The organism is Paraburkholderia dinghuensis (assembly GCF_003837865.1).
Taxonomy (GTDB): Bacteria; Pseudomonadota; Gammaproteobacteria; order Burkholderiales; family Burkholderiaceae; genus Paraburkholderia; species Paraburkholderia dinghuensis.
Map to the genome: position 1 here is coordinate 1 of NZ_RQIS01000025.1, position 52144 is coordinate 52144.

Genomic DNA, 52144 nt, shown 5'->3' on the forward strand with positions numbered 1-52144 from the left:
CCATCGCTTGATGTCTTCTTCCATCTTCACGCTCATCGCCACGTTCCTTCAATTATGACTTGAGCAGGTTTTCACTGGGTCAATACATGCCTCCGTTTCCCGATTTTACGAAACGTTGGCTTCCAGTTTTTCCGTCCGGCGTCATTCGATCCTCATAGCAGAAGACCGAATGCTAAAGCAGGGCGGCCGTCATGACACGCTTACGGCTAGCGGGCCAAATTAACCGGTACAGTACGAGGCAGCAGCAAAACTACATTGAAGTGCTGTCTCCACGAAATCCTGGGAACTCCACAGTCAGCTTTCAGCGCGCCTCAGCAGACGAAAGGTGCAGCGGCATAACTCGGGACCGTTTGAAAGTGAAAACCCGAGGGAAGCTCAGATCATGGCCTGCAGCTGGCGGGGCGATCTACCGCGTGTCTCTGTTGTAGTAGCTGCACCACCTCAGGATGTCCGTAGCAACGCGCATAGGTGAGTGCGGTTAAGCCATCCGGGGATTTAGCGTTGATGTCCGCACCTGCATCTAGAATGCCTTTCATTAGTGATAGATCACCATAGACGGCCGCACGTGCCAACAGGCTATATCCATGTGCATCTAACGCAGGACCATCAGTGAGACTTTCGAGTGACGACATTGCGTTCAACGCATCGTTAATGTGTCTGAGTTGAGCTTCGGGAATTGCGTCCATGCTTCGAAACAGCACGGTTTTCATGCGCTGGTTCACATCATCTGGAATGAGCGGCTCGGGTGACATGTTAATCATCATCTCTAGGGCACGAGTATCTCCCTTGACAGCAGCCTGGGCGGCACTCAAAAAAGGTGACGACCAAGCCCCCGATTCGCGGTGCTCCAACGGAAGTTCATAACGGCGTTGAATTAATAACTGGAGCACATCAAGGCGACTAGTATTAATCGCAGCATCCCAGACCCGTATTTCGGGCGGAGTGGGCTCCCGCAGATCTATCAAGGCCTGTACAACGTCAAGGGGGGCCTGCTTAGAAACGGCCACTGAAGCATCGGCACTTCTCAGCGGGTAGTCCACATTCGGTTCCTGTTGCCAGGTATCGCGGCTCGGTGTGAATTTGCCGAATTTTTCCTTAATTTTCTGCAGTACTTCCTGCCGTTGTGGTAGGGGTAAATAGACGATCTCCCGCCAAAGGGCTGCTAGATGCGCGCTGCGTTGTGCTGGCGCCTTGTCTAACAAACGATCGAAGATCCGAGCCACCCGAGCATGATCTTCATATTGATAGCGGTCGGTATCCTCCAGTATCTCCAGGAAACGTCCAATCTTATCCCACGAATACTGCATGCCTTGCATCGGCATAGCGCCGTCATCGAGCAGTAGCTCGATGGCGCGCAAGAAGGGCTTTATATCTAATTGATTTGGTGCAAGGTCAATCAAGACGATTAAGCGCTGATTGTTCACTGCAGTCCGATCCTCCCGAGGGACAAATTCACGGAATGCCAGCCATGTATCCTGCTGAAAATTCCTGGCGGCGATCTCCGCCAGAGTTGATTCAGTACCAGGACATATGCGCAACGGCTCCACTGGATTGCTCGAGTGGCGTAAGCCTTGAATGTCGCCCTCAGCCGCGGCGCGACATTGTTTCTGGAATCCACTCGCGTTCGCCAAATCCACTGAATTTGCCGCTTTCGCCAACTTCGCGCTTCCGCATATTAGCGCGCAGGCAAGCGATAGCAATGCAATTTCGCGGGAGCATCTAAATGAAAATGAATTAACCAGAATACGCCTCGATTTTTCTCGATAGAAGATTAAATTTCATATTACGCAAATCTACCACATAAAGACAATGTCGCCACTGGATGCCGTGAGCAGTCTTGTTGTCGCAATCCCTGCCCTTGGTCGATGAGCCCTTCTTTGCCCGCCCGCGGCACATGCACGCTGCCATACCGGTAAATCTGGTCCGACAGCCTATCCTGCACTCGAAAACAATCTTGTCATCGATGATGAGATTGCCGGTTTCCAAGAGAATTTGCATCGATGAAAATTTTCAGTGGGTAAATTCCTCGTGGGTGGGTGGCGCTCATTCCATCTATGCTGCAACCCTCAATATTTTCATCAATGAAAGATTACCTGTATTTAGTGAATTTTCATTGCTGAAAATTCACGCGAGCTTAATTAATTTAGTAACGGAAATCTCGCTCGTATGCACTCGATAGTGCAAGGGGCAAGTCCACTCCCTTTGCTGGAAACTCTACTTCTGATCCCGCTTACCAGGCGGAGGGATTACCGTAGAGCGCACGCATGCCTGGTTTGCCGGTTTCGGCAAACTGCGCATTCGTTTCGAACGGCGTCTCGACATTCATGTCGCGTTGCTTTCCTTAGCGGCTGCCGTTATCTGTTCACGCTTCGTTGATGACTTGTGTTAGCGACTCTTAGCCCGCTCTTGCATGCGCGGCGTGCAATGCGCCGCGCACACGCCCTGTTTCCCGCTTGCCGGCGTCAAGGCCAGATTCACGAACTTCCGGCATCATCCTCGCCAACGCGCCGCCCATGCGGGCGCGCGCATCCGGTCAAGTTCGAGGAGTTGCGCCATGTTTTCCCGACGTTATCTCGCCATGTGGGCCGCCGTGCTGGTCACTTTGGCCACGTTCGCCGCTGCGGCGCTACATCACCTGTCCTGGCTGTGCGCCATCGTGCCGGCGCTGCTGGTCGTGCTCGGTCTCTACGACATGCGCCAGAACCGCCACGCAATCCTGCGCAACTATCCGATCTGGGGCCATCTGCGCTTCTTTTTCGAGTTCGTTCGACCCGAAATCCGCCAGTACTTTGTCGAAGACGACACCGACGAAAAACCGTTCTCGCTCGCGCAACGCAGCCTCGTCTATCAGCGCGCGAAGAACGCCGTCGATAGCCGCCCATACGGCACCGAGCTCGACGTGAAGGCAGTCGGCCACGAATGGATCAGCCACTCGCTCGCCCCGACGAAGCTTTCAAGTTGCGACTTCCGCGTGCTCGTCGGTGCCGATCGTGCGCAGCCTTACTCGATGTCGATCTTCAACGTCTCCGCGATGAGCTTCGGCGCCCTCTCCGCGAATGCGATCCGCGCGCTGAACCTCGGCGCAAAGAAAGGCGGCTTCGCTCACGACACCGGCGAAGGCTCGATGTCGAAGTATCACCGCGAGCACGGCGGCGACATCATCTGGGAAGTCGCGTCAGGCTACTTCGGCTGCCGCAACGACGACGGCACGTTCAACGCCGAAAAATTCCAGCGCCAGGCGGCCGAGCCGCAAGTGAAGATGATCGAGGTGAAGCTCTCGCAGGGCGCGAAGCCGGGTCACGGCGGCGTGCTGCTCGCGGCCAAGGTGACACCGGAAATCGCCGAAACGCGCGGCGTTCCGATGGGTCAGGACTGCATCTCGCCCGCGCGCCATTCGGAGTTCTCGACGCCACGCGGCCTGCTCGAATTCGTCGAGCGCCTGCGCAAGCTCTCGGGCGGCAAGCCCACCGGCTTCAAGTTGTGCATCGGGCATCCGTGGGAATTCTTCGGCATCGCGAAGGCGATGCTCGAAACAGGCATCCTGCCCGACTTCATCGTCGTGGACGGCGCCGAGGGCGGCACGGGCGCGGCGCCCCTCGAATTCACCGATCACATCGGCACGCCGCTGCAGGAAGGACTCCTGCTCGTGCATAACACGCTCGTCGGCATCGGGTTGCGCGAGAAGATCAGGATCGGTGCGAGCGGCAAGATCATCACGGCCTTCGATATCGCGAAGACGCTCGCGATCGGCGCCGACTGGGTGAATTCCGCGCGTGGCTTCATGTTCGCGGTCGGCTGCATCCAGGCGCAGAAGTGTCACTCGGACCGCTGCCCGACCGGCGTCGCGACCCAGGACCCAGTGCGCCAGCGCGCGCTGAACGTGCCCGACAAGGGCGAACGCGTGTTCAACTTCCATCACAACACGCTGCACGCCTTGCAGGAAATCATCCAGGCCGCCGGTATCGCGAGCCCCGACGATCTGCGCGCCCATCACATCGTGCGGCGCGTGTCGTCCTATGAGGTCAAGCTGATGTCGGATCTGCTCAAATACCTGAAGCCCGGCGATCTGCTCGAAGGCCGTTATCGCTATCAGTTGTACGAGAAGTGGTGGCCCGTCGCGCGCAGCGATTCGTTTGCGCCGGCAGAGGGCTGAAGACGGAGGGCTGAATCGTCTCGCCGGGGCGAAAGCCTCCGGCGCGCGCGAGAGGGCGCATGAAGGGCGCGAACGGCGGCCGCGAGCCGCCGTTCTGCCATTTGGCGTCAGGCCTGCGGAAAGGTATCCACGAACGAGGGACGCTGCGAGAGTTTCTCGAAGTGGCGCGCGAGGTCCGGATGCGCTTCGCGCCAGTTGAGGTCGGGCATGCGGAAGTCGAGATAGCCGAGCGTGCAGCCCACCGCGATATCAGCGAGCGTGTAGCGATTACCCGCGCACCACGCGTTGCTCGCGAGTCCCTTCGCCATCGCTTTCAGGCCCTCGTCGATCTTGTGCTGCTGGCGCGCGATCCATTTGTCGCTGCGCTGCTCGGGCGTGCGCTGAATGCCTTCCAGGCGAATCGCGATGGTCGCATCGAGAATGCCGTCAGCGAGCGCCTCCCAGCAGCGCACTTCCACGCGTTCGCGTCCCGACTGCGGAATCAGCTTGCCGACCGGCGACAGCATATCGACGTATTCGCAGATCACGCGCGAGTCGAACACCGCCTCGCCGTCCTCCATCACGAGGCACGGCACCTTGCCAAGCGGGTTCGAATCGTAGATCGTCGTGTCGGCGGCCCATACGTCTTCGAGCACCAGCTTGTATTCAATTTTCTTCTCGGCGAGCATGATCCGCGTCTTGCGGACGTACGGGCTACCGAGCGAACCGATAAGTTTCATCGCAACTGCCTTTTCTGGAATCCGGCGAAAGTATAACGTTGGATTGACGTTGCTCTGACGCTCCGCGCGCGCCTCAAACAAAATTCCCCGACGACGGCTGTGGGCTGAATGCAACACCGGCGCGGCCCGCGCAGGCCTTTCACGCGGCGGCGCCTGTCCTGGCGCGTGCTCAAACTACCGCCCCACGCACGTTTCAGGGCTCACCTTGCGCCCCATGCAGCGCGCATCATGCCAGTCGCGGGCGGCGCGGCGCCCTCAGCGGACGGGGCACTACGGGCGCTACAATCGCACGATGAACTCGACCTCCACGCCCGCCCTGGCCGCCACGCTGCCCGTCCATCCGACAGACGCCGACGTGCCGCGCGGCCCCGATGGCGGCACCGCGCTCTACCGCGAGCGCCGCGAGCGCGTGCTTGCTGCGATGCGTGCGCGAGGCGGCGGCGTCGCGCTCGTCCCGACGGCGCCCGAGGTCATGCGAAACCGCGACGCCGACTACCCCTATCGGCACGACAGCTACTTCTACTACCTGACCGGCTTCACGGAGCCCGAAGCACTGCTCGTTCTCGACGCCAACGCGCAGGAGAACCAGCCCGCTTCGATCCTGTTCTGCCGCGCAAAGAATGCGGAACGCGAGACGTGGGAAGGGTTCCGCTTCGGCCCGGATGGTGCGCGCGAGGCGTTCGGTGTCGACGCCGCGTTCGCCTTCGACGAACTCGACGCGCGCGTGCCGCAACTCATCGCAAACCGGCCGGCGCTGCACTATGCGCTCGCGGCGTCGGAGCGCTTCGACGTGCAGGTGAAGCGCTGGATCGACGCCGTGCGCGCGCAAGGGCGCAGCGGCGTCACGGCACCGTCTGCCGTGCACGACCTGTTGCCGCTGCTCGACGACATGCGCGTCATCAAGGACGCGCACGAGCTCGAAACGATGCGTCGCGCCGCGAAAATCTCGGCGATTGCACACCGTCGCGCGATGGCCGCGTGCCGCCCAGGCATGCGCGAATACGAACTCGAAGCCGAGCTGCTCTACACGTTCCGCAAGCACGGCGCGCAGGGTCCGGCTTACGGCTCAATCGTCGCGGCGGGCGCGAACGCGTGCGTGCTGCACTATCCGGCGGGCAACGCGGTCATCCGCGAGGGCGACCTGATCCTCATCGATGCGGCGTGCGAACTGAACGGCTACGCGTCGGACATCACGCGCACGTTCCCGGCGAGCGGGCGCTACACGAGCGCGCAGCGCGAGCTTTACGACATCGTGCTCGCCGCGCAGCAGGCCGCCATCGATGCAACGCGCGCCGGCGCGAACTTCGAGGCGCCACACGACGCGGCCGTGCGCGTACTGGCGCAGGGGCTGCTGGACACAGGCATCGTCGATCGCCAGCGCTTTGCGAGTGTCGACGACGTGATCGCCGAGCGCGCCTATGCGCGCTTCTACATGCATCGAACGGGACACTGGCTCGGCATGGACGTGCACGATGCGGGCGATTATCGGGAACGAGCCGGCCAGAGAAACGCGCCGGAAGGCGCAACGAAAACCGATGCTCCGCCGCCATGGCGCACGCTTTCACAAGGCATGACGCTCACGATCGAGCCTGGCCTGTACGTTCGTGCGGCCGAGGACGTGCCCGAGCGCTACTGGGACATCGGCATCCGGATCGAGGACGATGCGGTCGTCACCGAAAGAGGCTGTGAGCTGATTACGCGCGACGTGCCGGTCGATGCGGACGAAATCGAAGCACTGATGCTGAACGCGCGCAAGCACGACTGAGGCCCTGATCGGCCAGATACGAGGCCTGGGAACAGGCCAACCGCGAGGCCAACCACAAGGCCATCGACGAGAACAGACCCCAAGAACCGCCATGAACGCAGCCTCCGCGACGCCCGACATCACGCCCCCTGCCACCGCCCCGTTCGACTACGACGTCACGATCGTCGGCGCCGGGCCTGTGGGCATGGCGCTCGCGGGCTGGCTCACGCGCCGCAGCGCGACGGCCTCGCTGCGAATTGCGTTGATCGACGCACGCGAACCCGAGAACAGCAGCGGCGACCCGCGCGCCATCGCCGTCTCGCAGGGCAGCCGCACGCTGCTCGAGGCGCTCGCGTGGCCGCACGAGGCGACCGCCATCGAGCGCATCCACGTCTCGCAGCGCGGTCACTTCGGCCGCACGCTGATCGACCGCGACGACTATGGCCTCCCCGCGCTCGGCTATGTCGCGCGCTACGGCACGATCGTGCAATCGCTCGCGCACGCGGTGCGCGCCACGCCGGTCCACTGGCTGCACCAGACACAGGCGCTCGAACCCATCGTCGACCACGACGGCGTGACATTGCCCGTCGTAAGCGCGGGCGTCGAGCGCTGGCTGCGCACGCGCATTCTCGTGAACGCGGAAGGCGGGCTCTTCAGGCCGCAATCGGACCGAGCCGCGCACGGCGACCCGGACGCCAGCGCGAACGCGGCGAAGGAAGCCGCCGCGCAGGCGAAGGGGGAGACGAAGCGCACGCGCGACTACCGCCAGACAGCGCTGGTGGGTGTCGTGACGGCGTCGGCACCGCAACCGCACGTGGCGTGGGAGCGCTTCACGAACGAAGGCCCGATCGCCCTCCTGCCGATGGGCGGCGTGCGCGGCGCGGACTATGCGCTCGTCTGGTGCTGCTCGCCTGAAGAAGCCGAACGGCGCACGCAGTTGTCGGACGCGGATTTCCTCGCTGAACTCGGCGCCGCGTTCGGCTCGCGCATGGGCCGCTTCACGCAGATCCACGGCCGTGCGGCGTTCGCGCTCGGCCTCTCGGCGCTCGACACGCTCGTCACGGGTCACGGCCGGATCGCGGCAGTGGGCAACGCAGCGCAAACCCTGCATCCCGTTGCGGGCCAGGGGTTGAATCTGGGCCTGCGCGACGCGCACGCGCTGGCCGAAGCGCTGGCGGATCAAGGCGCAACACCGCTCGCACTCGCTCACTTCGCACGCCAGCGCGCGCTCGATCGCCGCATGACGATCGGTGCGACGGATACGCTCGCACGCTTCTTCACGATCGACTTCGGGCCGCTCGCGACGCTGCGCGGCCTCGCGCTCACCGCGCTCGAATTCGCGCCGCCCGTCAAGTCGGCGCTGGCGCATCAAATGATGTTCGGGCAACGGATCTGACGAATGCCGTTGCGTGCGCAACTCACGCATCGGCATCTGGCGAATCAAGGCAATTCGAGGGTCGAATCGCTTTTTCAACCGCGCGAAGGAAAGTATTCACCACACCGCGTAAGAACAATGTTCCGATTCGCCCAGTTCAACCGCTAATCCCGCTTACGCTAAAATAGCGGTTTCCCCCATTTTTCCGGCCGTGGCCGCGCCGACGTTTCCGATCTTTTCGAAACGGGCACGGCGGCGGTCACTTCCCCGCGCGTCATGCTTACGATCGGCCGTCACACCCTGCGCAACAACCTGTTCGTCGCCCCCATGGCAGGCGTCACGGACCGGCCGTTCCGCCAGCTGTGCAAGCGCCTCGGCGCGGGCTACGCGGTATCGGAGATGGTCGCGTCGAACGCGCAGCTCTGGAAGAGCGAGAAGACCATGCGCCGCGCCAATCACGCGGGCGAGGTCGAACCCATCGCCGTGCAGATCGCCGGCGCCGATCCCGACATGATGGCCGAAGCCGCGCGCTACAACGTCGCGAACGGCGCGCAGATCATCGACATCAACATGGGCTGTCCGGCCAAAAAGGTGTGCAACGTCGCCGCGGGCTCGGCGCTGCTGCAGAACGAGCCGCTCGTCGCGCGCATCGTGAAGGCCGTGGTGGACGCCGTGGGCGTCGGCCCTGACGCGGTGCCCGTCACGCTCAAGATCCGCACGGGATGGGACCGCCAGAACCGGAACGCGCTGACGATCGCGCGCATCGCCGAGGATTGCGGCATCGCGATGCTGACCGTGCACGGCCGCACGCGCGCCGACCTCTATCACGGCGAAGCCGAATACGAAACCATCGCTGCCGTGAAGGCCGCCGCGCGCATTCCCGTGGTCGCCAACGGCGACATCGCCACGCCGCAGCGGGCGCGCGACGTGCTGGCAAGCACCGGCGCCGACGCCATCATGATCGGGCGCGCGGCGCAGGGCCGCCCGTGGCTCTTTCGCGAGATCGACCATTTCCTCGCCACCGGTGAGCTGCTGCCGCCGCCGCGCGTCGACGAAATCCAGTCGATCATGAATGAGCATCTCGAAGATCACTACGCGTTCTACGGCGAATTTACCGGGGTGCGTACTGCGCGCAAGCATATCGGCTGGTACACTCGCGGCCTTTGCGGCGCCAACCTGTTCCGGCACCGTATGAACACGCTGGACACTACACGAGAGCAACTTCTCGCCGTTAACCAGTTCTTCGACGAACAAAAGGCACGCTCGGATCGACTCGTCTACGAGGACGAGGACGAAACGGGCGCAGGCCGCGGTGACGAAATCGAATCAACCGATCGACTGGCAGCATGAGCAAGCACAACATCGAAAACTGCGTCCGCGAGAGCCTCGGCGTGTACTTCCAGGATCTCGACGGCTCCAACCCGCACGACGTGTATGAAATGGTGATTTCGATCGTCGAAAAACCGATGCTCGAGGTGGTGCTCGAGCAGGCCGGCGGCAACCAGTCGCTGGCCGCCGAGTATCTCGGCATCAACCGCAACACGCTGCGCAAGAAGCTCCAGCAGCACGGCCTGCTGTAGGCGCTTCGGCCCAGCCCCCTCGATCCTTCCGGCTCCCCTCCTCCATCATGATCAAGCAAGCGCTCATCTCCGTTTCCGACAAGTCGGGCATCGTCGACTTCGCGAAGTCGCTTTCATCGCTCGGCGTCAAGATCCTGTCGACCGGCGGCACCGCAAAACTGCTCGCGGACGCGGGCCTCCCTGTCACCGAAGTCGCCGACTACACCGGCTTCCCGGAAATGCTCGATGGGCGCGTGAAGACGCTGCACCCGAAGGTGCACGGCGGTATCCTCGCCCGCCGCGACCTGCCCGAGCACATGGCCGCGCTGGAAAAGCACGATATCCCGACCATCGATCTGCTGGTGGTGAACCTGTATCCGTTCGTCCAGACCGTTTCGAAAGACGAGTGCACGCTGGAAGACGCGATCGAGAACATCGACATCGGCGGCCCGACGATGCTGCGCTCGGCGGCGAAGAATCATCGCGACGTGACCGTCGTGGTCGATCCCGTCGATTACGCTGCGGTCCTCGACGAAATGCGCGCTAACGGCAACAACGTGAGCTACGCGACGAACTTCCGCCTCGCGACCAAGGTGTTCGCGCACACGGCGCAGTACGACGGCGCGATCACGAACTACCTCACGAGCCTCACGTCCGAACTCGACCACAAGTCGCGCAACACGTATCCGGCCGTGCTGAACCTCGCGTTCGACAAGGTGCAGGACCTGCGCTACGGCGAAAACCCGCACCAGAGCGCAGCGTTCTTCCGCGACATCAGCACGCCCGCCGGCGCGCTCGCGAACTACAAGCAGTTGCAGGGCAAGGAACTGTCGTACAACAACATCGCCGACTCGGACGCGGCATGGGAATGCGTGAAGACGTTCGACGTGCCCGCCTGCGTGATCGTCAAGCACGCGAATCCGTGCGGCGTGGCCGTGGGCGCCGATGCGCACGAAGCGTATTCGAAGGCGTTCCAGACCGATCCGACGTCGGCGTTCGGCGGCATCATCGCGTTCAACCGCGAAGTCGATGAAGCGGCGGCGCAGGCCGTCAGCAAGCAGTTCGTCGAAGTGCTGATCGCGCCGTCGTTCTCGGACGCCGCGAAGACCGTGTTTGCCGCGAAGCAGAACGTGCGTCTGCTCGAAATCGCCCTCGGCGACGGTCACAACGCGTTCGATCTGAAGCGTGTCGGCGGCGGCCTGCTCGTGCAGTCGCTCGACTCGAAGAACGTGCAGCCGCACGAACTGCGCGTCGTGACGAAGCGTCATCCGACGCCGAAGGAAATGGACGATCTGCTCTTCGCCTGGCGCGTCGCCAAGTTCGTGAAGTCGAACGCGATCGTGTTCTGCGCGAACGGCATGACGATGGGCGTCGGCGCGGGCCAGATGAGCCGTGTGGATTCGGCGCGCATCGCGAGCATCAAGGCTGAAAACGCGGGTCTCAAGCTCACGGGTTCGGCCGTGGCGTCGGACGCGTTCTTCCCGTTCCGCGACGGTCTCGACGTGGTGGTGAACGCCGGCGCGACCTGCGTGATCCAGCCGGGCGGCTCGATGCGCGACGACGAGGTGATCGCCGCCGCCGACGAGCACAACATCGCCATGGTCATGACGGGCATCCGCCATTTCCGTCACTAAGCGGCAAACCTTCGGAGCGCGTTGCAATGCGCGCCGTATCGCCCGAATAGCCCCGAAAACCCGCCGGACTTCGCGTCCCGCGGGTTTTTTTGCGCACCTTCAATGCTCGCGGTGCGGTTGCCGTTCGTTGTACCATCGCAGGCACATTTGTTATTCCCGGCCTTCATGAGAATCATTGGCATCGACCCCGGCTTGCGCGTCACCGGCTTCGGCGTGATCGAGCGTCACGGCCATCAGCTCACGTATGTCGCGAGCGGCGTGATCCGCACCGGCGATGCCGACCTGCCCACGCGTCTCGGCATCATCTTCGAAGGCGTCTCCACGCTGATCCGCCAGCACGCGCCCGATACGGCCGCGATCGAAAAAGTGTTCGTCAACGTCAATCCGCAATCGACGCTGCTGCTCGGTCAGGCGCGCGGCGCGGCAATCTGCGGGCTCGTGTCGGGCGGCGTGCCCGTCGCCGAATACACCGCGCTGCAGCTCAAGCAGGCCGTGGTGGGCTACGGCCGAGCGACCAAAGAGCAGATGCAGCAAATGGTCGTGCGCCTCCTGAACCTCTCGGGCACACCGGGCACCGACGCCGCCGACGCGCTCGGCATGGCCATCTGCCACGCGCATGGCGGCGACACGCTCGCGGCACTTGGCGAACTTGCGCCATCGCTCGCGAAAAAGGGCATACGCGTGCGGCGCGGGCGGCTCATCGGCTAACCCATGGCGGGCGATTACGCGTCGAGGCAGACCCGCCGTTGCCGCAGGACCGATAATGGTCTATATTTGGTCTTCCTCGCATCATAATGGAGCCGCTGATGCATATCGCCGATCACGTGAAACCAATCAGCTACCTCAAAAGCGAAGCTGCGCAGATCGTCAAGGACCTGACCGACTCCGGCGAGCCGCTCATCATTACCCAGAATGGCGAGGCCAAACTCGTCGTTCAGGACGTCCGCAGCTACGAGGCAACGCAACAGACCCTTGCGCTCCTGAAGATCCTGGCCATCGGTCAAAAGCAGATTGAGCGTAACGACCACGTCGACGGGGACGAATTCTTCGCAGAACTGAATGAACTCGATCGCCTCGAAAAGCTTCGCTGATGCCTGCCGCACTGCTGAATTACCGCATCCTGCCGACAGCCCGCATCGGCCTTGATGAACTGAGAAGTTACGTCGTCCACTCATTCGGATGGGAGGCATGGCGTCAAACGTCGACGCAGATTCAGGATACGATCGCGCACATTCGCCAGTTTCCCGAAAGTGGCCATGTGCCCGTCGAACTCGAAGGCTTCGGCGATGACAGGTATCGGCAGGCGCTCTCCGGCAAGAACCGGATCATCTATCAACTGCGAAACGAGACGATTTTCATCCATCTCGTCATCGACGCACGACGCGACTTGCAGGCCCTGCTCCAAAGGATCGTGCTTCGGCTGATGTGAGCCGGCGCGAGGCAACGCGCTCTCCCCGGTGCGCCTATGCGCCACGCGCTCCGCTACACTCACGCTTTCTCCCACCACTGAATCCGCCATGATCGGTCGCATCGCCGGCGTCCTGCTGGAAAAAAATCCGCCGCACCTGCTCGTCGACTGCAACGGTGTCGGCTACGAAATCGACGTGCCTATGAGCACGTTCTACAACCTGCCCGGCACCGGCGAGAAACTCGTGCTGCTCACGCACATGATCGTGCGAGAGGACGCGCATCTGCTCTACGGCTTCGGCACGCAACAGGAACGCACGACGTTTCGCGAACTGCTCAAGATCACGGGCATCGGCGCGCGTATGGCGCTCGCGGTGCTCTCGGGCATGAGCGTGCATGAGCTTTCGCAGGCCGTGACGCTGCAGGATGCGGCGCGGCTCACGCGCGTGCCCGGCATCGGCAAGAAGACCGCCGAGCGTCTGCTGCTCGAACTGAAGGGCAAGCTCGGCGCGGACCTCGGCGCCATGGCCGCAGCCGCTTCGCCGTCCGATCACGCCAACGACATCCTCAACGCCCTGCTCGCACTCGGCTATTCGGAGAAAGAGGCGCTTGCGGCGATCAAGAACGTGCCGGCGGGCACGGGCGTGTCCGAGGGAATCAAGCTCTCGCTGAAGGCGCTCTCGAAGGCCTGACGCCCACGCCCGCCGACGCGCGACAGCCACGTTGCGCGTAGCGTCCAGACCGTGAACAGCGGCTTGCGGCACAACTTCCCGGGCGATCCGCCCGCGCTCCCTCGCGCGGTACAATCGCTCCATGATCGAAACCGACAAACTCGCCGCAAACCGCGCCAGCACTGAACGCGTGATCGACGCTGCGCCGACCTCGCCCAATGAGGAGGCGTTCGAACGCGCGCTGCGACCGCGCCATCTCGACGAATATGTCGGCCAGGAAAAGATACGCGGCCAACTCGAGATCTTCATCGAGGCCGCGAAGCGCCGCTCCGAGCCTCTCGATCACGTGCTGCTGTTCGGGCCGCCGGGCCTCGGCAAGACCACGCTAGCGCACATCATCGCACGCGAAATGGGGGTCAATCTTCGGCAGACGTCGGGGCCGGTGCTGGAGCGCGCAGGCGACCTTGCCGCCCTGCTCACGAACCTCGAAGCCAACGACGTGCTCTTCATCGACGAAATTCACCGGCTCTCGCCGGTCGTCGAGGAAATTCTCTATCCGGCGCTCGAGGACTACCAGATCGACATCATGATCGGCGAAGGGCCCGCTGCGCGCAGCGTGAAGCTCGACCTGCAGCCGTTCACGCTGGTCGGCGCGACCACGCGCGCGGGCATGCTCACGAACCCGCTGCGCGACCGTTTCGGCATCGTCTCGCGGCTGGAGTTCTACAACGCGAGCGAGTTGAGCCGCATCGTGCAGCGTTCCGCGTCGCTGCTCGGCGCGCACATCCATCCCGACGGCGCGCTCGAAATCGCGCGCCGCGCGCGCGGCACGCCGCGTATCGCGAACCGCCTGCTGCGCCGTGTGCGCGACTACGCCGAAGTGAAGGCCGACGGCTCGATCACCGCCACCGTTGCCGACGCCGCGCTCAAGATGCTCGACGTGGATCCGGTCGGCTTCGACCTCATGGACCGCAAGCTGCTCGAGGCGATCCTGCACAAGTTCGACGGCGGACCGGTCGGCATCGACAATCTGGCTGCGGCGATCGGTGAGGAACGCGACACGATCGAAGACGTGCTCGAACCGTACCTGATCCAGCAGGGCTATCTGCAACGCACGCCGCGCGGGCGCGTCGCGACGCTGCTCACCTATCGCCATTTCGGGCTCGCCGCGCCGGATTCTGCCGCCTCGGGCGGCCTCTGGGACCCGAACGCGTCCTGATACGCGACCGGGCCTGAGTGAATACGCGATGTCCGAACAACACGCCGGCCGCCGCCACGACGCCCCCGAACCCACGGGGCTCGCCGCACAGCTTGCGCACCGCGTGCGCATGGTGCTCGCCGAGAGCGTGACTCACCTCACCACGGGCAGCGGCCCGAAACTCGACTACTCCGCGCCGCCTGGTGATCCCGGCCTCTTCGGCCCTGACGCCGTGTGCTGGAAGGTGCACGCCGATTTCGCGTCGATGATGGCGGGCGGCGTCAGCGCGCTCCTGCTGCAGTCGTTGCATCCGCTCGCGCTCGCGGGCGTGTGGGATCACTCGACGTTCCGCAGCGACATTCTCGGCCGGCTGCGCCGCACCGCGACGTTCATCGCAGGCACGACCTACGGCAGCCGCGCCGATGCACTCGCGCTGATCGAGCGCGTCAAGACGATCCACGAGGGCGTGACCGGCACGGCGCCGGACGGCCGCCCGTATCGCGCAAGCGACCCCGCGTTGTTGACCTGGGTGCATGTGGCCGAAGTGTCGAGTTTTCTCGCGGCGCATTTGCGCTACGTGAACCCTTCACTGCCGGAGGCGCTGCAGGACCAGTATTACGAGGAGACGTCGCGCATCGCGCGGCTCCTTGGCGCGACCGACGTACCCGCTTCACGCGCCGAGGTCGCAGCTTACCTGCGCGCGATGCAGCCCGAGCTGGTGGCGAGCGAGCGCACACGCGAAGTCGTGCGCGTGCTGATGAACGCGCCCGCGCCGCGGCCAGCCATGCGTCCGGCGGGCATGCTGATGCGGCACGCCGGCATCGACTTGCTGCCGCCGTTCGCGCAGCAAGTGCTCGGCTTCGATCGCTTTGCCTTCGTGCGCCACGCGCTCGTGCGGCCGGGCATGCGCACGGTCGCGCCCGTGCTGCGCTGGGCGCTCGTCAACGGCGTATCGAAACGGGCGCGGCGGCGAGCAGCGGCCAGGCCACACTAACGCCAGGCGCCCTGAAAGCAGAACGGCCAACCCGCAAATGCCGGTTGGCCGTTTTCGTCACGCGTCGGTCACGCATTCGCGTGACACCGTGCGCCTTGCGGCGCACACCGTCTTACATCTTCACCACGTCGAGCAGCGTCTTCTTGCCCGCCTTGTAGTTGTAGAGCGAGATCACGCCGTGCTTGAGGTCGCCCTTCGAGTCGAACGTCGTCTCGCCGATCACGCCCTTGTAGTCGGTGCCCGGAATCGCCGCGAGGATCTTCGCCGGATCGGTCGAGTTCGCACGCTTCATCGCGTCGACGACGATATACACCGCGTCATACGTGAACGGCGCATCGAATTCGATTGCGTGACCGAAGTGCTTCTCGTACTTCGCTGCGAACGCTGCACCGCCGTCCATGCGCTCGAGAGCCATACCGGCCTGCGAGCACACGACGTTGTCGGCTGCCGCGCCCGCGAGCTGCGCGAGGCTTTCCGTGCAGACGCCGTCGCCCGAAAGCACCTTCGCGCGCAGGCCGAGCTGCTTCGACTGCTTCGCAAACGGGCCGCCCGTGGCGTCCATGCCGCCGTACATGATCGCGTCGGGGTTTTCGCCCTTGATCTTCGTGAGAATCGCGCGGAAGTCCACAGCCTTGTCGTTCGTCGCGTCATGCGACAGCACCTTCAGGCCGAGCGACTTGGCGGTCTTCTCGAACTCGTTCGCGAGGCCCTGGCCGTAAGCGGTCGAATCGTCGACGATCGCAACGCTCTTCACGTTCAGCGTCTTTGCTGCGTAGTTGGCGAGTGCCGGACCTTGCTGCGCATCGGTCGCGACGACACGGTAGGTCGTCTTGAAGCCTTGCTGCGTGTAGGCCGGGTTCGTCGACGACGGCGAGATCTGCACGATGCCCGCATCGCTGTAGATCTTCGAAGCCGGAATCGAAGCGCCCGAGTTCAGGTGGCCAATCACCGCGACGACCTTGTCGTCGACGAGCTTCTGCGCCACCTGGGTGGCCTGACGCGGGTCAGCGCCATCGTCCTGTCCGTCGAGCTGCAGCGTGACCTTCTGACCGCCGATCGTGAGGCCCTTCGCGTTGATTTCCTCGATGGCGAGGCGGGCACCGTTCTCGTTGTCCTTGCCGAGGTGCGCCGAACCGCCGGTGAGCGGGCCGACGTGACCGATCTTGACGACCTGGTCGGCGGATGCGTTGGCGGACATTGCTGCGAGCGCAACAACTGCGGCGCTGACCGGCAGCAGCTTGTGAAGCTTGAACGTCATTTGAATCTCCTGCGACTTTTTTTGAAAACTACCTGGCATTTGAACCTTTGCACGCCCCGGCGCGGCACGCGCGCGTCCTCTATAACGCGCGGCCGGCGCCCGCCGCCGCGGGGGAAACAACGTCGGAGCACCCGATGGCCGAAGCGGAGCAAAGCTCAGAAGAATGTTATCAGCCCGCCCTTGTTTCAGGTTGGCAATCGGAATGGGGCCGTAAGACGTTGCTGAGGCAAGTTGAAGCTATCGCAAAAAAGTCATTGCACCTGCGGTCGTGGCTGCAAGACATGAAGGGAGGCGGATGCGTCAGCGTTCCGGTTCACACGCGCCTGAAGCCGTCATCGGCGCTTGCACCGCCCAGATGCTCGACGTCGCCCCAGGTGACAACACTCGCCTGCGTGACAGCACCATCGCTCTCGAAATCGACGATGTTCACGCTCGTATTGAAGAGCGGCCAGTTGCGCGGCGCGTCGAGCGGCAGGCCGCGCGCGAAGCGATAGACGCAATCGAGCACGCCGCCGTGCGTGACGACCGCAATACGCCCGCCCGGGTGCGCGGCGATCAACGGCTCGAGCGCGTGCAGCACGCGATGGTAAAACGCGCGATGCGATTCGCCCGCGGGCGGCGCGAAGCCGGGGTCGCGCGTCTGCCAGTGTGCGTATTCGTCGGGAAAGCGCGCGGCGATCTCGTCGCTGTCGTGGCCCTGGAATGCGCCGTAGTTCCGCTCGCGCAGCCCTGGGGCGAGCTGAACCGGAACTTGCAGCGCCTGCGCGACTGGCTGGGCGGTTTGTTGCGCGCGCATCAAGTCACTGGACCACACCGCGTCGAGCCGCGCGCCGGACTGCGCCTCGCGAGCGATGCGACTGCCCAGTTGCTGCGCCTGGTCGATGCCGCTCTGTGCAAGCGGAATGTCGATATGGCCCTGGATGCGCTTGATGCGGTTCCAGTCGGTTTCGCCGTGTCGGATGAAGATGATTTGCGTGGTCATGGGGCGGCGCGGGGGTTCACGAAGGCATCCTCAGCAAAGGGGACGCCATTGTCGGATAAAGTGGCGCGCGGGCACGAGGCGCGCGGAAGAATCAATTGCGGACCTGGAGCCAGAAGGTCACGGGGCCGTCGTTGACGAGCGACACCTGCATATCGGCGCCGAATTCGCCCGTTTCGACCACCGGGTGCCTGGCCCGTGCAGCAGCAACGAAGTAGTCGAAGAGCCGGCGGCCTTCGTCGGGTGGCGCAGCGGGTGTGAAGCTCGGGCGCAGACCGCTGTTGGTGTCGGCGGCGAGCGTGAACTGCGAGACTAGCAGGAGACCGCCCGGCGTGCCGTTGCCGTCGATGTTCTGCACCGGCAGGTTCATCTTCCCGGCCGCATCGCTGAACACGCGGTAGCCGAGCAGCTTCGCGAGCAGTTTGTCGGCGTTGGCCTCCGTGTCGCCACGTTCGGCACAGACGAGCGCGAGCAGCCCCTGGCCGATCGCGCCAGTGATGCTGTCATCGACACGCACTTCGGCGCGACGCACGCGCTGGATCAATGCGATCATCGCGCGCGCTCCGGCTGCGGCGCGTGGCCCCGTCCCTGCGGGTGCAACGTCATCACGCGGTCAGCGTCACGCGCGCGAAGCGGCGCTTACCCACCTGCACGACGAACTCGCCTGCCTCGACCTTCAGGCCCTTGTCGGATACGCTCGTACCGTCGATCTTCACGCCGCCCTGCTCGATGTTGCGCAGTGCCTCGCTCGTCGACGGCACAAGGCCCGCCTGTTTGAGCAACTGGCCGATCGCGAGCGGCGCACCCGCGATGGTCACCGAGGGGATGTCGTCGGGCACGCCGCCCTTCGCGCGGTGATTGAAGTCCTCGAGCGCGCGCTCGGCATCGGCTTGCGAGTGAAAACGCGTGACGATCTCCTGTGCGAGCAGCACCTTGAAGTCACGCGGATTGCGGCCCGCTTCGGCTTCGCGCCTGAAGCCCTCGATTTCGCCCATGGGACGGAACGACAGCAGCTCGAAATAGCGCCACATGAGCACGTCGGAGATGCTCATGAGCTTGCCGAACATGTCGTTCGGCTTCTCACTGATGCCGATGTAGTTGTTCTTCGACTTCGACATCTTCTCGACGCCATCGAGCCCCTCCAGCAGCGGCATCGTGAGAATGCACTGCTGTTCCTGGCCGTACTGCTTCTGCAGTTCGCGCCCCACCAGCAGATTGAACTTCTGGTCGGTGCCGCCGAGTTCGAGGTCGGCGTTCAGCGCAACCGAGTCGTAACCCTGCATCAGCGGATAGAGGAATTCGTGAATCGAGATCGGCACGCCGCTCTGGAAGCGCTTGGTGAAATCCTCGCGTTCGAGGATTCGCGCGACCGTGTAGCGCGACGCGAGCTTGATCATGCCGTCGGCGCCGAGCGGCATCGACCATTCGCTGTTGTAGCGGATCTCGGTCTTCTCGCGGTCGAGCACGAGCGCGGCCTGATCGAAGTACGTCTTCGCGTTCGATTCGATCTGCTCGCGCGTGAGCGGCGGACGCGTCGCATTACGGCCGGACGGATCGCCGATCAGCGAGGTAAAGTCGCCGATCAGGAAAATCACGGTGTGGCCGAGGTCCTGCAACTGGCGCATCTTGTTGAGCACCACCGTGTGACCGATGTGGATGTCGGGCGCCGTTGGATCGAGGCCGAGCTTGATACGCAGCGGCTTGCCCGTGGCCGCGCTACGCGCGAGTTTTTGCTGGAATTCTTCTTCGATCAGCAGTTCGTCCACGCCGCGCTTCGTGACGGCGAGCGCGTGACGAACCTCGTCGGTGACCGGAAAGGCGGGGGTGCCACTGGATTGGGAGGACTCGGTGCTCATGCGTCGATCGTAAAGTCAGGTTTAGACCGCGATTTTACGTGATTCGAGCAGCATCACCGACGTTTCAAGGCCCTCGGCCCGTCACAAACGCGTTGTTTCAGGAACGGGCGACGGCACGAGCCACGCGCGGCACACCTTTCGAGCGCGCCTGCCACAGGTCCCAGGCTACCTGCTGCGCGAGCCAGAGGTCCGCGCGGCCGCCGTTTTCCTCGCCTAGCCAGGCTTCGATCCGCAACGCCATTTCCGGGGAAATGCCGGCGCGACCGTTGAGCACGCGCGAAAGCGCCGCGCGCGTGACCCCCAGTTGCGCCGCAGCTTCGGTCACGGTCAGACCCAGTTCCGGCAGGATGTCATCTCGTAGTGTCTCGCCCGGATGGGGCGGATTGTGCATGCGAATCATGTCGCTCATCTTTAGAGCACCTCAATGGTAGTCATGGTAGTCGACCAGGATAGCGTCGGGCCCTTCGAACGCGAAGGTGAGCCGCCAGTTGCCGCTCACCTTGACCGAGTGGTAGCCGCCAAGCCCGCCCTCCAGCGCGTGGCATCTCCAGCCCGGTACGTTCATATCCTGCGGCGATTCCGCCACATCGAGCCGTGCCAGTTGACGTGCGAGGCGCGATACGTGATCGGGACAGATGCCTGCGTTGCTTCCCGTGAAAAAGAATTCCTTGAGCCCTTTGTGCTTCCACGACTTGATCATGGTTCCCCAGATGAAGTGAATCGAACATTGGTTGGTCCTTTTCCGGGGCGTGGCTGGCGCAACGATCTTTCCGTATACTGATCAGTTACACTATACGCACGATCGGACTCCCAGTCAACACGCCCTCCGTCTGCAAGTTGAGCTCGCACACGCCCCGGCACCGCTCGCGCAAAAGCGGCCAGCCCCAAGCGTCACACGAGACGCACGAATGCCTCAACTAGCCCGTTCGGCTTACGTGCACGCGCCATTACGTCGATAATCCACGACGGGAAACGAATATCGCATTCGAGGAGGAGCACAACGTGGCGCCACACGACGAACGAAAGAACAGCGACAACGCCGCAGACGGCGTGTATTTCGGCCTGATGTCGGGCACGAGCATGGACGGCGTCGACGGCGTCGCGGTGCGGCTCGAAAAGGGCAGGCGGCCCGTCGTGCTGGCGGAGGCGTTCGTCGGCTTCACGAAGACTCTGCGCGAGGCGCTCTTCTCGCTGCAGCAGCCCGGTGACAACGAAATCGAGCGCGAGTCACTGGCCGGCAACGCGCTCGCGGCGCGCTACGCGGTTTGCTGCCACGAACTGCTACGCTCGGGCAATCTTTCTTCCAGCGAGGTGCGTGCGATCGGTGCGCATGGGCAAACCGTGCGGCATAACCCTGAAAAGGGCTACACGGTGCAGATCCAGAACCCGGCACTGCTTGCCGAACTTACGCGTATCGACGTTATCGCGGATTTCCGCAGCCGCGATGTCGCCTCGGGCGGCCAGGGCGCACCGCTCGTGCCGGCCTTTCACGCGACGGTGTTCGGGTCCAGGGAGGAAACGCGCGTCGTCTGCAATCTGGGGGGAATCAGCAACATCACGATTCTGCGGAACACGGGCGAGGTACGCGGATTCGACTGCGGCCCGGCCAACGCTTTGCTCGACCTCTGGGCCGAGCGGCACCTCGGCAAACCGTACGACGAAAACGGCCAGCTCGCCGCAAGCGGCACAGTGCACGAGCCGCTCCTGAACACGCTGCTCGCCGAACCGTTCTTCGCGCAGCAACCACCCAAAAGCACGGGACGCGATCTCTTCCACGCGCAGTGGCTCGATGCGGCGCTGAAGGGCTTTGAGTCGCTCGCGCCCGCCGACGTGCAAGCGACGCTCGTCGCCCTGACCGCCGTGAGCGTAGCGCGTGAGATCGAACGCCACGCGCCGGATTGCCGCGCGGTATACGTCTGCGGCGGCGGTGCCCGCAATCCGCATCTGATGGCGGAACTGCAAAAAGCACTGGAGATGGTCGGCAAGAACGGCGTGCCGGTCGCGACGACCGATGCGCTCGGTGTACCGCCGCATCATGTGGAACCGTTGGCGTTTGCCTGGCTGGCGATGCGCTGTGTCGCGCGTGAGCCAGGAAGTCTCGCGGCCGTGACCGGTGCGGCAGGCGATCGCGTGCTCGGCGCGATCTATCCGCGCTGAATGCGCGGAGGGCGTGCAAACACGCGCCCCAGATAAACAAAACGGGGCATGATGCCCCGTTTTTTCATACCGTAATGCGTCCGTTCAAACCGAGAACGACGAGCCGCAACCGCACGTGGTGCTGGCGTTCGGGTTCTTGATGACGAACTGGGCACCGTTCAGATCGTCCTTGTAGTCGATCTCCGCGCCGAGCAGATACTGATAGCTCATCGAATCGACCAGCAGTTGCACACCGTTCTTGTCCATCACGGTGTCGTCTTCGTTGATCGTCTCGTCGAACGTGAATCCGTACTGGAAGCCCGAGCAGCCGCCACCCTGCACGAACACGCGCAACTTCAGGTCCGGATTGCCTTCCTCGTCGATCAGTTGCTTGACCTTGTCAGCCGCCGCTTCGGTGAAAACGAAGGGACTGGGCATTTCGGTCACAGGGGTCTCGGTGACAGCGCTCATGCGAACTCTCCAAAAAAGCTTTAGCCGCTATTGTAGGGCTCTTCTAAATATCGTGCTGATGCCCACAAAATCAAGGGGTTCTTTGCGTGCGCTTGTGAGCAGCTTGTGAGCACGACGTGCAGCGGTCCTGACAAAACGAAAAAGCCGCCCAGCGCATTCCGCGCGGGCGGCTTTTGCAGTTGCGCACCATTTGGGGCGCAACCCAAAGCGATTAACGCTTCGAGAACTGCTTGCGGCGACGTGCCTTGTGGAAGCCGACCTTCTTACGCTCGACTTCACGTGCGTCACGCGTCACGAAGCCTGCTTGCGACAGTGCCGGCTTGAGCGTTGCGTCGTAGTCCATCAGCGCACGGGTGATGCCGTGGCGGACTGCGCCGGCCTGGCCGGTTTCGCCGCCGCCCGTCACGTTCACCTTGATGTCGAACGTCTGGCCGTGGTTCGTGAGTTCCAGCGGTTGACGCACGATCATCAGCGACGTTTCGCGCGAGAAGTAGTCGGCGATGGGCTTGCCGTTGACGACGATGTCGCCCTTGCCCGACTTGATGAAGACACGAGCGACGGCGCTCTTGCGGCGGCCCGTACCGTAATTCCAGTTACCGATCATGTGGGCTCCCCTTAGATCTCGAGCGCCTTCGGCTGTTGGGCCGAGTGCGGATGCGTTGCGTCTGCGTAGACCTTCAGCTTCTTGATCATCGCGTAACCGAGCGGGCCCTTCGGCAGCATGCCCTTGACCGCCTTCTCGAGCGCACGGCCCGGGAAGCGTTCTTGCATCTTGCCGAACGTCGTTTCGTAGATACCGCCCGGGTAGCCCGAGTGACGGTAGTACTTCTTGTCCGTGGTCTTGTTGCCCGTGACCTTCAGCTTGCCGGCGTTGATGATGATGATGAAATCACCAGTGTCGACGTGCGGGGTGAACTCAGGCTTGTGCTTGCCGCGAAGACGGCGTGCCACTTCGCTGGCGACACGGCCGAGAACCTTATCCGTCGCGTCAATCACGTACCATTCGCGCTGCACTTCATGTGCCTTGGCGGAAAAAGTCTTCATGATCGATCCAAAAAATATACTGTGCCCTTTGTTTGGTCCTGCTTGTATGGTGACGCTCGTTGGCGCCGGCGCAGGCTCTCCCTGTTTGCTTCTTCCCGCGGGCATGGGTGCAGGAAACCTTGGATTATAAAAGGAAAATTACCGAAACGTCAAAATTTCTGCGGGTCGCGAAGAAGGTGTGGGCCGGTTGCTCGAAAAACGGGGCGAAAGCGCTGGGTGGCGCCGCGTGAAAAACACGCAGACGAAAAAAAGCCCGAACGCAATCGCTCGGGCTTAATCCACCTGGTTGAGGAGGGTGGAGGAGACATGCTGAGGCGTCGCAAAACACGACAACCAATGAGACGCATTGTACGGATTTGTTTTGTGCAGCGCAAGAGAAACTACATTGCGAAATCCAAAGCCACGATATGAAATCGCATGACGATCGCAGAAAAATGTAGATTTATTTTAAAATCAATGGTTTATAGCTTAACCCGCCAAGCATGACGTGCCGCAACTAGAGCGAAACCCCTAAATAATCGCGCGGAATTCACCGTGATCCGGCCATGCTGCGACGCAGCATTTGAACGCGGCACACCACCCTCCGTCGCCACGTCGCCCTCGGACGTACTTGTAAGGCGCGGGCTACAATGCCGTCTGTATCGAAAAACCGGCAGAGGCACACGCATGGAATGCAAAGTTAGCTGGATGGGGCAGGATGGCATGGCATTTGCCGCCGAAACGGGGAGCGGTCACCTCGTCAACATGGACGGCGCACCGGAAGGCGGCGGCCGTAACCTCGCGCCGCGCCCGATGGAGATGCTGCTGCTCGGCACGGGCGGCTGCACGGCCTACGACATGGTCCTGATCCTGAAGAAGAGCCGCCAGGACGTCAGCGGCTGCAGCGTGACGCTCAAGGCCGAGCGCGCGAGCGAGGACCCGAAAGTCTTCACGAAGATCCACTTCCACTTCACCGTGACCGGCAAGAACCTGAACCCGGCAACGGTCGAGCGCGCTATCAACCTGTCGCACGACAAGTACTGCTCGGCGTCGATCATGATGGGCAAGACCGCCGAGATCACGCACTCGTTCGAGATCGTCGCGGCCTGAGCCCGCCGTCGGTCCCGCGCCGCGGCACGCACCGGCGCTGCGTGGAACAAAAAAGCCGGCGCGTCGAGTTCAACTGTGAACTACGCCGCGCCGGCTTTCTTGCGTAATGAGATTGGCAAAGCAGGCCGATAAGCCGGATTCTGTGCACACGCGGCGCCTTGCGGCGCCGTGCGCGTGGCAGCCATTCCTCTAGGCGCGCCATTGCTGGCGCGCTCAAGCTTCCTACCCGCAGACGAGACGGGGGCCCCGTCCTGCATCGCGAAGATGCGCGCCTGCCTACTTGGAATTGCTCCGGGTGGAGGTTGCCGTGCCGTCTACGTCACCGTAGCCGCGGTGCGCTCTTACCGCACCGTTTCACCCTTACCTGATCCCGGCCGTAGCCGGGCCATCGGCGGTCTGTTCTCTGTTGCCCTGTTCCGCGTGTCGCCACGGATGGCCGTTAGCCATCACCCTGCCCTGTGGAGTCCGGACTTTCCTCGCCTCCTTTGGTCGAAACCGCCGGAGCCGCGACTGCCTGGCCTGCTTTGCGAGGGCCGATCTTAGCACGGTGAGGCGCGCGGCGCGCTGGGAGTCGGGGCGGCGTGAGCGCCGCATGTAACGACGGCGGGTGCAGTCAGGCCCACAGTCAGACCAATGTGCACGGCAACCGAATGCCGCGGCGCGATGGCACTAGCGCGCGCGACGGCCTGGCCGAAACACCGAGGTATCGTCGTAAAACGCCTTGTCTTCGTTCTGCGGCCACCAGCCTGGAATGCCGAGCACCGGCAGCGGCGAAAAACTACGGCCATTGAGGTCCGCATCAGTGGCGAGCTTCGTGCTCACCACCTCGTCGAGCCATGCGTCGCGCTGCGCTCGCGGCCAGACGAAGTATTGAGCTGGCGCGTCGACCACCCACGCGTGCGCCGTGCACGCCGCATACGGTGCGATCAGCTTGTCGAGCAGCGCATGGCCGAATACGCGCACTTCGCAGTGCGTGCCCCAATGGGCACGCCCCGCGACGAACAGCGTGTCCCATTCGAAACCGCGCAGCGCCGCAGACAGCGCCGGGGCGGCGCAGACGAACAGCACCGCGTTTTCGTCGAAGAGCGTGAGTGCATCGCGCGCATCGCCACGCGTCGGGCCAACGCCCAGCACATCGATCGCCGCCGACTGGCGCGCGTTCAGCGTCGCCTTGATACGCGGGAATGCGAACCAGGCCAGCGCATTAAAAAAGTCGTGGAGATTATGGCGCGTGGGTACGCAGCCGGTCGCAGCAATATGCGCCTCGTAGGCCGCGCCCTCGGGCAGATCGTCCTGTGCGATGAAAGCGAGCGGCTGGCCGCGCCCCGTGCGCTGCGCCGACGCACGCGCATCGGCGTTCAGCTCGTCAAGATAGCGGCCATAACCCGCCAGTGCGGCCTGCTGCCAGCGCCGACCGCGCGTTTCGTGCTGGGCGAACCACGGGCGCGCCCAGTCGATATCCGCGAAACCAGCGGCGGGAAGACTGCGGCGCACCGCCCCGGCCGGACTGGCTTCGGTGATCACGAAGCGGCCAGCTTCCAGCCGATCGTCTCGCCGCCGCGCAGCGGCACGACCGGCGTGTCACCGGCCGTCACTTCGGCGGGCAACGTCCATGCCTCGCGCCGCAACGTCACCTTCTCGGTGCTGCGCGGCAGGCCGTAGAAGTCCGCGCCGAAGAAGCTCGCGAAACCTTCGAGCTTGTCGAGCGCGCCCGCATTGTCGAACGCCTCCGCATACAGTTCGAGCGCGTGCAACGCCGTATAGCAGCCCGCGCAGCCACATGCGTGCTCCTTCAGCCCCTTCGGATGCGGCGCGCTATCCGTGCCGAGGAAGAAACGCGGGTCGCCCGAAGTCGCTGCCTCGACGAGCGCGACGCGATGGGTCTCGCGCTTGAGCACCGGCAGGCAGTAGTAGTGCGGACGGATACCGCCCTGGAAGATAGCGTTGCGGTTGTACAGCAGGTGATGCGCCGTGATCGTCGCCCCAAGCAGGTCCGGGGCGGCGTTATCGGCGCGGATGTAGTCGACGGCATCCTTCGTCGTGATGTGCTCGAATACCACTTTGAGCGCCGGAAAATCGCGGCGCAGCGGCGCCAGCACACGGTCGATAAAGACCTTTTCACGGTCGAACAGGTCGATGTCGGCGTTCGTCACCTCACCATGCACGAGCAGCGGCATGCCCGCTTCCTGCATCGCTTCCAGCGTCTTTGCGCACTTGAGGATGTCGGTCACGCCTGCATCCGAGTTCGTCGTCGCGCCCGCGGGATAGAGCTTCACGCCATGCACAAAGCCGCTTTCGCGCGCGCGGCGGATTTCGTCGGGCGGCGTGTTGTCGGTGAGATAGAGCGTCATCAGCGGCTGGAAACGCATGCCCGCGGGCAACGCCGCGAGAATGCGCTCGCGGTACGCAGCGGCCTGTTCGGTCGTCGTGACCGGCGGCTTCAGGTTCGGCATGATGATCGCGCGGCCGAACTGGCGCGCGGTATGCGGCAGCACCGCCGCGAGCATGGCGCCGTCGCGGACATGCAGGTGCCAGTCGTCGGGGCGGGTGAGCGTGAGAGTCGTCGGGGAAGAAGCGTTCATGGCGATCGAATGCAGCGGATAACGGACTAAAGCAAGGCAAAAACGGGCAAAACGCACAGCGGCCGGGTACATCGGCAAACCAGCGCCGGGCGAAGTACAGGAAAGCGCAGGCACACGGGCGGATGGCGTGCGTTACGCGACCCTGCGGCTTGTGGCGCGCCGCCCGGTGCGAACCACCTGGCGCAATCCGGCACCCTCAACAAGTTTCGCCAGCGAAACCGGATGCAGCGCCCGACACCGTCGGCGTCGCGTCTGAGCGACAGCCACCGCCCTTCGCACGCCGCGCGAAAACCATCCGACAAATTTCGCGCTGGCAACGCGCAGCCCGGTGATATGCTTGGAAAATCATCATTGTACCGGGTCGTCGGGCTGCAACGCCGCGCCGCATCACGCATTCATCATGTGCCAACTACTCGGAATGAACTGCGCCGCGCCGACGGACGTCACGTTCTCCTTCACGGGATTCGCGGCGCGCGGCGGCGCCACCGACCACCACGCCGACGGCTGGGGCATCGCGTTCTTCGAAGACAAGGCCTGCCGTCTCTTCATCGACCACGAGGCGTCTGCGCGCTCGCCGATCGCCGAGATGGTCAAGCGCTACCCGATCAAGTCGCGCAACACCATCGCGCATATCCGCAAGGCCACGCAAGGGCGCATCCTGCTCGAGAACAGCCACCCGTTCCTGCGCGAACTGTGGGGCCGCCACTGGATCTTCGCGCACAACGGCGACCTGCAGGACTTCAATCCCACGATGTCGGGTGTTTATCAGCCGGTCGGCACGACCGACAGCGAACGCGCTTTCTGCGCGCTGCTGGAGGGATTGCGCAACGCGTTTCCAGGTTCGCAGCCGCCGCTTGACGAACTCTTCGCGGCGCTCGAATCGCTCACGCGCGAGATCACGCAGTTCGGCGTATTCAACTTTCTGATGTCAAACGGCCAGGCGCTTTTCGCGCACTGCTCGACTCACCTGTACTACCTCGTGCGCCGCTGGCCGTTTTCGACCGCGCATCTCGTCGACGCCGACGTCACCGTCAACTTCGCGAACTACACGACGCCTGAAGACCGCGTCGCTGTAATCGCGACTGCGCCGCTCACCGACAACGAAGTGTGGACGCGTTTCGCGCCAGGCGATCTGCTGATGTTCCAGCACGGCGACGTGGTTGCACACGCCAGCGTTCCTGTCCCGCAGAAGGTGCTGGACAAGCTGAACAATCCGTCGACGGATGCCTCCGCGAGCGCGCCGTGTCCGCCCCCGGGCGCGCAAACCGTGGACATCGAAGCCGCCGCTGCGATGCAGACCTGGGGCGAATAGCGCGCCTCCACCTGCACAAACGCTCAAAGCAAAACGCCGCGCAGGCCCGAAAGCCGCGCGGCGTTTCCTGTTTCGACGCCGGGCTGCAAAGCCCGACGCGGCAGGTTTGACGAGCCCCTTAATGCAGGATCTTCGCGAGAAAATCCTTCGCGCGATCCGACTTCGGGTTCGCGAAAAAGTCTTCCTTGCGGTCGTCCTCGACGATGAGCCCCTTGTCCATGAAGATCACGCGATGCGCGACCTTCTTCGCAAAGCCCATCTCGTGAGTCACGCACATCATCGTCATGCCTTCCTGCGCGAGTTCGACCATCACGTCGAGCACCTCGTTGATCATCTCCGGATCGAGCGCCGAGGTCGGCTCGTCGAACAGCATCGCGATCGGGTCCATCGAGAGCGCTCGCGCAATCGCGACACGCTGCTGCTGACCACCTGAAAGCTGGCCCGGAAACTTCTCCGCGTGCGCGCGCAGGCCCACGCGGTCGAGCAGTTTCAGCCCCTTCTCGGTCGCTTCATCCTTGCTGCGGCCGAGCACCTTGATTTGCGCGAGCGTCAGGTTTTCGGTGATCGACAGGTGCGGGAACAGCTCGAAGTGCTGGAACACCATGCCCACTTTCGAACGCAGCTTCGAGAGGTTGGTCTTCTTGTCGCTGACACTCTGGCCGTTCACGAGGATCTCGCCCTGCTGGAACGGCTCAAGCCCGTTGACGGTCTTGATGAGCGTGGACTTGCCCGAGCCCGAAGGCCCGCACACCACCACGACCTCACCCTTTTTCACTTCCGTCGTGCAATCGGTCAGCACCTGGAAATGACCGTACCACTTCGAAACGTTCTTTATCGAAATCATGTCGCGACCTTTTTCTGAAGACTTTTCACGATGCCCGAAGCGATCACACAGACGACGAAATAGCACGCGCCCGCGAACAGCACCATCTCGACCGTGGTCCCATCGCGGTCGCCGATATTCGTCGCGGTGCGGAAGAAGTCCGCGAGACTGATCACGTAGACGAGCGCCGTATCCTGAAAGAGCACGATGGCCTGCGTGAGCAGGAGCGGAACCATCGCGCGAAACGCCTGCGGCAGCACGACGTGTTGCATCGCCTGGCTGTAGCGCATGCCGAGCGCGAACGACGCGTTCACCTGTCCACGCGGCACTGCCTGAATGCCGGCGCGGATGATCTCCGAATAGTACGCCGCCTCGAAGAGCGAGAACGCAACCATCGCCGAGGCGAGCCGGATGTCGATGTTCGGCGACAGACTGAGCACGCTTTGCAGCAACTGCGGCACGATCAGGAAAAACCACAGCAGGACCATCACGAGCGGGATCGAACGGAACACCGTCACGTAGCCCTGCGCGAACCATTGAAGCGGCTTGATGCCCGAAAGCCGCAAGAGCGCGAGCAGCGTGCCCCACAGAATGCCCACGACGATCGCGCACACCGTGATTTCGAACGTGACGATCGCACCGGTCCACAAAGTAGGCAGTGCGCCCGGAATGCCACTCCAGTCGAAATGATGCATCACTTGCCTCCGATATAGCCGGGCAGCCGGGTCCTCGCCTCGACCCAGCGCATCAGCGACATGACGACGAGATTGATGAGGACGTAGGCGAGCGTGACCGCGATGAACGACTCATAGGCCTGCGCCGTGTAGTCGACGAGCTGGCGAGCCTGCGCGGAAAGATCGAGCAGGCCGATCGTCGACGCAACCGCCGAGTTCTTGAAGATGTTGAGAAACTCGGACGTGAGCGGCGGCACGATGATGCGATACGCGACCGGCAACAACACGTAGCGATACGTCTGCCATTGCGTGAAGCCCACCGCGAGACCCGCGGCGCGCTGGCCCCGCGGCAGCGCATTGATCCCCGAGCGCACCTGCTCGCACACGCGCGCGCCGGTGAAGAGGCCAAGACAGAGAATCGACGACGAGAAGAACTGCACGTTCGGCGGCAACTGCTTGAACCAGTTGCCGAGCGATGGCGGCAGCAGTTCCGGGATCACGAGATACCAGATGAAGAACTGCACGATCAGCGGTATGTTGCGGAACACCGCGACGTACACGGTGCCCGCGCCCGAGGCCCACTTGTTCGGCACCGTGCGCAGAACGCCGAAGAACGACCCAACGATGAGCGCGATCACCCACGCGGCAAGCGATACCGTGACCGTCACCCAGAGGCCGGAGATCAGCCAGCCGAGATAGGTCGTGGGCTCGCCGGTCGAGACCGGGCTTAAGAGAATGCCCCAGTTCCAGTGGTAAGACATGTTGTGTCTCCAACAAAAAGAACGGAAGAAGCTGCGCTACTCCCGCGCTTCTTCCGTTCCTGGCCATTGTGCGACTAGCGAGGGGGCAACGCTTAGTCGATCGCCTTGTCGTTCGGGTTCTTGAAAAGCGCCCGCATGTCGTCGCTCATGGGGAAGTTCAGGTTGAGGCCCTTGGGCGGAATCGGCGACTCGAACCACCGCTTGTAGATCACCTCGCCTTCGCCCGAGGTCTGAACCTTCGCGACGGCGTCGTCGGCTACCTTCTTGAACTCGGGGTCGTTCTTGCGCATCATGCAGCCGTAAGCTTCACGCGATTGCGGTGTGCCGACAATCACGAAATCGCCCGGATTGTTCGACTTCGCACGCTCGCCCGCCAGCAGCGCGTCGTCCATCATGAACGCCACTGCGCGGCCCGTCGAGAGCGTCAGGAACGAGTCGCCGTGGTCCTTCGCGCTGATGATGTTCATGCCCATGTTCTTGTCCTGGTTCATCTTGCGCAGAATACGCTCGGACGTCGTGCCCGCCGTTGTGACGACGGTCTTGCCCTTCAGGTCAGCGAAATCCTTGATGCCCGCATCCTTCTTCGTCATGAGACGCGTGCCGATCACGAAAATCGTGTTCGAGAACGCGGCCTGCTGCTGACGCTCTGCGTTGTTCGTGGTCGAACCGCATTCGATATCCACCGTGCCATTCTGCACGAGCGGGATGCGGTTCTGCGACGTGATCGGCACGAGCTTGACCTTCAGGTTCGGCATGTTCAGCTTCTGCTTCACAGCGTCGACGATCTTCAGCGCGTAATCCTGCGAGTAGCCGATCACGTTCTGCTTGTCATCGTAGTAGGAAAACGGAATCGACGATTCCCGGTGACCCAGCGAGATGACGCCTGTGTCCTTGATCTTCTTGAGCGTGCCACTGTCCTGCGCGTAGGCGCTCGCAGAAACGAGTCCGAGGGTGGCGAGAGCGAGTGCGGCGATTTTGATCTTCATCTTTTGACTCCTGAGCAGAAAACGACCTTTGCAGTGTAGCAAAGTAATAAATTTGAAAGAATAAGGCCGCGCGAAAGCGTTCTCCCCGTCCATCACGGGTTGCTGCGCTGCGTCAGGATGTGCAAAAGCGGACGGCCCCGCCAAGGTCCCGTCCGCTCCTGACTACTGCTCCGTAGCGGGTGCAAACGTGCCCCCGCCATGTCGTGTCGATCAAGCGTCGATAAAACTCAGGGATACAGGCCGCGCATTTCGCGCGCCATCAGAATGCGCTTGCACGCGACGATGAACGCCGCCGTGCGCATCGACACCTTTTGCTCGCTCGCCACTTGCCAGACCGCGGCGAACGCTTCGCGCATGACGCGCTCGAGACGCTCGTTGATTTCCGCTTCGGTCCAGAAGAAGCTCGAGAAGTCCTGCACCCATTCGAAGTAAGAGACGGTCACGCCGCCCGCGTTCGCCACCACGTCGGGCATCACGAGGATGCCCTTGTCGTGAAGAATGTCGTCCGCTGCCGTCGTGGTCGGGCCGTTCGCGCCTTCCACGATGATCTTCGTGCGAATCTTCGGCGCGTTCTTTTCGGTGATCTGGTTTTCCAGCGCGGCCGGGATCAGGATGTCGGTCTCGATGGTCCAGAACTCGTCGTTGGAGAGGACATCGGCGCCAGCGAAGCCCGCCACGCCACCGGTCTTCGCGACGTGTTCGAGCAGCGCCACGGAGTCGATGCCGCCCGACTTGTACAGCGAGCCGGTATGGTCCTGCACCGCAACGATTCGCGAACCGGCTTCCTGGAAGAGGCGCGCAGCGATGCCGCCCACGTTGCCGAAGCCCTGCACGGCGATGCGCGCACCTTCGATGCTCAGCCCCGTGCGCCGAGCCGCTTCGCAGCCGACGACGAACACGCCACGACCCGTCGCTTCGCGGCGGCCGAGCGAGCCGCCGAGCGAGATGGGCTTGCCGGTCACGACGCCCGTGGCCGTCTGGCCCTGGTTCATCGAGTAGGTGTCCATCATCCACGCCATGATCTGCTCATTCGTGTTGACGTCCGGCGCAGGAATGTCGGTGTTCGGTCCGATGATGATGCCGATTTCGCTCGTGTAGCGGCGCGTCACGCGTTCGAGTTCGCCGCGCGAGAGGGTTCGCGGATCAACGCGAATGCCGCCCTTCGCGCCGCCATACGGCACGTTCACCGCGGCGTTCTTCACCGACATCCACGCGGACAATGCCATCACTTCGGATAACGTAACATCCTGGTGATAACGGACACCGCCTTTGCCGGGACCGCGCGACACATTGTGCTGAACGCGATAGCCTTCGAAGTGCGCGACGGTGCCGTTATCGAGTTCGATGGGCACGTCGACGATCAGGATGCGCTTCGGGCGCTTGAGTGTTTCGAGCCAGCGCGAGAGCGGGCCGAGATACGGCGCGACGCGATCGACCTGACGAAGGTAGTTGCCCCAGGGGCCGAGATCGTCGGCGTGGAGATAGGAGGGAACCGACGACAAAGCAGCAGACTGCAGTTGGGATGACATGAACGCTCCAGCGATCGAACAAGTGGTGCCATTGTCAGAAAAGCCCCACATGAAATCCAATGCCGTTTGATTATCTCGTTATGTTTATTTTGCATAACACCCCGAAGCCGACATAGCGTATGCATGCGGGTATCGGTAGCGTTTTTTGTCGTTTGTCAACGGTTGCCGCCGGAGTGTCGGTGAACGGTCCTCCATGGGAGAAGGTGTGAGCCGGCCTTCGCCCGCGTGCGCAACGCACCGCATTGCGATGACTTTCACAGCCGGACGCTTTCGTGAGTGCGGGCGTTGCTTGCAACTTCGTCGGCTTGACTGACGCTTCTCTGCCCCGCGTCCCTGCCCTTTACGCGCTGCCCTGCGCGAGTTCCTCGCTCACCGCATCCCACACCCGGCTGACGAGCGCGCGGCGCGCGTCCTCGCCTTGCGCCGCGAACTTGTCGCGATAGAGGCGAATTTCCATGTCGAGCGTGAATTGCCCCGCGGGCGTACCGCGAGTCGCGCGGTCGAGCCGGATGAGATCGCCCTGCGCCACCGCGTCCTCTACCGCGCTATGAGGCAGGAACGCGATGCCGTGGCCCGCGAGCGTCATCGCCTTGAGGCCCTCCGCCATGTCGGTCTCGTAGACGCGGTCCAGATAGAGTCGCGTCGGCGCATTGCCGACGATCACCTCCGTCATGCGGCCGAGATAAGCGTTCGGCGTATACGAAAGGTAAGGCGTGGGCGCGTCGGCCGTGCCGGGCAGCGTGTAGCGCGGACGGCCCACGCGCTGCGGCGCGGAATACGGACTGATCGACTCGATGCCAAGCGTGAGCGTGTCGTAGCGCGCGGGGTCGAGCGTCACGGGATGACTCGGATGGTGATAGCCCATCACGAGATCGCAGCCTCCCTCCACGAGCGAGAGCACCGCGTCGTGCACGTTGAGCGCGCGCAGACGGGTATTGATGCGGCCGAGCTTGGCCTCGATGCGCTGTAGCCAGCGCGGAAAATACGTGAGCGAGAGCGTGTGCGGCACGGCGAATTCGATCGTCGCCTCGGGCGTCCCCGTGTGGCCGCGCAGCAGCGTGCGCGCTTCGTGAAACTGCGACAGCATCGCGAGCGCCTGCTCGTAGAACACCTGGCCCGCGGCGGTGAGGCGCGTCGGATAGACCGATCGATCGATCAATTCCGTGCCGAGCCACGCTTCGAGTGCCTGGATGCGGCGCGAAAACGCCGGCTGGGTCACGTGCCGCAATTCGGCGGAGCGGCTGAAACTATGCGTCTCCGCGAGCGAAACGAAGTCTTCGAGCCATTTGAGTTCCATGCGAATCGCGCGTCCAGTGACGTGCCTGGTGATGTGAAGTCCGCATTCTAGGCCCGCCGCTGTAAATCAGGGGCAAGACTGCCCGGTGTTGCATCAAGCCAGAAGCGCCGACCGGAGTTCGGAGACGCCCCCACGCCAGTCACCTAGCTCGCCCTGCCGGAAGAGCCGCGCCGATGGATACCAGACAGAATCGCGGCGCCCGATGCCCCAGCGCCAGTCGGGCTGCGCGGCGAGCAGCACCCAGACCGGCTTGCCGAGCGCGCCCGCCAGGTGCGCCACCGATGTATCGACGGTAATCACGAGATCGAGGCTGGCGACGAGCGCCGCCGTGCTCGCGAAGTCATGGAGTTCGTCGCCGATCGCGTGCATCGGCCAGTGGTCGGCGACGTCGGCGAGCTGCGCGGCGGCGTTGCCCTTCTGGATCGCGAACCACGCATTGCCGTCGAGCGCCGCGAGCGGCAGCAGCGCCTCGAGCGGCACCGAGCGAAACGCGTCGAAGTGATGACGTGGATTGCCGGCCCAGACGAGCCCGATGCGCCGACGCGCACCGCGCGCGAGCGTATTCACGCGCAAGCGCCAGGCAGCGGCCTCACGGGGATCGGCATGCAGGTACGGCGTGGCCGCCTCGATCGGCCTGCCGCGAAAATGCAACGGCAGGCTCATCACGTCGCACCAGTAGTCGTATTGCCGCGCGATGGCTTCGTCGTCCGGCGCGGCGTCGATCACGCGCGCGACGCCCGGCACAGTCGCGGCGAGCGACGCCAGTTCGGGGGCAACCCATGCATCGACGCGCGCACCCATCGCGGCAAGCAAGCGCGCGTAGCGCAGGAACTGGATCTGGTCGCCCACGCCCTGCTCGCGCGCGATCAGGAAGCGCTTGCCCGCCAACGGCTCGCCTTGCCATTCGGCGCAGGGCAGTTTGCGGTAATTCGACCTGGCGCGCACGGTCGTCTTGCGGCTCTCGAAGAGCGGCCAGCCATCGGCGAAATCGCCGCGCCGAAGCAGCAGCATGCCAAGCTGGAATTTCGACTCGGGCAGGTCGCGATCGAGTTCCAGCGCGCGGCGGTAGTGAACCTCGGCTTCGTCGTAACGCGCGAGCGCCGTCAAGGCGAAAGCGAGATTGTTGACGACGCCGGCGGCGTCGGGATTGACTGCAACCGCCCGTTCGTACAGTGGAATCGCATCGGCGTAACGATGCAGTGCGTCGTACGCGTAGGCGAGTTCGAAGAGCGCGAAAACGTTGTGCGGCTCGCGCGCGACGACGGGTTCGAAGCAGCGCACCGCCTCGGCGTGGGCACCCGCCGCGAGCAACAGCCTGCCGGCGTGCATGAGCGCGTGCATGTCGTGCGGTTCGAGCGCAGATGCGGCTCGAAATTCGGCTAGCGCAGCGTCGTTACTGCCAGCCGCTTCGAGCGCGCGCCCGAGATTGAAGGCGAAGTGCGCGGACTGCGGAACAAGCGCGCGTGCGTTCCGGTAGTGCTCAATCGCGCAAGCGATCTCGCCGAGCGACAGCAGCGCATTGCCCAGGTTGTTGTGGGCGTTCGCAAACCCGGGTGCATTGGCCAGCGCCTTGCGCTGCCAGACGGCGGCGCCGGCGTGGTCGCCCAGCCTGGCAGCAACGACACCGCGATTGCCGAGGTATTCCGCATTGTCCGGTGCCAGCGCAAGCGCACGGTCGATCAACGTCACCGCGTTTGCCGACTCTCCCCGATCGAGCGCAATCAGCCCAAGGTAGTGCAACGCTGCGGCATGATCCGGCCACTGCGCGACCACGCGCTCGTACATAGCCTGAGCGTCGACGAGCCGTCCCTCGCGGTGGTAAGCGAGGCCTTCTTCGATCAGGGTGTCGGCCTCGTCGGGAGACAGGAGCGGGAATTTGGGGTTCATGCGTGATGGGACAAAACGAAGCGCTGGCGCGGCGCAATCGTCCACTGTAAAACCACCTCCCGGCCGGCCATCTTGCAAACCAGCCGGCGCCACGCATCGCCCGGCAGGCACGGGGCGCCACCTGCGAGGTGATAAAATACGCGCCTCCCGCCGTCTTCCCGGCTGAACTTAACCGGTCGCAACCGCGCGATCGTAACCGCGCGAGCGTAACCCCCACCGTTACGTCCCCATCATGTCCGACACCCGTCCCGATACCCTCTTCGCGCTCACCGCGCTTTCCCCGCTCGACGGCCGCTACGCCTCGAAAACCGAAGCCCTGCGCGACTGGCTCTCGGAAGCCGCGTTCATGCGCCATCGCGTGACGGTCGAGATCCACTGGCTGATCGCGCTTTCGCACGCCGGTTTCGCGGAAGTGCCGCGTTTTTCGGAAGCGTCGGAGCAGTTCCTGCTCAAGCTCGCCGAAAACTTCACGGCACACGACGCCGCGCGCATCAAGGACATCGAGCGCGTGACGAACCACGACGTGAAGGCCGTCGAGTACTGGCTCAAGGAATCGGTGAAGGGTCAGCCGGAACTGGAGCGCGCGAGCGAATTCATCCACTTCGCCTGCACGTCGGAAGACATCAACAACACGTCGCACGGCCTCATGCTGGCCGGCGCGCGCGAGCATGTGATCCTGCCGGCGCTGCGCTCGGTGTATCAGCGCCTCGTCAAGCTCGCGCACGCGCACGCCGAACAGCCGATGCTCTCGCGCACGCACGGTCAGCCCGCTAGCCCCACGACGCTCGGCAAGGAAATCGCCAACGTCGCGGCGCGTCTTGCGCGCGCGATCCAGCGCATCGAGAAGGTCGAACTGCTCGGCAAGATGAACGGCGCGGTCGGCAACTTCAACGCGCACCTCTCGGCGTATCCGGAGTTCGACTGGGAAGCGTTCTCGAAGAACGTCGTCGAACAGCGCCTGAAGCTCACGTTCAACCCGTACACGATCCAGATCGAGCCGCACGACTACATGGCCGAACTGTTCGACGCCATCGCGCGCGCGAACACGATCCTGCTCGACCTCGACCGCGACGTGTGGGGCTACATCTCGCTCGGCTACTTCAAGCAGAAGACGAAGGCGGGCGAAATCGGTTCGTCGACGATGCCGCACAAGGTCAACCCGATCGACTTCGAAAACTCGGAAGGCAATCTCGGCCTCGCGAACGCGACGCTGCGCCACCTCGCCGACAAGCTGCCGATCTCGCGCTGGCAGCGAGATTTGACCGACTCGACGGTGCTGCGCAATATCGGCGTCGCGTTCGGCTACTCGCTGCTTTCGTATGACGCGCTGATCCGCGGCCTCGACAAGCTCGAAGTGAACCCGCAGCGCCTGAACGACGACCTCGACGCGACGTGGGAAGTGCTTGCAGAGCCGGTGCAGACCGTGATGCGCCGCTATGGCATCGAGAACCCGTACGAGCAATTGAAGGAACTCACGCGCGGCAAGGGCATCACGCGGGAAGCTCTGCAAACGTTCGTGTCGGGCCTCGCGATTCCTGACGACGCGAAGAAGCTCCTGCTGGAAATGACGCCGGCGTCGTATATCGGCAAGGCCGTGGAACTTGCGAAGCGCATTTCGTAAGCGCATCGCGGCGCGCCGGACTGGCGCCATCCCCCAATAAAAAAGCGCTTCGTTCGCAATGAACGAAGCGCTTTTTTTACGTCACGCGATTAGCTCGCCCGACGCGTCGCCATCTGCTTCATGACGTCATCGACGATCTGCTCGGGCGTGAGTTCGATGCTCACCACAATCGCTTCGTCCGTGCCCGGCTCTTCGAGCGTATCGAGTTGGCTTTGCAACAGCGACGGATCGAAGAAATGCCCGGTCCGCGACGCGAGCCGCTCGTGCAGCACCTCGAAGCTGCCCTTCAGATAAACGAAACACACGTCGCGATCGGTGCCGCGCAGGATATCGCGGTACGAACGCTTCAGCGACGAACACGTAAACACGGCTGTCTCATGCGCGCGGTGCTTGTCTTCGATGGCCGCGCGAATCGTACGCAGCCACGGCCAGCGGTCATCATCGGTGAGCGGGATGCCGTCGTGCATCTTCTTTTTGTTGGCTTCGCTATGGAAGACATCGCCATCCGTGAAGCTACAGTGCAGACGCTCGGCCAGCAATTCGCCGATGCGCGTCTTGCCCGCCCCCGACACACCCATTGCGATCAGAATCATCGACTACTCCAGGTTCACACCACCGCAGCCAGGGCAAACGTCAGCCCAAGCCCCAGCACGGAAATAATGGTCTCACAGAGCGACCAGGTCTTGAACGTCTGAACGACGGTCATGCCGAAGTACTCCTTGATCAGCCAGAAGCCGCCGTCGTTGACGTGCGAGAAGATCAGCGAACCCGAGCCCGTCGCAAGCACGAGCAGTTCGGGCCTCACCGTCGTGCCGCTCGCGGCGGCGATCGGCGCGACGATGCCGCAGGCCGTCGTCATTGCGACAGTGGCGGATCCGGTTGCGAGGCGTATCAGCGCGGCGACGAACCAGCCGAACAGCAGCGGCGAGAGGTGCGCCGACTGCGCGACACCAACGATCTCCTTCGAAATACCGCTGTCCATCAGCACGCGACCGAACCCACCGCCGGCGCCAACGATCAGCGTAATGCCCGCGATCGGCGCGAGACAGTCGCCGCAGAACTTCTGGATCTGCTCGCGCGTAAAGCCGCGTTGCGCGCCGAAGGTCCAGAAACTCACGAGCACGGCGACCAGGAGCGCGACGTCGGTGGTGCCGAAGAAGTGCAGCAGGCTGTTGGGCAGTGTCTTCGGCGCAAACACGAGGTCGGCCCAACTACCGACGAGCATGAGAATCACGGGCAGCAGGATCGTGAAAACCGTGATGCCGAAGCTGGGCAGTTCGCTGTCGGCCTTGGGCTTGACGGCGATGAACTGCGCGGCAAGCGGGTTTTCGTCGGGCAACTTGATCGTACGGTGAATGAGCAGCGCGAAGAGCGGACCAGCGACGATCGCGGTCGGCACGCCGACGATCAGACCGTACGCGATGGTCTTGCCGATATCGGCGTGAAACGCCTGCACCGCGAGCAGCGCGGCCGGGTGTGGCGGAATCAGGCCGTGCACGACGGAAAGACCGGCCACCATGGGCAGACCGACGAGTAGCAGCGACTTGCCGGTGCGTTTGGCGACGTTGAACGCAATCGGAATCAGGAGCACGAAGCCGACTTCGAAGAACACCGGCAAGCCGACGATGACCGCAACGAACATCATCGCCCAGTGAATGTTCTTCTCGCCGAACCAGCCGATGAGCGTCGTGGCAACACGTTCGGCGCCGCCGGACTCGGCCATCATCTTGCCGAGCATGGTGCCGAGTCCGACCACAATCGCAATGTGGCCGAGCGTGTTGCCATTGCCTGTCTCGAACGACTTGACGATCTGATCCATCGGCAACCCTGCAACGAGGCCGAGCAGCAGCGAGACGATGATCAGGACGAGAAACGGATAAACCTTGTAGCGCGTGATTAGCAGAATCAGCGCAGCGATCGCGATGACCGCATAAACCAGCAGCATGCTGCCGTGGTCCGCTCCCATGAGGGTTCTCTCCAGATAGTTTTGATATGTGTTGGCAGCGCCCGCGGCCTGGCGTTATGCGCCGCCAGGCGGCAGGACTGCGACTGCAGAGGTTAGCGGCTTTCGCGATTGCGTGCACAAAAGACGAACCGCGCGAGGCGTCAACCTCGCGCGGTTCGTCGCGCCTGCGCCAGCCAGGCGGGTTCGCATGTGCCGCGTCTTCCAACATCGCACCTGGCGATGCTGCGACGCCGCATCATTCGTAATCGCGCGGCAGCGCCGCTCGCGGCAGTCCGGTTCGGCGCGCGGCAGCACCGACGCCAAAACCCGCCCGCGAATCCGGCGTCAGCGTACCGGACGCGCCAGTTCGCTTGCCGCGCGGGCGAGGCGCGTGACCTCAGCCCAGTTCTCGGCGGTGAGCGCAGCCTTCGGCGTGAGCCACGAGCCGCCAACACAGACCACGTTCGGCAGCGCGAGGAAGTTCGGCGCGGTTTCGGGAGTAATGCCGCCCGTCGGGCAGAACTTGAGCGTCGGGAACGGGCCGTGGAAGGCATTGAGCATCGCGATGCCGCCTGCCGGCACCGCCGGGAAAAACTTGACGATCTCGTAGCCGAGTTCCATCGCCGCGATGATGTCGGACGGCGTCATGACGCCCGGCAGAAGCGGCAACCCTGCGTCGAGCGAAGCGTCGTGGATCTCGCGCGTGAGACCCGGCGAGACGCCGAACTTCGCGCCGGCGTTCTTCGCGAGCGCGCAGTGCTCGGGCTTCGTGATCGTGCCGACGCCGACGACGATATCCGGCGCGATCTGCGCCGCGCGCTTGATCGCCTCGAGCCCGGCCGCCGTGCGCAGCGTGATTTCGAGCACCTTGACGCCGCCCGCGTGCAGCGCGCGCGAAACGTGCTCGCCCTGCGTGGCGTTATCGAAGGCGAGCACCGGAATCACCGGGCCGAGACGGACGATGTCGGCTACCGACGTTGTTGCCATGTTCATGCTCCTTGATATTGGTTCGCGTTAGCCGCGTTGGCGTCGACCGTCGTCGCTGCCGACGCGTGGCCGACCGTTTCGCCGACCAGCGGCCCGAACACCGACGCGCCGAGCTCAGCCGGCGCGGCCGCGGCACGAAACACGCCAAAAAGCTCGCGGCCGAAGCCGACTTCGTTGCTTTCCTGGTGGGCGGGCTGCGCGACCGGGCGCGCGTCCCATTCGGCGGCGTCGACTTCGACGTCGAGCACGCCTTCGACCGCGTCGATCACGATGATGTCACCGTCGCGCACCTTACCGATCGGGCCATGCAACAGCGTCTCCGGCGACACGTGGATCACGGCGGGCACCTTGCCCGACGCACCCGACATGCGGCCGTCGGTGACCAGTGCGACGTGGAAGCCCTTGTCCTGCATCACGCCGAGCAGCGGCGTGAGACGGTGCAGCTCCGGCATGCCATTGGCGCGTGCGCCCTGAAAGCGCACGACGGCCACAAAGTCGCGCTCGAGCTCGCCGCGATCGAACGCTTCCTGCACGGCTTCCTGCGAATCGAACACAATCGCGGGAGCGCGCACCTTGCGGCGCTCCGGCGCGACGGCCGAAACCTTGATGACGCCGCGCCCGAGACGCCCCTGCATGAGCCGCAAGCCGCCGTCCGGCTGGAACGGCTCGGCGACGCCGCGCAGCACAGCAGTGTCGGCGCTCTTCTCGACCGCATCGACCCACGTCAGCTTGCCGTCGAGCAGCTTTGGCTCCTTCGTATAGTGGCGCAACCCTTCGCCCGCGACGGTCTTGACGTCTTCGTGCAGCAACCCGCCGTCGAGCAGTTCGCGCACGAGGAACGCAATACCGCCCGCCGCGTGGAAGTGGTTCACGTCGGCCTTGCCGTTCGGATAGACGCGCGCGAGTAGTGGCACGGAATCCGAGAGGACGTCGAAGTCATCCCAGTCGATGACGATGCCCGCCGCGCGCGCCATCGCCACGAGGTGCATGGTGTGGTTGGTCGAGCCGCCCGTTGCGAGCAGCGCGACGACGCCGTTGATGATGGCGCGCTCGTCGATCACGTGCCCGATCGGCGTGTAGTGGCCGCGCTCGACGGTGAGATCGAGCACACGGCGCGCCGCAGCGGCCGTAAGCGCGTCGCGCAACGGCGTATACGGATGAATGAATGCCGAGCCCGGCAGATGCAGGCCCATCACTTCCATCAGCATCTGGTTGCTGTTGGCGGTGCCGTAGAACGTGCAGGTGCCCTGGCTGTGATAAGCCGCCGCCTCTGATTCGAGCAGCGCGTCGCGGCCGCACTGGCCGGTCGCGAACTGCTGGCGCACCTTGGCCTTGTCGTCGTTGGAAAGTCCGCTCGTCATGGGACCGGCGGGAACGAAAATCGTGGGCAGATGGCCGAACTGCAGCGCGCCGATCAGGAGACCGGGCACGATCTTGTCGCAAATGCCAAGGCACAGCGCCGCGTCGAACATATTGTGCGTGAGCGCGACCGCCGTGCTCATCGCGATCACTTCGCGCGAAAAGAGCGACAGCTCCATACCCGCGTTGCCCTGTGTCACGCCATCACACATCGCGGGCACGCCACCTGCAAACTGCGCGACACCGCCGTTTTCGCGAGCCGCTTCCTTGATGATGTCCGGATAGTTCTTGTAGGGTGCGTGCGCCGAGAGCATCTCGTTGTACGCCGAGACGATGCCGATATTCGGCTCGCGGATCGACTTGATCGCGATCTTGTCGCGGCCCTCGAGACCGGCGAAGCCATGCGCGAGGTTTGCGCACGACAACGCGCCACGCGCCGGAAAACGGTCCTGCGCAGCGGCGATGCGGGCGAGATAGGCCTCACGCGTCGGCTTGCTGCGCTCGATCACGCGCCGCGTGACCTTCATCAACTGTGAATGCGGGGAAACCATCGAATCTCCTTGCTTTCGTCTCGGTGGAACGCGTGGGGCCGGGTTGCACGCCGCGGTCAGCGATGCGGCGATATTAGTAGAAAAACTACAAGCACGCAATCCCGGCAGATCCCTGGTCGTCAGCGTAATGCAAGCGCTTAATCCTCTTCATTCTCGGACCTTGCCGTAAATCAGCGTTTGAAGGATTGCATCGGCAGTCGTATTGGTGTAGTTTTTGTACACATCCAACGATCCGCTATAGGATCCGCTATAGTCCACGGATCTTTCAGCATAGTGCGAGTTTCCCGATGCTGCTGTCCCAGGTGAAGGCCATGCGCGAGCAGTTGCGCCCGTCCGAGCGCAAGCTCGCGGATTACATCGTCGACGCCCCGCGCGAAGTTCTCGACCTCTCGATGACCGACGTCGCGCAGCGCGCCGGCGTTAGCCAGCCGACGATCGCGCGGTTCTGTCGCGCGCTCGGCTTCTCAGGATTCCGGGAGTTCAAGATCCGGCTCGCGCAGGCTGTCGCCGCCGACCTGCCGCCCGCCGTCTACCGCGATGTGCGTCCCGACGAGCCTGTGCCGGGCGTCGCGGCCAAAGTGCTCGACCGCACCATCGGCGCGCTGCTGCAGGTGCGCAACAACCTGTCCGCCGATGCGCTCGCCGATGCCATCAAGCTGCTCTCGCGGGCAAGGCGTATCGAGTTTTACGGCGCTGGCGGATCCGGCATCGCGGCACAGGACATGCAGCACAAGTTCTTCCGGCTCGGCATGCCGAGTGTCGCTTACGCCGATCCACAAACATTCCTGATGTCCGCGGCGCTGCTCGGCAGCGGAGATGTTGTCGTCGCGATCTCGAACACCGGCCGCACGCGCGATATCGTCGATGCCGCGCGCACCGCGCTCGAACGCGGAGCGAAGGTGATCGCCATTACGCACGCCACGTCGCCGCTCGCGCGTCTTGCGACAGTCGGCCTGCACGCGAACGTCGACGAAGACACCGACGTCTTCTCCCCCATGACCTCACGCACTTCGCATCTCGCGATCGGCGACATTCTTGCGGTGGGCGTTGCGCTGCAGTGCGGCCCGGAACTCACCGAAAAACTGGCCGATGCGAAGGAGATCATCTCGCGCCGCCGCCTCGATCCGATCGGTTAGGGCATGGCGTTTACGTGCCTGGAATACTTCACCGGAGAAAATCCGGCGCATTCGCGCGAATGCCCAGCGCATAGATAACGACAAGAAGCGCACGCGGGACGCTTGAGGCGCGTAGCGCAGGCGCCCCTCGGACCGCCGCGAGCGTAGGCGGAGGCGATACGCGCCGGCACCGCACACCGATCGAAGACATACCGACAAGCCCGACAAAGTTGCACAGCGCACCGCGCGAGACAGCGGAGTAACGGGCGCACGCCCCACGCGCCTTTCACCCATGCACAGCAAGCGTCATTAAATAATTTACTTTGCTATGCGAATTAACTTTAGATGTCTGTCAAAACTTGGGATTTTTCGTCTAGCCAATTCCATACGAGTTGGCGCAGCATCCACCAATCAAGATTTTCAAGAAGCACGAACCAAATAGATCGATGCTATATCTCGGCAATTGGAAATAGTATCGATCGCTTCATGCAATATGCATGTAGGCAAATCTATAACTTGCCCCGGAATTCCGCCCAAGTCGGGAATTTCAAACGTGATACTCGCACGGTGTTTGCACTGATCGACGCATGGAAAGTGGTGGCGAGTGCCCGCCATTCACTGGCGACGCTCGTTGACCGTGAATGCGTGGGGTGCGAGTGTTGGATCTGGCACGCAGCACCGGCAACTATTTATGCGTTGCATAGACACCATGAGGCTTCGTGAATTGCAGTCAAAGGATCTGTCGACGCGGAGCGCTCGCGACGCTCACATATCACCTGCAACTGTGTGGCGCCCTGAGTTCGCGAGAATAGGTTGGCCAGTGTATCTCGCGATTGCAGACCACATTGAGGATGCGATTCGACTCGGGATACTGCGCCCCGGCGACAGGCTACCGACGCAGCGCGACATCGCAGATGATCTCGGATTCCACCTGAACACCGTCAATGCGGCCTTTCGCGAGGCGGCGCGACGGGGACTCATTGAAAGCCGCACGCGCCGGGGCTCCATTGTGTCTGATCGTTCGGCACATCAGGGTTCTGTTGAAACTCCGTCGCCCTCAGGCGGCAGGAGCATTCATGAAACCCCAGTTTGATGCCGAAAACGGATTTTTCCTTAGCTCATTCCGATAGCCACTCGCACACCCAAGTTTTTTAGGTTAATTCCTATATTCAAACATTTCAATATCTACGAATGTTTACCCGCATCACTAAAGAAATAATTAGTTATTCTTATTATTTATAAAGATGAACATCTTTAGGGGTATGTCATGAAAATCAAGCAATCTTTGAAGCGTCAGACGGCACGGCGACTCACGATCGCAGGTGCATCGGTTTTGTTCTCCGCCGTGCTCGCCGCTTGCGGTGGGGGTGATGGCACCAGCATTGGCAGCACCATGGACAAAAGCACAATGATGGCTGCAAAGGCTGCGAATTCGTTGGACAGTATTGCAATTCCGCTTCAGCCCAACCAATCGGTGACGAACCTGTCGTCAGTGGGAGGAGACGGCTCGGGTGAGCTTTGGTATTCGGTAACAGTGCCGGCGGGCACGAACTCCATCAGGATCGCTACGTCTGGCGGATCGGGAAATGCGGTAATCAGCACACGTGTCACTACGGACCTTGAAGTCAATCGCCCAGGAGACCTTACCTGTTCTGGCTCATTGAATTGCCAAATTGTGTTCGCGCCACTTACCGCGGCAAAGACCTACTATATTAACGTGGGCACGCGAAGCTCTTATAGTGACAAGACATTGACGACGTATGTAACGTCGGGAATTATCCCGATTGTTTCGGGGACAACCGTCCGAGAAATACCTGTCAGTGCAACCGACGATCCACTGATGTTCTCGATCGATGTTCCACCCGGATCAACGAACTTCTCGCTCGCGCTTGCTAACGGCTCGGGAAAGAGCCCGACGTTTGAAATGATGCGCGGAATTTCGGATCCGATGTATGCCTTCACCATGGGAGACGGCACCAGCTGGAATGATTCAAATCCAATTCCAGCAACGTACTATTTTTACCTCAGGCCTGCCTTTGGAAGTACAGACAGTATCTGGACGCTGGACGCAACTGTTAAATAAGCAAGTGGTACCTTTACTGGATTTTGTCGCCGCACCGTTTCGCGCCTTGGTCGGGCAGACGACTGGTTTCCTGGCGGGCTCGTTGATTCATTACGGCAGCTAGCCGCGCGACGGTTCACGACGTCAGGCTTCAGATTACTGACCAACCCCACGTTTTTCAGAACGTGGGGTTTTGTTTTGCAGCAACGCACCGGTACGGCGAGCAAACACGAGAGGAAAACAATCGCGCTGCCGCGGCGAACAACGAAATACGCAGGCACACGGATGAGCGTGGGGAATCGTACACACGATCGCAGTGCATGCCTGGCAAGCGATTCGGAATACGACACGACCTACGAAGCAGGAGCCTTGTCTCGCGGTTGTACACCCGACGGCTGAAAGACTTCCACGGAATTCTGGCCCGCGCCTGACATCCGCTCAACGCCCGCGTTGCCATAGGGGCCCAAAGCGCCATCATGGTCATCGAGCACAGCGATTGCGCATGCCGCGACTAGCAGCAAATACCCATCTACATTCGCACGATGCCCCAGTAAGCCCCGATGAACAAAATAAAGCGGACTTCCGAAGAAGTCCGCCGTGTGTTCGATCCAATTACGGGCATTGACGGGCACGGCCGAATGGCGCCGCGCCCGTTGCGCCGTTCAGACGCTTACCACTGATACGACATACCGCCGCCGACCGTGGTGCCGCCACCCGCACTGTAGCCCGCCCCCATCTTGACCTTGAGGTTCTGGGTGATACGTGCCGATGCGCCGAGCGCGGTCGCCTGATAGCCCTTGTAGTTGGCCGTACCGATACCGACTGCGATCGTCTTGCCCGGATCGACGTCCGGGATCATCGTGAGCGCAGTGGCCGCCGCCACGCCGCCATATGCACCACGTTGCAGGCCGGTCATGCCGCTCTGGAACTGACGCATGTTGACTGCGTCGGTCGGAGCCTTACCGTCTGCGACGTTGGTGATCTGGCGTTCGTTACCCGCCGAACCAACCGACACGGTACCGTCCCGATCCGCCACTGAGTTTGCACCCAGCGCGACCGAGTTGTCCGCCGAGGCAGTCGCGTTGTTGCCGAGCGAAGTCGAGTTGGAGCCCGACGCAGCCGCCTTGTCGCCGAGCGACGTCGAGTTGGAGCCCGACGCAGTCGCACCGCCACCCACCGCAATCGAGTAGTTGCCTGTTGCCGCAGCCGGACCGCTGTCCGAGGTGGCCGAAAGGTACTGTGAACCTGTGTCGCCGATGTTCTGGATTGCATTCCCCAGGTTCGCAAGCTCCTGGTTCGTGGCGTACAGCTGGGCGCCCGTTACGGCGTCGGTGCTGGTCGCGCTCAGGTCCGCGTCGGTCAGGTTGGTCAGCTTCACCGTGGACGTGGAGTTCGCGCCGCCGAGCGTCACCTGATCGTGTGCCGACGAGTCGTACTGCACCGCGTTGGCCACCGACCCGGCGATGTTGGTCACCGTGGTCTGCAGGCTCGTCACACGGCCGTCGAGATTGGAAAGCGCATCACCGACGTTGTTGACCGTTGTGCCGCCCACCGAATAGGTTGGTGCCGTCACCATGCCATTCGCATCGACCGTCGAGCCGCCACCGAGCGCCGATGCCGTGCTCTTCGCTGTGCCGTAGAGCTGAGCGCCATTGACCGCATCGCTGCTCGTGGCGTCGACCGAGCCACCCGCGACGCCGGTCAGCGTGCGCGCGCCTGACGTGCCAGAGAAGTCCACCAGGTTGCCGTTGGTCTTGGCGCCGACCGTGATCGTCCCTTCGTCGTTCTGCATCACGAGGCCGAGACCCGATGAGTTCACCTGCTGTTCGAGCGCGAACAGTTGCGAACCGTTCACGGCGTCGGTGCTGCTTGCGCTCACGGAGCCTTTCTTGACGTTCGTGATCACCGTGCCATCCGTGCCGCCGAGCGTGATCTGCGCCTTCGACGCGTCGTCATAAGTGACGAAGGCATTCGTCACGTTACCCGACGAGTCGACGGTCAGACCGGCTGCTTCGAACTGCGCGAGGTTGACCGCGTCGCTCGCCTGAGTCGCGTTCGCGACGTTTCGCAGGGTGACAGGCTTGGTCGCGTCCTTGCCGCCGAACGTCACGGTCTCCTTGGAGGAGTCGTCATAGGCGACGAACGAATTCGTCACGTTGCCAGACGAGTCGACGGTCAGCCCGGCTTCCTGCAACTGAGCAAGGTTCACCGCATCACCGGCACTCGTCGCATTCGCCACGTTATGCAGCGCCACCGGCTTGCCCAAACCAGTGCCGCCAAGCGTCACCGAATCCTTCTTCGAGTCATCGTAGGCGACGAATGCGTTCGTCACATTGCCCGACGAATCGACGTCCAGACCGGCCTGCTGCAACTGGCGAAGGTTCACGGCGTCGCTGGCTTCCGTCGCGTTCGCGACGTTCGTGAGCTGCACGGCCGGAGCCCCGGCTTTCGTGCCGCCGAGCGTCAGCTTGTCGTGCGCCGATGTGTCGTAGATGACGGCGTCCTCCGAGCCCCCCCTGGCGAGCGCGGCCACAGCGTCGAGCGCGGAGCCGACATCGCTGTACGTACCGGCACCCTGCAGGTTGTAGCTCGGTGTACTGATCGAGCCATCCGCGTTGACCTTCGTCGCGCCGCCCAACGCGCTGGCCGTAGTCGCCGCCAGCCCGTAGAGCTGCGAGCCGTTCACTGCGTCCGTGCTCGACGTGCTGACCACCCCCGCCGCCACATTGTGCAACGCCACCGGCGCCGCACCCGTACCCACGCCACCGAACGTCACCGAATCCTTGTTCGTGTTGTCATAGGCAACAAATGCGTTCGTCACGTTGCCCGACGAGTCGACATCAAGACCGGCCTGCTGCAACTGGGCAAGGTTCACAGCGTCACCAGCGCTTTTCGCATTCGCCACGTTGTGCAACGCCACCGGCGTAGACGTACCACTACCGCCGAGCGTCACCGAATCCTTGTTCGTATCGTCATAGGCGACAAATGCGTTTGTCACGTTGCCCGACGAGTCGATAGTCAGGCCCGCGGCTTCGAGTTGCGACACATTCACGGCGTCCGTGCGTTGCGCACCCGCTGCCACGTTGTGCAGCGCAACCGGCGCGCTCGGATTCGTACCGCCAAACGTCACTGACTTCTTCGTGGAGTCGTCATAGGCCACGAACGCATTCGTCACGTTGCCCGACGAGTCGACGCTCAGACCCGCCTCCTGCAACTGTTCGAGGTTTACAGCGTCGCTGGCGGTCGTCGCCTTCGCCACGTTCGTGAGCTGCACAGGACCCTTGGGGCTTGGGCCGCCGAGCGTTAGCTTGTCGTGTGCCGACGTGTCGTAGATGACTGCATCTACGGAACCGCCCCTGGCGAGCGCGGCCACCGCGTCGAGCGCAGAGCCGACATCGCTGTACGTCCCCGTATCGGCACCCAGGTTATAAGTCGGTGCACTAAGCGTGCCGTCCGCATTGACCTTCGTCCCGCCGCCCAACGCGCTGGCCGTACTCGCTGCCTGGCCGTAGAGCTGCGAGCCGTTCACCGCGTCTGTGCTCGACGTGCTGACCGCACCTGCCGCCACGTTGTGCAATGCCACCGGCGCGGCGCCCACGCCGCCGAACGTCACCGAGGTCTTCGACGTGTCGTCATATGCAACGAACGCATTTGTCACGTTCCCCGACGAATCGAAGGTAGCACCCGCCGCCTTGAGTTGCGCGAGATTGACCGCGTCGTTGTCCTGCTTCGCGTTCGCGACGTTCGAGAGCTGCACCGGTACGCCCGTACCGCCCAAGGTCACTGTGTCGTGTGCCGACGTGTCGTACTGGACGGCGTCCGCCAGTTGCGAATAGATGTTCGTGATGTCGCCCGACGTTTCCGCGAGCTTCTGGTTCGTCGCGTAAAGCTGCGAGGCGTTCACCGCATCCGTACTCGTCGCCGAGAGCGTGCCCGCCGCCACGTTCGTGAGCTGCACGGCCGGAGCCCCGGCTTTCGTGCCGCCGAGCGTTAGCTTGTCGTGCGCCGACGTGTCGTAGATGACTGCATCGACTGAACCGCCCCTGGCGAGCGCGGCCACAGCATCGAGCGCAGAGCCGACATCGCTGTACGTCCCCGTACCGGCACCCAGGTTATAAGTCGGTGCACTGAGCGTGCCGTCCGCATTGACCTTCGTCCCGCCGCCCAACGCGCTGGCCGTACTCGCTGCCTGGCCATAGAGCTGCGAGCCGTTCACTGCGTCCGTGCTCGACGCCGAGATCGTGCCCGCCGCCACGTTCAGCAGCTTCACCGGCGTACCCGAGCCCACGCCGCCCAGCGTCACCTTGTCGTGTGCCGATGAGTCGTACGCCACCGCCTCCGCCAAACCGGCTTGCGCGGCACCGTCAACCGCCTGCAGCGCCGAACCAACGTCGCCGTAGGTCTTGCCGTCGACGGAATATGACGGCGCCTCGATCGAGCCGTCCGCGTTCACGCCCGCGCCGCCGCCGAGCGCATCTGTCACGCCTTTGAGCTGGCTGACGTTCACTGCATCGGTGTCGCCCTGCCCGGCCGCCATATTCACGATGCGGCGCGTGTTCGCCTGGTTCTGGATCGTGGCGATGAGGTTGCCCTTGCCGTCAAGCGCTTGATAGGAAACCGTGCCGTCAGTACCCACGGACACCGTGTTTGCCTGGTTCGCGACCGATCCCGCACCCAGTGCCACAGAATCATTCGCTTGGGCGTACGCCTGTACGCCCAACGCTACCCCAGCCGTGCCGGTTGTATACGCCTGCGAGCCGATCGCAATCGCTCCGGCCGACGCCGCCTGTGCCGGATCGGAGACCCCCGTCGAGCCCGCGCCGTCGTTTAAGCCGTTCACCCTTTGGTATGTGTTGGCATTGTCGAAACTCCATGTCCGGCCGGTGACATCTACACCAGAACCAGCCGACGGCGAGGCCAGCATCATCGCGCCCATCATCGTCGCGCCGCTTGTGTTTTGGCTGTTTGAGGACGCGTTCACGATGTCGAAGACTTGGCCGACATTCGCCGCGTCCGTATCCTGGATACCGTTGGCCACGTTACTGATGCGCGTACCTGTCGGCAGGTGGCCGTCACCGCGATTACCGTTCCGGAAATACACGCTGTTACCGGTGCCGGGATCCAACGTAATCGTGGGGTTGCCAGCCGTGATCGAACCGACGTCGTAGGTCACGGCCTGGTTGAGGACCGCTCCTGAGTTGTCGAGCTGGAAGCCCGCCGAGGTCAACTGGCCTACGTTGACCGCATCGTTTGAAGAGATACCTGCCGCCACGTTGCGCAACACCACCGGAGACACATCCGGACGACCAAGCGTCACCGAGTCGTGTGCTGACGAGTCGTACAACACTGCGTCCGCGAGCTGCGACTGGATGTCCGTTACGTCACCCGCCGTCTCGTCGAGCTTCTTGTTCGTCGCGTAGAGCTGCGAACCGTTCACCGCGTCCGTGCTCGTCGTCGAGAGATTGCCCGGCGCCACGTTGTGCAGCGTCACGGGCATGGCTGAACCCACGCCGCCCAGCGTCAGCTTGTCGTGTGCCGACGAGTCGTACACCACCGCGTCCGCCAGTTGCGACTGGATGTTCGTGACATCACCCGTCGTCTGATCGAGCTTCTGGTTCGTCGCATAGAGCTGCGAACCGTTCACTGCGTCCGTGCTCGACGCCGAAAGCGTACCATCCTCCACGTTCAACAGTTTTACCGGCGTACCCGAACCCACGCCGCCCAGCGTCACTTTGTCGTGTGCCGATGAGTCATACGCCACCGCGTCCGCCAGTTGCGACTGGATGTTCGTGACATCACCCGTCGTCTGATCGAGCTTCTGGTTCGTCGCGTAAAGTTGCGAGCCGTTCACCGCGTCCGTGCTCGACGCCGAGAGCGTGCCCGCCGCCACGTTCAGCAGCTTCACCGGCGTGCCCAGGCCCTCACCGCCCAACGTCACCGTGTCGTGTGCCGACGAGTCGTACTTGACCGCATCCGCGAGTTCCGCCTGGATGTTCGTGACGTTACCCGTCGTCTGATCGAGCTTCTGGTTCGTCGCGTAAAGTTGCGAGCCGTTCACCGCGTCCGTGCTCGACGCTGAGAGCGTGCCCACTGCCACGTTCATCAGCTTCACCGGTGTACCCGAACCCTCGCCGCCCAGCGTCACCTTGTCATGAGCCGACGAGTCGTACTTGACCGCCTCCGCCAAACCGGCTTGCGCGGCACCGTCAACCGCCTGCAGCGCTGAACCAACGTCGCCGTAGGTCTTGCCGTCGACGGAATATGACGGCGCCTCGATTGAGCCGTCCGCGTTCACGCCCGCGCCGCCGCCGAGCGCATCTGTCACGCCTTTGAGCTGGCTGACGTTCACTGCATCGGTGTCGCCCT

The 52144-nt window shown here is 63.1% G+C and carries 44 protein-coding genes, 1 other RNA gene and 1 pseudogene; 20 read left to right on the top strand and 26 right to left on the bottom strand.

The features are described from left to right. Positions 1-380: 380 nt before the first annotated feature. A complete protein-coding gene (locus D1Y85_RS24415) occupies positions 381-1424 on the bottom strand; it encodes an ankyrin repeat domain-containing protein (RefSeq protein WP_124153656.1) in 1044 nt (347 codons plus the stop codon). Positions 1425-2251: 827 nt separating this feature from the next. Between D1Y85_RS24415 and D1Y85_RS24420 the strand changes: the two are divergent. Continuing rightward, positions 2252-2389: pseudogene (locus D1Y85_RS24420) on the top strand (IS5/IS1182 family transposase); the annotation flags it as partial. 165 nt (positions 2390-2554) lie between these two features. Further along, positions 2555-4153, top strand: coding sequence for an FMN-binding glutamate synthase family protein (locus D1Y85_RS24425; protein ID WP_124153657.1), 1599 nt, complete (start codon positions 2555-2557; stop codon positions 4151-4153). Between the two features lie 107 nt (positions 4154-4260). Here the strand turns inward: D1Y85_RS24425 and D1Y85_RS24430 are convergent, their stop codons facing one another. After that, entirely contained in the window at positions 4261-4872 is a 612-nt protein-coding gene (locus tag D1Y85_RS24430; RefSeq protein ID WP_124153658.1) for a glutathione S-transferase C-terminal domain-containing protein, read from the bottom strand. Between the two features lie 214 nt (positions 4873-5086). On the opposite strand from D1Y85_RS24430, the gene D1Y85_RS24435 reads away from it, so the two are divergent. The 11 genes from D1Y85_RS24435 to D1Y85_RS24485 all read left to right on the top strand — a co-directional run bounded on the left by D1Y85_RS24435 (position 5087) and on the right by D1Y85_RS24485 (position 15454). After that, positions 5087-6637: an aminopeptidase P N-terminal domain-containing protein gene (locus tag D1Y85_RS24435; protein ID WP_185219116.1), complete on the top strand. Its 1551-nt coding sequence runs from the start codon at positions 5087-5089 to the stop codon at positions 6635-6637. Between the two features lie 91 nt (positions 6638-6728). Continuing rightward, positions 6729-8012 carry a UbiH/UbiF/VisC/COQ6 family ubiquinone biosynthesis hydroxylase gene (locus D1Y85_RS24440; RefSeq protein ID WP_124153660.1) on the top strand — a complete coding sequence of 428 codons (1284 nt, stop codon included), beginning with the start codon at positions 6729-6731 and terminating at the stop codon, positions 8010-8012. A gap of 255 nt (positions 8013-8267) precedes the next feature. Continuing rightward, on the top strand, positions 8268-9341 hold the full coding sequence (dusB, locus tag D1Y85_RS24445) for a tRNA dihydrouridine synthase DusB (RefSeq protein WP_124153661.1): 1074 nt from the start codon (positions 8268-8270) through the stop codon (positions 9339-9341). After that, the gene (locus D1Y85_RS24450) at positions 9338-9571 is read left to right on the top strand and encodes a Fis family transcriptional regulator (protein WP_124153662.1); all 234 of its coding nucleotides are present in this window, start codon (positions 9338-9340) and stop codon (positions 9569-9571) included. Before dusB ends, D1Y85_RS24450 begins: the two co-directional genes overlap by 4 nt. Positions 9572-9618: 47 nt before the next feature. After that, the gene (gene purH, locus D1Y85_RS24455) at positions 9619-11184 is read left to right on the top strand and encodes a bifunctional phosphoribosylaminoimidazolecarboxamide formyltransferase/IMP cyclohydrolase (protein ID WP_124153663.1); all 1566 of its coding nucleotides are present in this window, start codon (positions 9619-9621) and stop codon (positions 11182-11184) included. A 165-nt stretch (positions 11185-11349) separates the two neighbouring features. Continuing rightward, the gene (gene ruvC / locus D1Y85_RS24460; protein ID WP_124153664.1) at positions 11350-11892 is read left to right on the top strand and encodes a crossover junction endodeoxyribonuclease RuvC; all 543 of its coding nucleotides are present in this window, start codon (positions 11350-11352) and stop codon (positions 11890-11892) included. A gap of 98 nt (positions 11893-11990) precedes the next feature. Further along, positions 11991-12275 carry a type II toxin-antitoxin system Phd/YefM family antitoxin gene (locus D1Y85_RS24465; RefSeq protein ID WP_124153665.1) on the top strand — a complete coding sequence of 95 codons (285 nt, stop codon included), beginning with the start codon at positions 11991-11993 and terminating at the stop codon, positions 12273-12275. Next, the gene (locus D1Y85_RS27760) at positions 12275-12613 is read left to right on the top strand and encodes a type II toxin-antitoxin system RelE/ParE family toxin (RefSeq protein WP_246025040.1); all 339 of its coding nucleotides are present in this window, start codon (positions 12275-12277) and stop codon (positions 12611-12613) included. The genes D1Y85_RS24465 and D1Y85_RS27760 overlap by 1 nt, the downstream gene beginning before the upstream one ends. An 88-nt stretch (positions 12614-12701) precedes the next feature. After that, positions 12702-13283: a Holliday junction branch migration protein RuvA gene (gene ruvA, locus D1Y85_RS24475; RefSeq protein ID WP_124153666.1), complete on the top strand. Its 582-nt coding sequence runs from the start codon at positions 12702-12704 to the stop codon at positions 13281-13283. A gap of 121 nt (positions 13284-13404) precedes the next feature. Further along, positions 13405-14481, top strand: a complete 1077-nt coding sequence (gene ruvB, locus D1Y85_RS24480; protein ID WP_124153667.1) for a Holliday junction branch migration DNA helicase RuvB — start codon at positions 13405-13407, stop codon at positions 14479-14481. Between the two features lie 28 nt (positions 14482-14509). Next, a complete protein-coding gene (locus D1Y85_RS24485; protein ID WP_124153668.1) occupies positions 14510-15454 on the top strand; it encodes an oxygenase MpaB family protein in 945 nt (314 codons plus the stop codon). A 112-nt stretch (positions 15455-15566) separates the two neighbouring features. Here the strand turns inward: D1Y85_RS24485 and D1Y85_RS24490 are convergent, their stop codons facing one another. The 6 genes from D1Y85_RS24490 to D1Y85_RS24515 form a co-directional block, all read right to left on the bottom strand. Beyond that, positions 15567-16712, bottom strand: coding sequence for a branched-chain amino acid ABC transporter substrate-binding protein (locus D1Y85_RS24490; RefSeq protein WP_124153669.1), 1146 nt, complete (start codon positions 16710-16712; stop codon positions 15567-15569). 313 nt (positions 16713-17025) lie between these two features. Beyond that, positions 17026-17694 (bottom strand): histidine phosphatase family protein, encoded by a 669-nt coding sequence (locus tag D1Y85_RS24495; RefSeq protein WP_124153670.1) that lies wholly within the window; start codon positions 17692-17694, stop codon positions 17026-17028. Positions 17695-17785: 91 nt separating this feature from the next. Then, positions 17786-18244, bottom strand: coding sequence for a D-aminoacyl-tRNA deacylase (gene dtd, locus D1Y85_RS24500; RefSeq protein WP_124153671.1), 459 nt, complete (start codon positions 18242-18244; stop codon positions 17786-17788). Positions 18245-18296: 52 nt separating this feature from the next. Continuing rightward, on the bottom strand, positions 18297-19547 hold the full coding sequence (gene tyrS / locus D1Y85_RS24505) for a tyrosine--tRNA ligase (protein WP_124153672.1): 1251 nt from the start codon (positions 19545-19547) through the stop codon (positions 18297-18299). Between the two features lie 97 nt (positions 19548-19644). After that, positions 19645-19947: a HigA family addiction module antitoxin gene (locus D1Y85_RS24510; RefSeq protein WP_124153706.1), complete on the bottom strand. Its 303-nt coding sequence runs from the start codon at positions 19945-19947 to the stop codon at positions 19645-19647. 21 nt (positions 19948-19968) lie between these two features. Beyond that, complete coding sequence (locus tag D1Y85_RS24515; RefSeq protein WP_124153673.1) at positions 19969-20247, bottom strand: type II toxin-antitoxin system RelE/ParE family toxin; 279 nt, start codon at positions 20245-20247, stop codon at positions 19969-19971. A gap of 302 nt (positions 20248-20549) precedes the next feature. Here D1Y85_RS24515 and D1Y85_RS24520 point away from each other — a divergent pair, with 302 nt between their 5' ends. After that, a complete protein-coding gene (locus D1Y85_RS24520; protein ID WP_124153674.1) occupies positions 20550-21704 on the top strand; it encodes an anhydro-N-acetylmuramic acid kinase in 1155 nt (384 codons plus the stop codon). Between the two features lie 84 nt (positions 21705-21788). Here D1Y85_RS24520 and erpA read toward each other — a convergent pair whose 3' ends face one another. The 3 genes from erpA to rplM all read right to left on the bottom strand — a co-directional run bounded on the left by erpA (position 21789) and on the right by rplM (position 23198). Further along, complete coding sequence (gene erpA / locus D1Y85_RS24525) at positions 21789-22154, bottom strand: iron-sulfur cluster insertion protein ErpA (RefSeq protein WP_124153675.1); 366 nt, start codon at positions 22152-22154, stop codon at positions 21789-21791. A 211-nt stretch (positions 22155-22365) separates the two neighbouring features. Next, positions 22366-22758 (bottom strand): 30S ribosomal protein S9, encoded by a 393-nt coding sequence (rpsI, locus tag D1Y85_RS24530; RefSeq protein WP_124153676.1) that lies wholly within the window; start codon positions 22756-22758, stop codon positions 22366-22368. 11 nt (positions 22759-22769) lie between these two features. Beyond that, positions 22770-23198 carry a 50S ribosomal protein L13 gene (gene rplM, locus D1Y85_RS24535; protein ID WP_027795838.1) on the bottom strand — a complete coding sequence of 143 codons (429 nt, stop codon included), beginning with the start codon at positions 23196-23198 and terminating at the stop codon, positions 22770-22772. 666 nt (positions 23199-23864) lie between these two features. On the opposite strand from rplM, the gene D1Y85_RS24540 reads away from it, so the two are divergent. Further along, positions 23865-24287: an OsmC family protein gene (locus D1Y85_RS24540; RefSeq protein ID WP_124153677.1), complete on the top strand. Its 423-nt coding sequence runs from the start codon at positions 23865-23867 to the stop codon at positions 24285-24287. 113 nt (positions 24288-24400) lie between these two features. On the opposite strand, the gene rnpB is transcribed toward D1Y85_RS24540, so the two are convergent. From rnpB to pyrC, 3 genes are all read right to left on the bottom strand, one after another. Next, positions 24401-24813: RNase P RNA component class A (rnpB, locus tag D1Y85_RS24545), an RNA gene on the bottom strand. A 143-nt stretch (positions 24814-24956) separates the two neighbouring features. Further along, positions 24957-25811, bottom strand: coding sequence for a DUF3025 domain-containing protein (locus D1Y85_RS24550; protein ID WP_185219117.1), 855 nt, complete (start codon positions 25809-25811; stop codon positions 24957-24959). Beyond that, entirely contained in the window at positions 25808-26869 is a 1062-nt protein-coding gene (pyrC, locus tag D1Y85_RS24555; protein ID WP_124153679.1) for a dihydroorotase, read from the bottom strand. Before pyrC ends, D1Y85_RS24550 begins: the two co-directional genes overlap by 4 nt. A 400-nt stretch (positions 26870-27269) precedes the next feature. On the opposite strand from pyrC, the gene D1Y85_RS24560 reads away from it, so the two are divergent. Next, entirely contained in the window at positions 27270-28181 is a 912-nt protein-coding gene (locus D1Y85_RS24560; protein WP_124153680.1) for a class II glutamine amidotransferase, read from the top strand. Positions 28182-28299: 118 nt separating this feature from the next. Here the strand turns inward: D1Y85_RS24560 and D1Y85_RS24565 are convergent, their stop codons facing one another. From D1Y85_RS24565 to D1Y85_RS24595, 7 genes are all read right to left on the bottom strand, one after another. After that, entirely contained in the window at positions 28300-29025 is a 726-nt protein-coding gene (locus D1Y85_RS24565; protein WP_124153681.1) for an amino acid ABC transporter ATP-binding protein, read from the bottom strand. After that, the gene (gene gltK / locus D1Y85_RS24570; RefSeq protein ID WP_124153682.1) at positions 29022-29699 is read right to left on the bottom strand and encodes a glutamate/aspartate ABC transporter permease GltK; all 678 of its coding nucleotides are present in this window, start codon (positions 29697-29699) and stop codon (positions 29022-29024) included. The genes D1Y85_RS24565 and gltK overlap by 4 nt, the downstream gene beginning before the upstream one ends. Further along, positions 29699-30439, bottom strand: a complete 741-nt coding sequence (locus D1Y85_RS24575) for an amino acid ABC transporter permease (RefSeq protein WP_124153683.1) — start codon at positions 30437-30439, stop codon at positions 29699-29701. Before D1Y85_RS24575 ends, gltK begins: the two co-directional genes overlap by 1 nt. Before the next feature lie 92 nt (positions 30440-30531). Further along, positions 30532-31425 carry a glutamate/aspartate ABC transporter substrate-binding protein gene (locus D1Y85_RS24580; protein WP_124153684.1) on the bottom strand — a complete coding sequence of 298 codons (894 nt, stop codon included), beginning with the start codon at positions 31423-31425 and terminating at the stop codon, positions 30532-30534. 227 nt (positions 31426-31652) lie between these two features. Continuing rightward, a complete protein-coding gene (locus D1Y85_RS24585; RefSeq protein ID WP_124153685.1) occupies positions 31653-32954 on the bottom strand; it encodes a Glu/Leu/Phe/Val family dehydrogenase in 1302 nt (433 codons plus the stop codon). Positions 32955-33294: 340 nt separating this feature from the next. Beyond that, entirely contained in the window at positions 33295-34251 is a 957-nt protein-coding gene (locus D1Y85_RS24590; RefSeq protein ID WP_124153686.1) for a LysR family transcriptional regulator, read from the bottom strand. Positions 34252-34344: 93 nt separating this feature from the next. After that, positions 34345-36138, bottom strand: coding sequence for a tetratricopeptide repeat protein (locus D1Y85_RS24595; protein WP_124153687.1), 1794 nt, complete (start codon positions 36136-36138; stop codon positions 34345-34347). Positions 36139-36370: 232 nt separating this feature from the next. Here D1Y85_RS24595 and purB point away from each other — a divergent pair, with 232 nt between their 5' ends. Next, positions 36371-37759: an adenylosuccinate lyase gene (purB, locus tag D1Y85_RS24600; RefSeq protein WP_124153688.1), complete on the top strand. Its 1389-nt coding sequence runs from the start codon at positions 36371-36373 to the stop codon at positions 37757-37759. An 89-nt stretch (positions 37760-37848) separates the two neighbouring features. On the opposite strand, the gene D1Y85_RS24605 is transcribed toward purB, so the two are convergent. From D1Y85_RS24605 to edd, 4 genes are all read right to left on the bottom strand, one after another. After that, the gene (locus tag D1Y85_RS24605; RefSeq protein ID WP_124153689.1) at positions 37849-38352 is read right to left on the bottom strand and encodes a gluconokinase; all 504 of its coding nucleotides are present in this window, start codon (positions 38350-38352) and stop codon (positions 37849-37851) included. Between the two features lie 14 nt (positions 38353-38366). Continuing rightward, on the bottom strand, positions 38367-39725 hold the full coding sequence (locus D1Y85_RS24610) for a GntT/GntP/DsdX family permease (protein WP_124153690.1): 1359 nt from the start codon (positions 39723-39725) through the stop codon (positions 38367-38369). Between the two features lie 324 nt (positions 39726-40049). After that, positions 40050-40691, bottom strand: a complete 642-nt coding sequence (eda, locus tag D1Y85_RS24615) for a bifunctional 4-hydroxy-2-oxoglutarate aldolase/2-dehydro-3-deoxy-phosphogluconate aldolase (protein WP_124153691.1) — start codon at positions 40689-40691, stop codon at positions 40050-40052. Between the two features lie 2 nt (positions 40692-40693). After that, positions 40694-42601, bottom strand: coding sequence for a phosphogluconate dehydratase (gene edd, locus D1Y85_RS24620; protein ID WP_124153692.1), 1908 nt, complete (start codon positions 42599-42601; stop codon positions 40694-40696). A 287-nt stretch (positions 42602-42888) separates the two neighbouring features. Here edd and D1Y85_RS24625 point away from each other — a divergent pair, with 287 nt between their 5' ends. The 3 genes from D1Y85_RS24625 (at position 42889) to D1Y85_RS24635 (ending at position 45799) form a co-directional block, all read left to right on the top strand. Beyond that, the gene (locus D1Y85_RS24625) at positions 42889-43737 is read left to right on the top strand and encodes a MurR/RpiR family transcriptional regulator (RefSeq protein ID WP_124153693.1); all 849 of its coding nucleotides are present in this window, start codon (positions 42889-42891) and stop codon (positions 43735-43737) included. 688 nt (positions 43738-44425) lie between these two features. After that, positions 44426-44809 carry a GntR family transcriptional regulator gene (locus D1Y85_RS24630; RefSeq protein ID WP_246025041.1) on the top strand — a complete coding sequence of 128 codons (384 nt, stop codon included), beginning with the start codon at positions 44426-44428 and terminating at the stop codon, positions 44807-44809. A 174-nt stretch (positions 44810-44983) separates the two neighbouring features. Continuing rightward, positions 44984-45799, top strand: a complete 816-nt coding sequence (locus D1Y85_RS24635; RefSeq protein WP_124153694.1) for a pre-peptidase C-terminal domain-containing protein — start codon at positions 44984-44986, stop codon at positions 45797-45799. Positions 45800-46448: 649 nt separating this feature from the next. Here the strand turns inward: D1Y85_RS24635 and D1Y85_RS24640 are convergent. Beyond that, positions 46449-52144: YadA-like family protein (locus tag D1Y85_RS24640; protein WP_221410336.1), on the bottom strand; the 5696-nt coding region annotated here is incomplete at its 5' end.

Excerpts from the sequence above, each read along its gene's own strand:
- D1Y85_RS24425 (WP_124153657.1), top strand. The coding sequence starts at position 2,555 with ATGTTTTCCCGACGTTATCTCGCCATGTGGGCCGCCGTGCTGGTCACT.
- D1Y85_RS24430 (WP_124153658.1), bottom strand. The coding sequence starts at position 4,872 with ATGAAACTTATCGGTTCGCTCGGTAGCCCGTACGTCCGCAAGACGCGG.
- D1Y85_RS24435 (WP_185219116.1), top strand. The coding sequence starts at position 5,087 with ATGCAGCGCGCATCATGCCAGTCGCGGGCGGCGCGGCGCCCTCAGCGG.
- D1Y85_RS24440 (WP_124153660.1), top strand. The coding sequence starts at position 6,729 with ATGAACGCAGCCTCCGCGACGCCCGACATCACGCCCCCTGCCACCGCC.
- dusB (WP_124153661.1), top strand. The coding sequence starts at position 8,268 with ATGCTTACGATCGGCCGTCACACCCTGCGCAACAACCTGTTCGTCGCC.
- D1Y85_RS24450 (WP_124153662.1), top strand. The coding sequence starts at position 9,338 with ATGAGCAAGCACAACATCGAAAACTGCGTCCGCGAGAGCCTCGGCGTG.
- purH (WP_124153663.1), top strand. The coding sequence starts at position 9,619 with ATGATCAAGCAAGCGCTCATCTCCGTTTCCGACAAGTCGGGCATCGTC.
- ruvC (WP_124153664.1), top strand. The coding sequence starts at position 11,350 with ATGAGAATCATTGGCATCGACCCCGGCTTGCGCGTCACCGGCTTCGGC.
- D1Y85_RS24465 (WP_124153665.1), top strand. The coding sequence starts at position 11,991 with ATGCATATCGCCGATCACGTGAAACCAATCAGCTACCTCAAAAGCGAA.
- D1Y85_RS27760 (WP_246025040.1), top strand. The coding sequence starts at position 12,275 with ATGCCTGCCGCACTGCTGAATTACCGCATCCTGCCGACAGCCCGCATC.
- ruvA (WP_124153666.1), top strand. The coding sequence starts at position 12,702 with ATGATCGGTCGCATCGCCGGCGTCCTGCTGGAAAAAAATCCGCCGCAC.
- ruvB (WP_124153667.1), top strand. The coding sequence starts at position 13,405 with ATGATCGAAACCGACAAACTCGCCGCAAACCGCGCCAGCACTGAACGC.
- D1Y85_RS24485 (WP_124153668.1), top strand. The coding sequence starts at position 14,510 with ATGTCCGAACAACACGCCGGCCGCCGCCACGACGCCCCCGAACCCACG.
- D1Y85_RS24490 (WP_124153669.1), bottom strand. The coding sequence starts at position 16,712 with ATGACGTTCAAGCTTCACAAGCTGCTGCCGGTCAGCGCCGCAGTTGTT.
- D1Y85_RS24495 (WP_124153670.1), bottom strand. The coding sequence starts at position 17,694 with ATGACCACGCAAATCATCTTCATCCGACACGGCGAAACCGACTGGAAC.
- dtd (WP_124153671.1), bottom strand. The coding sequence starts at position 18,244 with ATGATCGCATTGATCCAGCGCGTGCGTCGCGCCGAAGTGCGTGTCGAT.
- tyrS (WP_124153672.1), bottom strand. The coding sequence starts at position 19,547 with ATGAGCACCGAGTCCTCCCAATCCAGTGGCACCCCCGCCTTTCCGGTC.
- D1Y85_RS24510 (WP_124153706.1), bottom strand. The coding sequence starts at position 19,947 with ATGATTCGCATGCACAATCCGCCCCATCCGGGCGAGACACTACGAGAT.
- D1Y85_RS24515 (WP_124153673.1), bottom strand. The coding sequence starts at position 20,247 with ATGATCAAGTCGTGGAAGCACAAAGGGCTCAAGGAATTCTTTTTCACG.
- erpA (WP_124153675.1), bottom strand. The coding sequence starts at position 22,154 with ATGAGCGCTGTCACCGAGACCCCTGTGACCGAAATGCCCAGTCCCTTC.
- rpsI (WP_124153676.1), bottom strand. The coding sequence starts at position 22,758 with ATGATCGGTAACTGGAATTACGGTACGGGCCGCCGCAAGAGCGCCGTC.
- rplM (WP_027795838.1), bottom strand. The coding sequence starts at position 23,198 with ATGAAGACTTTTTCCGCCAAGGCACATGAAGTGCAGCGCGAATGGTAC.
- D1Y85_RS24540 (WP_124153677.1), top strand. The coding sequence starts at position 23,865 with ATGGAATGCAAAGTTAGCTGGATGGGGCAGGATGGCATGGCATTTGCC.
- pyrC (WP_124153679.1), bottom strand. The coding sequence starts at position 26,869 with ATGAACGCTTCTTCCCCGACGACTCTCACGCTCACCCGCCCCGACGAC.
- D1Y85_RS24560 (WP_124153680.1), top strand. The coding sequence starts at position 27,270 with ATGTGCCAACTACTCGGAATGAACTGCGCCGCGCCGACGGACGTCACG.
- D1Y85_RS24565 (WP_124153681.1), bottom strand. The coding sequence starts at position 29,025 with ATGATTTCGATAAAGAACGTTTCGAAGTGGTACGGTCATTTCCAGGTG.
- gltK (WP_124153682.1), bottom strand. The coding sequence starts at position 29,699 with ATGCATCATTTCGACTGGAGTGGCATTCCGGGCGCACTGCCTACTTTG.
- D1Y85_RS24575 (WP_124153683.1), bottom strand. The coding sequence starts at position 30,439 with ATGTCTTACCACTGGAACTGGGGCATTCTCTTAAGCCCGGTCTCGACC.
- D1Y85_RS24580 (WP_124153684.1), bottom strand. The coding sequence starts at position 31,425 with ATGAAGATCAAAATCGCCGCACTCGCTCTCGCCACCCTCGGACTCGTT.
- D1Y85_RS24585 (WP_124153685.1), bottom strand. The coding sequence starts at position 32,954 with ATGTCATCCCAACTGCAGTCTGCTGCTTTGTCGTCGGTTCCCTCCTAT.
- D1Y85_RS24590 (WP_124153686.1), bottom strand. The coding sequence starts at position 34,251 with ATGGAACTCAAATGGCTCGAAGACTTCGTTTCGCTCGCGGAGACGCAT.
- D1Y85_RS24595 (WP_124153687.1), bottom strand. The coding sequence starts at position 36,138 with ATGAACCCCAAATTCCCGCTCCTGTCTCCCGACGAGGCCGACACCCTG.
- purB (WP_124153688.1), top strand. The coding sequence starts at position 36,371 with ATGTCCGACACCCGTCCCGATACCCTCTTCGCGCTCACCGCGCTTTCC.
- D1Y85_RS24605 (WP_124153689.1), bottom strand. The coding sequence starts at position 38,352 with ATGATTCTGATCGCAATGGGTGTGTCGGGGGCGGGCAAGACGCGCATC.
- D1Y85_RS24610 (WP_124153690.1), bottom strand. The coding sequence starts at position 39,725 with ATGGGAGCGGACCACGGCAGCATGCTGCTGGTTTATGCGGTCATCGCG.
- eda (WP_124153691.1), bottom strand. The coding sequence starts at position 40,691 with ATGGCAACAACGTCGGTAGCCGACATCGTCCGTCTCGGCCCGGTGATT.
- edd (WP_124153692.1), bottom strand. The coding sequence starts at position 42,601 with ATGGTTTCCCCGCATTCACAGTTGATGAAGGTCACGCGGCGCGTGATC.
- D1Y85_RS24625 (WP_124153693.1), top strand. The coding sequence starts at position 42,889 with ATGCTGCTGTCCCAGGTGAAGGCCATGCGCGAGCAGTTGCGCCCGTCC.
- D1Y85_RS24630 (WP_246025041.1), top strand. The coding sequence starts at position 44,426 with ATGAGGCTTCGTGAATTGCAGTCAAAGGATCTGTCGACGCGGAGCGCT.
- D1Y85_RS24635 (WP_124153694.1), top strand. The coding sequence starts at position 44,984 with ATGAAAATCAAGCAATCTTTGAAGCGTCAGACGGCACGGCGACTCACG.